Genomic DNA, 57,671 nt, shown 5'->3' on the forward strand with positions numbered 1-57,671 from the left:
CTTTGGGCACTTGAGCTACTTTGTGCTTCATTACTTGATGCACTGCTTTGCGCACTTGAGCTACTTTGTACTTCATGGCTTGAAGCACTGCTTTGCGCACTTGAGCTACTTTGTGTTTCATGACTTGATACACTGCTTTGCGCACTTGAGCTACTTTGTACTTCATGGCTTGAAGCACTGCTTTGCGCACTTGAGCTACTTTGTGCTTCATAACTTGATGCACTGCTTTGCGCACTTGAGCTACTTTGTACTTCATGGCTTGAAGCACTGCTTTGCGCACTTGAGCTACTTTGTACTTCATGACTTGAAGCACTGCTTTGCGCACTTGAGCTACTTTGTACTTCATGACTTGATACACTGCTTTGCGCACTTGAGCTACTTTGTGCTTCATGGTTTGATGCACTGCTTTGGGCACTTGAGCTAATTTGTGTTTCATGGTTTGATGCACTGCTTTGCGCACTTGAGCTTGATTGAGTTCCTGTATTATCATCAAAACTATTTCTATAAGTTAAAACATCCGGAAGCACAGAATTGTTTCCATTCAGTTTAAAGTAAGTTCCTGTGTTCCAATCTTTTAATACATATCCCATACCACGTCCAAGAATGTTAGTTCCATTCATGTACTTGGCAGACCATTCTGTGATTGGTTGATCAGAAGGAATCGCCGAACGTTCTCCATCTGTCATAACAAGTAAATCAGTAACATAATTCTTACTATTATATTGATATTTTTCTGAATCAAACAAGCTTGGATATTCTTGGTATAGCTTCTGCAAAAATGCTCCACCATATTTCTTTTGATAGTCACCACCACCAACAGTATTCACAACATATAATTGATTTCCAAATGGCAATGAAACTGTGTTACCAGTAAATCCTGCTCTTACAGCAGAAACAACTTCTTGCCCCGGCAAATTATATAGTTGATTATAAACTACATCTGCCATGACCTGCATTCCGTTATCATGCAATGATTTAATTGTGTTTCTTAAATCTACATCAGTTCCATATTTAGTGGGTTGACCAAATCCCAGGTCATATCTATCAGAGAACGCATAACCATTATTAATGGTTGCATCAACAAAAGTATGGTCATTACTAGACCTGTATTGTGGAGGAAGTTCAAAACTAGTAATACCCCAGTCTTTAAATAATGAAGCTTTTTGGGGGATTACTACATTCTCATATTCATTTTCATTTGTTGGTTCTGGTTGAAAATTTGAAAAGGCTTCAAAAATAACATTAGAATCTAAATCATCTCCTGAATGAAGTACTTTTCCATCATTATAAGATTTATTACTAGATAATGTTCTCGAATCCTGATCATCAGATGCTCCTAAAGGAACCCATGCTGCAACATATCCGGCAACTTCTGGGTTTAAAACACCTCTAACACTTGTGTTGGCTTGTCCGTTAATATCCTTATTACTAAAAACAAGATCTCCATTACTATCTGTTTCGGCAATAGGAGCATTTTCATCAGAATCGTAATTTTTTATACCATCATTTGTCGTTAACATTAATGCACGATACTTTTGATTTCTATGAGCAGCACCCATATGCAAAACAACAGTGTCTCCATCATTTAATTTCTTATTCTGGTCATTTCCAACAATCAAGCCGATTCCTTCATTACGCGTTTCTGCATTACCAGAATCGCTTTCACTACCAGCTCCCTTACCAAAACGTACACTTTCTAAGAAATTGTTATGATCTACAGACATTGATTGACCACCAGAAACGTATTTTTTTCTAGCTGTCAATAGTGAAACAATATCGTCATAATAAACGCTTTGTTTTTGCATAAATTGTCCATCATCCTGATACATATCACCATAATATATTCGTGGGACTGTACCTTTATTTGTCAACATAATTGCGTAAGCGCTAGGTATATTATAATCATTATATTTTTTTTCAGAACTTCGTTGATCATCATAATATAATTTCAAACCTGCAGATAATTCAGAAGGAGTAAAATTCGTCCAGTCCTTGATTCCGGTTGCATCAACAATCGCTTCGCCAACTTTGTCTTGTATATCCTTATCATGCGCATGAACGATAGAATAGTTAGGCTGTCCAATTTCTTGTGAATTATTTTCATGATCGGCAATAACGACACCTGTATCCACTTCTTTTATAAAGTTATTCATATCTTGAGGATTTCTATCTTTGTGTATTAATCCATACGATATTGTTCTAAAAGGTGATTCCACTAACTCATCATTATTAGTTGATGTCGTTCCAGCATCGACACCTGCCTCCACAATTGACAAATGGCTATTTGCGTTATTAGAACTTTCAGTTAATTTATATTTTTGTTTCATGTAGTCATTACTTCTTTGGACAATATCATTATTTATAAAGGCATACGCATCAATTCTAATACTGTCAAAGTTTGCATTTGGATCATTGGCGGTAATAGTTCCAAAATTAGTTAAATAATATAACCAGTTTAAGTCTTCAGCCTGAACAGCTGGATTGGAATTATCCACATCATTAGCAAGTAAGAAATCACATAAATTATTTGATATTCTATATGAAGAATTGGTATTTGGTGTTAGCTCGCTGTTAACATATTTAAAATATCCATTTTGTAACAAAGCATCATCTTGTCCTGGTGATTCAGATAAAATATTCCAAATATATTGTTGCTTTACAAATGATGGTGTATCTCCATTTCCTTTAAATAACAGATCATTTAACCAATCAGTATTTCCCGTTTGTGCAATTTTCTTTTCAATGTTAACCTGCGCATTTTGAGCAGCTTGATTTAACATTTGTTGATTGGACTGTAATGTATAATTGGTGCTCTTATCTAAGAGATTATTATTTTGCATTAACTTTAAATAATTAACTTGAACGTTTTTATTTGGCCACCATACTGTAATCATTGGTCGGAAATCATTACTATTTGAATTACGCCAAGTAGTACCATTATCTAATATTTGTTTTGGACGGTACCAAGTATCTGCTGTAAAGAATCCATCTACAACATTTTTGTAATCACTTAGGTTAACACTATTAGCTGCATTCCTTTGTGAAAAATCATTTGTTTCACTTTCACCAATATTGGTAAATAAATAAGTTCCATTACCAGAATTATCAAAATAATAAGTATTGCCATCAGCAATAATTTGTTTATTTTTAGCTTGATCTCCAGTTAATGAATCGAAGTATTGCAATTGACCATTATTAAAAATTAATCCTTTAACAACATTATTATTAGCATCCAAAAGCTTATTGTCACTAAATCTATTTGAGTTAATTACTTGGTCAACTTTGCCAACTAAATGTCCTTCTCCATTTTCAAAATAATAATTAACACCATCTATTTCAGCAGTACCACCTTTAATTTGAGTACCATCTGCATTAAAAAACAAATCTTGCCCGTCTATATTCTGATATCCAGTAACCAAAATGCCGTCTTTGTTAGAATAGTAAACATTCCCATTGTGTAAAATAAAGCCATTCTTAACCTGGTTACCTGAATTTTCGTCAAAATACATTAATTTACCATCTAAACTAACAATCGAATTTTTTACTTGCGATCCATCCTCATTGAAATACATATTTTGCCCATTAACAAAATTATATCCCGTCAAAAGATGTCCTTGATTGTCCGCATAATATTCTTTGTCATCATGAATAATAAAATCGTCTTTTACTTCAGAACCATCAGTACCATTAAAATATACTTTATTCCCGTTAATATTAACAAATTGGTCTTTTACTTGTTTTCCGTCTGAATCAAAATATAGATTTCTTCCGCCTATGTTTTGATATCCATTTACAATATATCCATCATTATTTGCATAATAGACATCTCCATCTAACAATACAAAACTATTTTTATAAAGGTTTCCACTATTAGCATCAAAATACATTTTATGATTATCTAATGAAATCATTCCACCTTTAACTTGTTTTCCATTATCATCGAAGTAAAGACTTTGGTTATTTATATTTTGTAATCCGTTTACCAATAGCCCGTTGGAACCTGCATAGTACCAATTTCCATTGTAAGAAACAAATCGATTGTAAACTAAATTACCAGATCCATCGTCAAAATACATTTTTCGACCATTAAAATTAACTATGTCTCCCTTAACTTGGTAACCATTATCATCAAAATATTGAACATAACCATTAACATTAACAATCCCAGTATCTAAAACACCGTTATTATTAACATGTACCATTTGATTTATATTATTACTGTAATAATACCCGGGGTTATTTGCTAAAATTCCATTACTTTGATAATAATTCATCGTTCCATCACTATTAACTGAAATGAAGTCTCTTAAATTAACACCGTTTGATAGGAAGAAATACTTATTTCCATTGATAACTTGTGGAGAAGTAACAAAATCACCGTTATTATCAACATAGTACCAATTGTGATTATCATCTTGAATAAAAGTATTTTTAGCAATAAATCCACCGGTGGAAACGTACTTCATCTTGCCATCAATAAGTTTTAAACCATATTCAACATTATCACCTAATAATCCTTTGGGTAGATTAGAACTCTTTATGTTTGTGTTTCCATCATCTACAACAGTGTAGTAATTAGAATTTGGTGTACTACTTAATACATACCCCGAACCTCGACCTTGGATATTTGAACCATTTAAATATTCAGCAGTCCAAATCTTTAACTTTTTAGAAGCATCGATTGGTTGTCCTGTTGAAATTTGTTTTGTGGTAAATAAGTCAGGATATAATTTTTTTAGTTGTTCTAAGAACTCACCACCATACTTATATTGATAATCAGTTCCAGAACCCTTACTAAACGCATCATACAAAACATTAATAAGATTTGAATTAAAGTTTGCATCTCCATAAGGATTTGTTCTAGTTGCGTTTACAATTTGTTGGTTTGGCAATGAATATATCTGATCTGGAACGATATCAGCAAGTACTTTTATTCCTTGTGCATGTAGAGATTTAATTGCATCAATCAATTGTTCAGCCGTACCATACTTAGTTGGCGTATCAAATCCTAGGTCATATCTATCATTAAATGAATAACCATTTTGTACAACCGAATCAATAAACGAACCATCTTTTGTTGACTTATATTGTGGTGGTAATTCTAAATAAGTAAAACCTAAATTTTTAAAATCTTCTGCATTTTTTTGAATAACAACATTTTCATATTGATCAGTTGTTTGTGGAAAATTTTGAAAGTTAGAAAATGCTTCTAATATAACGTTCGAGTCAGATGCTTCATTAGAATGAATGGATTGACCATCAGTACTTGATTCTGAAGAAGGAGCAGTTCTAATGTCTTGATTATCAGAAGCCCCTAGTGGTACCCACATTGATAAGTATCCAGATACTTGCGGGTTAGCATATCCCTTAATGATATTTCCATCTAATGTTAAGTCACCATTATCATCTGTACGAACGACAACATAACCTTTTGAACTATCACTGTCAAAAGAATCAATTCCTGAATTTGAAGCCGTTAATAATTGACGATATTCTTGATTCTTATGGGCTGCCCCCATATGAATAACAACTTTGTCTTTATCCGAAAGTGACAAAGTAGGATTATTACTTTCAACAACAGCTATTCCAGATGTTCTAGTTAGACTATCACCTAAGTCATCTGCATTTAATGCATCCTTCCCATATCTAACAGAAGTAAGAATCGTATCTTCACCATTATTAACCTTAACCGCTTCCATATGTTGTCCACCAGCTACATACTTAACTCTTGATTTAAGCATTTCAGCAATAGCATCATAATATGGAGTCTTTTGTTCCATAAATTGACCGTCGTCAGTGTATAGGTCACCATAGTAAACTCTTGGGGTTGTATCTTTATTTGTAAGGGTCAATGCATATGATGCGGGAATGTTATATTGTGTGTATTTTTTTACAGTGCTATTTTCATCAGCATCGTATATCTTGAAAGCTTCTCTCATTTGTTCCCACGTTGGATTAGAAGCTGAAGCATGGGGATCAATGTTGTCAATAATAATTTGTGAAATGATGTCTTGAACACCTGCATCATGAGCCCTTACAATTTCATAATTTGGAATAGCTTTGTTAGTTGTATTGTCATCAGCTCTATCCACAATACCAGCATTAATAATAGTTGACATATCAGATCTAACAGAAGGATTGTACATTAAAATCGATCGTAATGAGCTTAAATAGTCACTATCAAGAGTCATTTGATTTGTTCCATGATCTTTTTGGTAATATGGGTCATTTCCACTCCAGTCTTCTAGAATAGAAAGATGATTATTAGAATTAACGTCATTGGCGTTAATTTTGTATGCATCTCTAAAATATTGGCTAATGATATTTAGCACATCGGCGTCCATATTATCAACAGCATCAACACGCACGCCATCAAAATTTGCTGAACTATCTTTGTTAACAATTGACCCAAAATTCATTAGGTAATGCAACCAATTGAGTGTTTCAGCTTGTACGACAGGATTAGAATTATCAACGTCGTTAGCCAACAAAAATTCAAAGCCTGGATCTTGTGTATGTGTATAATCAATTTTTCCATCTTGTTGAGTCGGATTTCTATTAAGTAATCTGTAGTTTGAGTTGGCATCTTTAGTTTCACTATTGTTTCCAAAAAGAAGTGACCCACCTTGTAAACCATCTCCAGAATTATAGTCTTCACTGTCGATATTCCATTCATCCTGAGAATTTATGAAAGTAGTAAATAAAGATCTAATCGCACTTAAATCACCATTATCTGCTTTAATTTTGTTTTCAATGCTTAATCTTACAGTTGCAGCTGCTTGGTTGATATCGTTTGCACTACTATTATTATCAAAATGACCATTAACTAGACCATTTTTGCTCATATAATTTAAGTAATTAATTTCAACTGTCTTGTTAGGCCACCACACACTCAATAGTGGTCGAAAATCTGCATTAGTAGAATTTCTCCATTGAGTATCGCTTACTTGAATTTGCTTAGGACGATACCATGAGTCAGCTGTTAAAAAGCCATCAACATTTGTAATTGATTTACCATCTGGGGTATAAATAGATAACTGATCTGATGAGTTGATTGAGCCATCCGAAAACTTTGAATCATCAAATGTAGTCAGATATCCATTGGGTCCAAAATAATAGTATGTGTTGTTATCGTCAATTAAAGCAGACTTAACTTCATTATTATTTAAATCATAAAAATATGTCTTTCCATCAATGTTCTTTGTATGCGATTTTAAGTTTTGTGAAGCATTGGATGCTAAAGATACACTTAAAGAAACCGATTCATATGATTGCACAGAATTATTAGACTGTGATGCTGAATCAGATTTTTCTGACGAATTTGAACTCGTTGATGCTGATTTTGAACTTTGTGATTGATTTGAAACGTCTGAACTTATTGATGACGCATGTGAATTAGATGATTGATTCATAACATTTGAACTTAATGAAGAAGTCACAACACTAGAGTTTGTTGAAGACGCTAAGCTTGATTTGTTTGAATTATCAGTGCTAGGTACAGACAAAGAACTTGATCCGTTTATGTAAGATGACGCTGAATATGCACTTTTAGCACTACCGGAATCTGTCGAAGCATAGCTACCTGAATATGTAATCTGATTTTGACTAGCTTTTGCTGTAACATCATTAATATTTTGGAATAATACAATAGACATTGTTGCTGAAACAATACCTGCAACAACCCAGTTTTTTCCACTTTTATACATTTTATAATGCAATTTTCTATCTTGATAATTATTCATAAATACCACCTATATGTTATAAACTTATTATAATTTTTCAATATCATTGCAATAATATTGTAACAAAAACGTATAAAAAAGTTAATAATATTTAAGATTTTATTAATATTATTATGGTAAGCGCAGAAATAACCCGTTATATCAACTTTTTATATTTAATATTTTCTTAAAAAATAAAGCAATATATATTACATAATTATTACAAAAAAGAACACCCCTATTAGGGTGTTCTTTTTCATAACTTTTATTTAACATTCAATTTTACTTCACTAAACCCTTGATTAAATGTTGCTGTCCATTGTCCTTTGGTTAAGTGTGGAGGAAGCAGGAAGGTTCCTGAAGATACTCTTTGACCTGCCTCTAATCTTAGATCTTGTTCGTCTAGTTTTTTGACCAACCATTGAAGGGCATTCAGTGGATTACTTAATACTTCGGAAGATGATCCAGTCGCAACTTCTTCACCATCATGTCTTAGTGTAGTTGTAACATTTTCTAAATCATTAAGTGAGAAACTATTAGTATCAAATTCCTCTCCATAGACTACGTATCCGCCAACAGCAGCATCTGACATGACCATGTACTTAGACAGTGATGGGAACCAATCAGAAAATCTTGAGTCTGGAACTTCTACTCCTGATGACACTGTGGTCTTATTTGCTAAATCCTCTAGGCTATCGGTTGGCAATAATTGCTCTTTAGCTTTAAAGACCAGCTCAACTTCGGCCAGTGGATCCATAAGTTCACTGTTCAGTGATAATGATACCGGTGATTGAACGAAATGTGATTTAACTTGAGCTCCATATAGTGGTTCGTTTGAATCGAACATATCTTGGGTTTGCTTACTAGTCAAACTGACCTTGTATCCACCAAGATCTTCATCTTTTAATTCCATTAATCTTCTTTGAACTCGATATGACGACTCTTCATCAGACACCATATCTTCCCATTCATCCATTTTTAATGGTTTCTTGGTCTTGTATGCTTCAAACAATGCGTTGGCTAATCTTTCTTCAGTTGCGGTTAATTCTAATTCAGTAGTTGTCATAATAATACGCTCCTTTTCTAGCAGCGTACCTTATTTGGTGACGCTGCAATCCAAAATAAAATATTAATCTGTCCATCATCTAACTCACTAATCGGTAATTGCATTGTCACCACTTCCTTTCCTAATCCTGATTGATAAATAAAAAAAGCGCCCTCAAACCCACACTTAATATGGGTCTAAGGACGCTTCCGCGTGTTACCACCTTTAATTTAATAGTCTAAAAAGACTATCCTCTACGTACGGATAAAAATCGATACGCTGTCAACTTAACGGTTGCTACCGGCGCCACTTACTGTTGTTTCAGTGGGCTAACTAAAGAATGATAACTTTTAATCAGGTTCGTTATGCTGTCACATCAACCCAGCACTCTCTTAAAACGATTCTGATTAGTTGTTCTTATAATCGCTATTTATTTATCTAATTGACCCTATTATAAGAGTGTGATTAGAAAAGTCAACACTTTTTAATTATTTTTTAATAAAAGTTTTCGTATAGTTCCATTGTGGACCAGCAGTGTTGTGAATAACGTCTTTAACGTAGCTCTTTTGTAGGTAGTAAGTTCTTACTTGATATAGTGGAGAAATTCCTTGATCATCGTTTAGTTCCTTACTTGCATCGATTAGATCTTGCCAACGTTTGCTTGCATCATTTGCATCTGTAGTGCCAGCCTTCTTTAATAATGCGTTGAACTTAGCATCGTTGTACTTACCAAAGTTGTAAGGTGTGTTTTGTTCAGGAATTTGTAGGAAGGTAATTGGGTCTTTGAAGTCTCCACCCCATGATGATAGTGAAATTTCGAAGTTACCCTTAGTTAGATTGTCGTTGGCTAACTTACCCGGAATTGTTCTTAGGTTTAAAGTGAAACCAGGAAGAACTGATTCAAGTTGTGCCTTTAAGTATTGTGTCGCAACTGGAGTGTTGGCATCATCAGTTGAAGCCATTAATGATAATGACACGTTCTTGATGCCTAATTCCTTTAATCCCTTTTCATAGTAATGTTTAGCTAACTTCTTGTTGTAAGCTAGCGAGTCTTTGCCGCCTTGTTGGTCAGCAAAATCCTTGCCAGTCTTTGGATCATTAGCTAAACCGTAAGGAACGAATCCAGTAATCTTTTTGGTGTTAAAACCAAGAATACTTTCGTTTAGTTGATCTCTATCGATTGCTAAAGAGATTGCCTTACGAATGTTTTTGTTGTTAATAATCTTTCTGTTTTGTTCATCAGGGTCGTTAAAGTTGTAACGTAGGAATGTAGTCATTGAATATGAGTAATCATGCAATTCTGAATTATTCTTGTAGTTCTTTAATTGTTCTGATGATAATGCAGTCACATCAATCTTACCTTGGTTGTAAAGGTTCAAACTAGTGGTTGGGTTAGCTACAACAGTGTAGTTAATCTTCTTTAGTTTGATGTCCTTAGCATCCCAGTAATTATTGTTCTTTACATATGACCAAGTATCATTAGTTCCATTCCATCCCTCAATTGAGAATGGTCCTGAGTAAACCATGTACTTAGCATTAGTTCCATACTTATCACCATACTTATTAACGATAGCTTTGTCTTGTGGTCCGAATAATGGATAAGCCATCAAGGTCTTGAAGTATGCGATTGGTTTAGTTAACTTAATTTGAACTGTATGTTTGTTAAGAGCCTTAATCCCTAACTTATCAGGGTTCATCTTACCGTTAGTGATAGCTTCACCGTTTTCAACATCGTTGAATAAGTATGAGTACTCAGCCTTAGTTGCAGGTTTTACAGTTCGACGCCATGAATATACGAAGTCATTGGCAGTAATGTCCTTGCCGTTACTCCACTTGGCATCTCTGAGTTTAAATGTCCATGTCTTACCATCCTTACTAGTCTTAGCACTTTGCGCTAAATCTAGTGTTGGTTTTCCATCATCACCAAGCTTGTAAAAACTACTAAAGGCATTTCCTGTTGATCCATATCCAGTAGATGTTGATATATCTAAAGTACTTAATTGTGATGTGGCTGCTAAATTCAATGTTTGTGTCTTGGCATCGTTACCGCCTGAATTATTGCCACATGCTGCTAGCGTTACCCCTGCTAACGCTGTCATTGCTGATGCTACTAATAACTTTTTCATATTTTTTCACTCCTATGTGTTTGTATGTGCTCAATCAAAAGAAAAAGACCACTGCCCAAGGATAACAATAATGTTAGCCTCAAGCAGTGGTCTCTTATTCGTATAACTCAATTTTTATTAATTTCTGTCAAACTATCTCGAGTTACACGATTAAAAAGGTTACCACTTTTGTGCTAACGACAGTTTGACAACAACATGAAATTAACATTACGTTCTTCAAATGGATAACCTTCTTTCGTACAGATTGATTATCTTGAATAATACATGCTTACAAATGAGAAGTCAACGATTGATTCTAATTATTTTTTAATATAAAGTAAAAGCACCTACTTTTTCATTGCTCTATCAGTAAAAGTTGTATACTATGAAGTAGCAAAGTAAACATGAGAAGGAATGAAAAAAATGAAAAGTACATTTTCAAAAATTGTAATCGTCATTATCTTGTTATTCATTGCCATCATCGCTGCTATTAGTATCGCCACCAAGAATAGTAACGTTGATTCCACATTGAAAGCAGTTAATCAAACCGTCGCTGTGACAAAGAAAAAACATAATGGTAAATATGAACTAATTGTTAAAAATAATCAAACAAGTCAATACAGTTTTCCTCGTCTTGATTCATTGAAGAAAGACACATACCAAAAAGGAACTAAACTAACATCTACCAAGTTAGTCCAAGATGAACAAACCAACTTCTACAAGATCAATGATAATACTTACGTGCTATCTTCTGATGTAGATGTTAAATAAAAAGAGACCTCTGCGGAGGCCTCTTTTCTAATTATGGATTAATAAACGTGGGACAAAGTCCCTGGAATAAAGTAATCTATCTTCTCTTACCTATTCATAAATTAATATAACATCTGATGATTAATTCCCTAAAAAACGTCGATTATTTTAGGATTAGTTTTTAATGCTACTTTATAAATTTAAGATAATAGTTTTAAATGTTTTAAAATAAAACGCTAATGTAACAGCGACATACGTAATGACATATGCAATCAGACTGATCCAGATATTACTGATGTGGCTAATGACAATAAATGCAAATGCCATGATCATCAAGTAATAGAAGTTCTTAATAAACTTCACTCCAGATTCAGCGTTCATAAACCATTCAAGGGTTAGATACCATATCATTAACAGTGGAATTGATAATAGCGCGATTTTAAGCGTACTATGACTTAATCTAAATCCAACGTAGTAAACGGCAAAGTCAAATACTAAGTTGGCTAATGAGATATAGCAGAAGTCCTTAATTTTCTTCGCCATGATGTAGTCATTGAATATATAAGACTGCACAATACAAGTAATCCCGACTCCCGGAAAGACGACACTTAAATATTGAACAGATTCACTATAACTAGCAATAAAATTGTTAACTATCCAAGCGATTGGATAGTACGAAGCAATGACGAAAAAGACAATTGCGTTAATGACTGCGATGTTTGAATCATGATTAGATACAACCGCTGATTTCCCCACCTTTTTCATGTACGGTAACATTACCGAAGAAACGGCGTTAAACACAGTTAATAGCAAGGCCGCTAGTGAGTAAGCAAATGCATACTTACCATATTCACTAACCTTGAAAAACATTGAGATAAATTGATTATCAGCGTTAACCATCACCATCGTAATTTGATACGAAATCATAATTGCGAAACCAACTCTGAAAAATACCCGGATATTTTTAAATTGGCTCGCCAAATTTTTACGTTCACCTAATATAATTTTCTTATATCTGACGAGGTAGTAGCAAAGTAATATAAACACAGCGAAGTTCATGTAAAACATGTAGTAAGTGACGTTTACATTGAAAGCTGTAAATTTATATAGGTACAAAGCTAATAATAAAAAGAATAGATTGATAAATGATTGAAGTCTTGCGATAGATGCCAATTCACTAAAGCGCATAATACACTTAGAAAAGAACTGAAAATATGTTAGTGCATTCAATAAGAATGAATATATAGCAATTGCAATAATAATTTCTCGATTAATTTGCGGGATATTAATTAAGCATGCAAAGATACTCATTACAATGCTTAAGAATAACTCGAATATTAACAAGAATAGCGTATAGGTTCTAAACTTCTTAAACGAGATATCTTCTATTTTTTTACCAGCATTTCGAATTAAAATCCCATCGATAAATCCCATGTGAAGCAATGGTACATACGTCGTATATAGTGAGAATATTTTATAGTAACCATATCCATCATGACCCAAGATAACAGGCGTAATAAATGATGATAAGACACTAATCATCAGTGATATTAAGTTACTGATCATTAGATTGATTATATTTTTAACAAGTCCCTTATTCATTTACCCTTTTACACCTACATTCTCAATGAAAAATACTTATTCTGTGTTTGAATCTCTCAATTCCGGCACTTTAATCTTAACTAGGATAAATGTAACCAATACTACTAAGGCACTAACGTAGAAGACCACGTTGTAATCCCAGATAGATGAAATAATACTTCCCATTAATGAACCAATACAAATACCAACGGCTTGTGCACCTTGATTTAGACTAAATGCCATCCCTGTAGATTCTGATGGTGTTCCCTTTGCCAGCAATGTTTGAACAGATGGAAAAATTGCCGCATTTGAAACCCCAGTTAAGAATCTAAATACACCAAAGAATAGAACGGTTGGTGCAAAGCCTTGAGGGAAAATAAATAGAATTGCCAAGATGAACCCAAGCGTTAGGATTTTGTTGGTACCATATCTGTCCCCTAGTCTTCCGAACCAAGGAGAAACAAGTACCATCCCAATACCTGGCATAGCTGCAACAATCCCCGATACAACAGATACGTTTCCAGAGTTATTCATTAACTCTTTAACGTATAAGGTAATCAATGGATTGATTGAGTTGTTCATAATTTGAAGCGCGATTGAAATAATTAAAATCCAAACAACAAAGTGTGTGTTTGGGAAACGTTTGATAATTTTAACAAACGATTCCTTCTTTTCTTTTAGCTTAGCTGGATCTGGCTTGAAGTGTTCTTCTACGAAGAAGTAAGTTAGTAAAAAGAACAAAAATAGTAGTAATCCCGTTACCATAAATGAAACACGAATACTCAATAATCGTACTAATAAACCACCAAAAATAGGTCCAACTAAAAATCCACTTGTGTATCCAGTTGATAGCCAACTTAATGCATATCCAGTCTTGTTTCTGGGTGTACTAGTTGCAACCAATGCGATTGAGTTAGGGATAACCCCGTCAAAGAATCCTTGTAGACACTTTAGGATTAGAAGTTCCCAGACATTGGTACAAAAAGCCATTAAGAATAGCGTAACAGCTGAACCGAATGATGTTTGTAACACCATTCTCTTTCGTCCATGACGATCCGCAAATCGTCCCCACATGGCCGATGTAAAAATTACGACAATAAAAGAAGAAGCATATACAATTCCACTAAGTAGTGAGAGTTGGCTCTTACTAAAATCGCCTAATTCAGAAATATATAGCGGTTGAAACGGAATAACTTCACTAAAGGCAATCCCTGTTAGAAAAGTACCAAATAGCAATATCCAAAGATTCTTACGCCAATGTTTATTATCGTCCAAAATTATTCCTCCTCTGTTTAAAGCAATTGTCTATAATAACATATACCCAGAGAAAAAATAATACCCGATTATTGTTTCGTGCTAATTTTATTTACCATGAAGAATGAACAGATAATTGGTAGCAGTGCATAGTAGTCAATTAATGTTGATTCAAAGCTACCCTTGAAGATTAGCGCAATTAAAACAATATACAAAATATAGCAATCAGCCTTATGTGCGTTAACAAATGATTTTGCGTATATATATGTATAAATTAAAGAACCGATAACACCAGTCGAGATCAAGTTGTAAACGTATTGGTTGTCTATCCAAATTGGATTACCCTGTGCGAAATCACTAACGTTGAATAGATTAAAACCAAATAACTTAAAAGCCTCATTTTGTAAAAATAAACGGTTGGAGGTTAAATCATTTAACTTCACGAAAAATGTACTGAATTGATTATAGTAAAACACAACCATGACCGAGGTTAAAGTCATAATCAATAAGATGAAAATTCCTAATAATGGCTTAAATGATTTGATATTCTTGTTGAATACGAGCGGAATAATTAGTAGCACCATTAATATGAATGTCACTTGTGAACTTCTTGAATCTGCATATACGAATTCAATAAAGAATCCTGTGACAAACATAAGTAAGAACCAGAAAAAATTGCTGATTTTCTTTAAGTTTTGTAGACGTCCCGTACTATAGAAGAAAAGTAAAAATGAAATCAGAATGTATAAGCAGTACCCACCAAATGAATTAGGATGGTTAAATCCTAATGAACTTCTGATGGTGTCCCCTCTTGGAACATATACATCGTATTGACTGGGAAAAATACCACAGAAAAACATCATTAAAACCAAAGCAATACAAACAAGTCTGGTGACAAAATCGACCTTAATAAATTTATTAAAGCTAACCGATTCGCTATTCATGATTAAAAATGACAAGCAAATAATCTGAAGATTAATTGATTTAAAACCAATAACATCTAAAGCAAACAAGCCAACTAATGTGATTAAGCAACTCATTTTGACTCGATCATTTATGTTTAACAATAAAAGGGTGGCTTGAAGAACAAGAAAGACGGAAATTCCAGCCCACCAAATCATTTTTACATATCCAGGTTCTGGAAGTTGATCAACACTATTAAATTCACTATACATATATAGCATTGATGCAGCCATTAAAACTATATACGAAAAAAGATATAATCGTTGTTTTATTATGTCTATCCTATCCACGTTTATTCTCCTTTATTAGCTAAGTAATCCTTAAAGGTATCTGTAATGACCGCTTCATCATCAATCTTTCTACCAAACGCATAATCTGTATTAACAACTGTCTTTAGACGATCAACGTCAGCGGTAGTGAAGACATATGGTTTACCATGACCATTAAGCCAATCGATATAACGACTTGCCATCGCACTTGATCTGGTCATTCTGTAATCATCTGAATAGTAATCATACTTTTCAGTAAGACCTTTTGGTTTCAAATCGCGCAAGATGGTTTGAATAAAGAATTCATCACCGGTAAATGTGTTCTTAAACATCTTGAAATCCTTGAAATCAAGCACTCTTTTGACGTATTTAATGTCCATTGAGAACCAGTTACATCCCTTTTCCAATGTTTTGTGCTTCAATCTATCAACACCCAGGATTGTGTTTAGATACTCCAAGTTCTTAATAATCATGTAGAATCTAACACCGGTCTTTAGTTTCATGTATCTAATTGGGTAATAGTACTTGGCACGGTTATAAATTTGTCTATCAATGTAATCTAGAAAGCCAATTGCATAAGGTTTCTTTTCAAAGTATGACTTGAAGTAATCAGGTGTCATTAATGGCATGTCATTTGATGAAATTAAGTGGACATAATCATAACGATGATTATTGTAGACTTCTTCTAACATCATGCGTTCAACCATGGTTTGGGTATCAGTACCCCAATAAACCTTGCGGCGATTTTTAGTGAAGTAGATTTGAGAGTGAACACTCTTAAATTCTGGAATATCAAATTTCTTATCCCAATGGATAAAAAAATCAATTTCTGGATCATCTAATACATCGATGGTATTTTGAACAATCTTTCCATCTCCGTATCCCATAATCATAACTGCGTGTTTCATAGTTTCCTCCCAATCTTAATCTTTCAATAATGACGATAAATCGTCGGCGTCGGTTACATTGTGTGCAAAGGCATAGTCTGCATTAACGACTTTACCCAATTCATCTTTATTTGAATCCGAGAATTGATATGCCTTTTCATCAAACCAATTAATCTTTTTAGTCTTTACATAGTTAGCGTATCTAGCTGAATCTGAATAAGCCTTCATCAAGTTAAAACGATTTGAGTTAATTGTGTATTCAGGATTGTTAGTCTTTAAGTTCTTCAATGCGGTTTGCGCAAAGAAATTCTTTGGATTAATGGTATGACGATAGTTATCAACCTTTTGTTCGTCTAGTTCGGTTACATATCCTCTTGGTAGTGAGAAGTAAGGACATCCCTTTACGACATCATCACTAGCAATTCTTTCAACGCCTAACAAGTGGTTTAATAACATGCATACTTTAACGAATGGAAAAGCAGTCCATACTCTTTGGTAGTTAAAGTTGTTAAATGGGTAGTAGAAAGCCAATGAATGTTGATCTTGAGAATCGGAGAATTCTACAAATCCTAATTTAACCGGTTTACTTGCGAAGTAATCCTTGAAGTATTGTTTGGTCATCAATGGAAAATCATTGGATGAAATCAAATGGAAGTATTCATAATCACCCTTCAACGCTTGATTAATTAGAAGTTTTTCTTCTACTAGTTCAGCAAAAGTTTGGGCATGTACATTCTTATTGCATCCTACAAAGTTTAACTTTGAGTTCTTGGCGGTTAAACTACCGTCGTTTTTAGCGTGAATATAAAAATCGATATCTTTATCATCCAGTAGATTGATTGTTTGTTGTAAAGTATCAAATCCACCATTGTTCATAACGAGAATTGCTTGTCTCATTTCTTAATCAAATCCCTCTTACTATATAAGTCTTATTAATCTCTTCAATTTAGCTGGTACCAATAACTTGGCGGCTGTTAGTACATTAATGTATTCGTAGAAAACTGGTAGGTTAAAAGCAAAAATATATTGATGTACTAATCTAATGGTATTCTTGCGATCTAAAAATTTAGTGTTAGTAAATGACTTACTATATTCCACTAACGGTCTCTTAATGTTGGCACCCTTATAACCATTCTTGTATAGACGCATCCATAGTTCGTAATCTTCCACTCTTAGGTGATTGATAGCTTCAGAATAACCACCAATAGCTTTGATTACTGATGCTCGCATCATAATGGATGGGTGTACGTAGGGATTTCTCTTAATCAAGTCGAATTTGTCTGGATAACTTGGTAAATCAGTGACTAGGCTGTGGTCATCAAATACTTCATCGGCATTTGAACCAACAAAACTATATTCCGGATTGTCTTGTAAAAACTTCAATTGAGTTTCAAATCGATCTGGCAATGAAAAATCATCATCGTCCATTCTAGCGATATAATCACCATTACATTGGCTAAGACATCTGTTTAGAGACTTTTGTAGTCCCATGTTGTGTTCGTTTTTAATTAACTTCACACGGTTATCAGACTTGGCAATCTTTTGTAATGTGGTGTAAGTGTCATCGGTTGAACAATCATCACAAATGATAAATTCGATATCTCTGACTGTTTGTTGCAAGATTGATTCAACTGATCGACTAATCTTCTTACCACGATTATAGGTGGACATAATTACTGAAATCATTTCGCTCTCCTTAAAACTATCCCTCATAAATTCTGCTGTATTCTTGCACAAATGAATCCTTCGAATATAGACATTCAACGTCTTTACGTGCCATTACACCCTTACACAAGTTTTCATCCTTTTTGATGCTTGCGTATTGTTTATCAAACTCATCAACGGTTTTAAATTTAAATCCATTAGTGTCATTAATCACTTCTGAATTACCGCTAACATCGGTGACGAAACATTTCTTTCGTAAGGCCATCGCTTCCAATAACACGATTGGAAGACCTTCCCACTTAGATGTCAAAATAAAGTTGGCATATTCTTGAATGTTTCGCATCACTTCTTGATTGGAAAGCCATCCCGTCACCTTGATGTTGGATGCTGATAGTTCATCTCTCATTGGTCCATCACCAATCCAAATAAACTGCCATTCGGGGTGTCTTAAAGCAATTTGATTAAACAATTTTGGATTCTTTTGTTCATTAATTCTACCGACAGTGTAGAAAACATTTGTCAATGTGTTGGAATCGCTATTTACAAATGAATCAATGTAATCCAAATCAACACAATTATTTACATATTTAGAATCCTTATCAATCTTTTTGGCATACTTGTATTCTCCAATACCGCAAGCAATTGTTGTAGTATTAAGTTTGCTTAGTATTGCTTCAATAGCAAAGTATATATTTCTTTTTACAGGCGATTCGTTTCCCATCAAAAATGAGTAACCATGTGGTGTATAGAAGAATTGGGTGTTCTTCAAACTACGGGAATTAAATAGTTTGATTATTCTACCAATGGCCCCTGCTTTTGATGAATTCAAGTGCACGATATCAGGCTTGACGTCCATTATCTGTTGTTTAACTTCACAATACGCTCTGTAATCGTCACTTGGACTAACAGTACGTTGGAAATTATTTACTTCGATTAAGTTAACTCTGTTATCAAATAGCTCTCTCAAGTTATTAGGAGTTTGTTTTCTAACCCCGTAAAGCAAGGTAATATCATTCTTTTTAGCTAGTTCATTGCATAAAAGTAGTAGGTATGAGAGCACTCCTCCTCCGAGCGACTCTACAACATACATAATTTTCAGTTTTTCTTTCTCTCTTGGCATAAAATCTCCCTGTTACTAATACGCTTCATTTGGATAAATCATAATCCAAATCGTCTTAAAACAAATCTTCATGTCTAACAAAAGACTCGCATGTTCAATATAATTAATATCTAGTTCTACCATTTCATCGAAGTCTAAGGAATTTCTTCCGCTGACTTGCCATAGACCGGTACATCCCGGTTTAACCTTTAGGCGTTCCTTATCGTGTTTACTGTATTGATTGACTTCTTCTGGCAAAGGTGGTCTGGGACCAACGACTGTCATGTTACCCAATAATACATTGATTAATTGTGGTAACTCATCGATACTATGTCGTCTAATAAAGCACCCTACCCTAGTTACTCGAGGGTCATTGCTCATCTTGAACATCGCTCCATTAACTTCATTTTGTTCGGTTAATTCTTTTTTCTTAGCGTCAGCATTCTGACACATTGATCTGAATTTGTAGATTCTAAAAGGTTTGCCATCCTTACCAATTCTTTCTTGGGTATAAAAAATGGGACCTCTATCATCTAAATAAATACAAAGTGATACCACCAAAGTCAGTGGCAACGTAATTAGTAACGCAAATAAACTAGCAGCAATATCAAATAATCTTTTAACAGTAAGGTAAAAATTACTATAAATATTTGAATGCTTTTCCATTTCTATTTAACCTACCTTCTCTATTTCCCCAAAAGCTTCTTAAAGAATATAGAAGCTGCGCTTTCTTTCTTAACTCTATCTATATTTCCAATTTCCATTATTTCGCCGTTCCATACCTTTTCAGCGTTTTGTTCATATTTCAAGGCAACGTCTTTGCCCTTCTTTTCTGCCAAGCGGTCAAATGCTTCCTTCATTCTAAAGCGACGACCCTCCATGTTATGGGCATCGGATGAAAACATGAAACCAAGACCTGCATCAACAATTTTGTCTGTAAAACGTTGAATGGTTGAACCAAAACCACCGACATAACTGGTAGCGGTGATTTGGGTTAAACATCCCTGACTGACTAAATCAAATAGGATGTCTGGATCTTGTTGAATGCCGTGATTACGTTCTGGATGAACGATGATTGGTACAATTCCCTTTACCTTCAATTCAAAAATCATGTTTTCTGCATATTCGGGCACCCCACTGTGTGGGAATTCAAGCATCATATACTTCTTGTTAGCGCCGTCAGCGTACAACACATCATCTTCATCAATATCTTTTAAAAGATCCCCGTTGATGTGAACTTCTTGTCCCGGGCGTAACTCAATACCGATATTATTATCGTTAAAGGTCTTTTGTAAGTTTTCAACCGCTATTTCAATGTCTTTTCTGTGATTTATATATTCGCCATCCATGTGATGGGGAGTTAGTAGAATTTTATTGATCCCCTCCGCCTCGGCTTCTCGTGCCATATCCAGAGCCATACTAATAGTCTTTGCCCCATCATCTACAGATGGCAACATGTGACAATGTAAATCAATCATTTAATAACTCCTACTTTGAATAATAGTAATAGTAATCGTTGGTCATGTTGTCCTTAGACATGTTCATCACAGCACCTAGGATGTTGGCGTTAACCTTCTTTAATTGTTCTACGGCCATCTTGGCACGCTTCTTTTCTGTCACGCCTTGTGGCAATACGAAAATGGTACCGTCAACTGTTGTAGATACGATTGATGCATCAGTCATTGTGTTAACTGGTGGGACATCAACAATTACCAAGTCGTTTGGCTTGTTGAACTTATTGATAATATCAACAATCTTGCGGTTTCCTAGTAATGCGGATGCATTTGGTGGAATTGGACCACTGGTAATTACGTTTAGGTTATCGATTGAAGTGTATTTGATAGTGTCTTCAATTGTTGAGTTACCAGATAAGATGGTTGATAACCCCTTTTGATTGCTGATGTTAAAGCTCTTGTGAACGGTAGGCCTTCTCATATCAGCATCAACTAAAACAACGTTTCTACCTTGCTTAGCATAAGTAACAGCTAAATTGGCACTGAATGTTGACTTACCTTCTGAAGGATCACTTGACGTCACCATAATGCTCTTTAAATCACCATTGATGTTGGCGAATGAAATATTAGTCATTACGGTTCTGAATTGTTCAGATACTGATGATGTTGGGTACAATTCAGCTACCAAATTAACCCCAAATTTGGAACTGTCATCATTTAATTTTTTCTTTGGACTCTTATTAAATAATCCCATTACACTCTTCCTTTATTTCTTAATTTGTTTACTGATAGTTTGCATATCAATGTCACTGATTGTTCCTAGGTTAATTAGGCCTAAGTCCTTTTCAATAAAGTCAGTAGTAGATATTGTCTTATCGTTGAATTCACCTAGTAGTGCTAAGAACATTCCTAAGATAATACCAACCAGTGCACCAGCTAGTAGGCTAATCCCCTTCTTAGGGAAGATTGGCTTCTTGATTTCTCTAGCCTTTGAAATAATTGAAACGTTATTTACGTTCATAATGTTCTTGATTTTGGATTTAAAGGTAGAAGCAGTAATGTTAGCGATTCTAGCCGCTTGATTTGCATCGTGAGAAGTAACATTGATGTTAATAACTTGTGAATTTGTGTCAGTTGAAACATTTAATTCACTGTCCTTATAAATCTTGTTACCAACCTTATGCTTCACTGAATTACCAACTGTTTGACTGCTTAAAATACTTTTATATGTATTAACTAGTTGCAAGTCGGTAGATTGAATTTGTTGTTGTTCTGCTGCTTGAGTATCACGATCCAATCTTTGACTAACGATAATTTCTGATGTCGCTTGGTATTTTGGTTTTACGACAAAGAATACTCCGATTGCAAAAACCAATACTGTAACTACAACCGTAGAAATTATCAATTTGATATGTTTAGACAAAATACGAAAGATTTTGTTTAATTCTTCTAAAGAATTAGTTTCTTGTTTCTCCACTGTAAAGCACCCTTCTATTAGTTATTTTAAATAGCTGCATTAATTAAACTATAAACAATTGTTCATTATATCATCTTAAAAACGCTAAAAAAGGGAACTAGACAAATATAACTGTAGTCTAATTAAGATTTAAACGTTTTATAACTCAATTTAAATTTTCCTTTTTTGAACAGATGTATAAAAAAAGATACGACAAAAATGTCGTATCTTTTTTATTTTTTATTTAATCTTTCAAGCTTTCGTTGATTAGGCTAGAAATTCGGTTTTGTTCGGTACCGGAAACATCTTGGAATGATACACCGTCCAGCATTTCACCGGTTCCATGTGCGTAATCACTCTTAATGTTTTTATTAGTGCCCCTGTAATGCAATGCTAATTGAAGCATGTCGCTCATGGTCAAATTAGTTTTCAAGTTATGAGAAATTGAGTTTAAAAAGTCGGAATTAATCACAGTTTTGTATGAGATGGCCTTCTTCATTAAGGCTTCTAATACTAATCTTTGTCTGTATTGACGACCGTAATCACCTTGTGGATCTTGGTATCTCATGTTGGAGAACCACATTGCTTTGTTTCCATCCATGTGTTCTAGCTTACCCTTAGTATAGTGTTGGCCTTCATAACTAAATGTTAATGGAGAAACAACATCGACTCCGCCCACTTGATCGATAGCCTTCTTAAGTCCACCTAGACTCAAAGTAACGTAGTAGTCGACTGGAATACTGAAGTGACTTTCGATGGCATTAATTGCTTCTTTGGAACCACCGTAAGTGTATGCAGCATTGATCTTTGATGGTGAGTATTGTGGGAAATCAGGTAAATTAACCTTCATATCACGTGGGATACTTACCATTGTAGTTGTATTGGTCTTTGGATTTAAGGTCACAATCATCATACTATCTGTACGACCCTTGTCACTTCTACCATCGAAATCGGTATCGGTACCCATAAATAGTAATGATACTGGTTTTTCAGACTTCAAAAGTGAATCGGCATCCCTAACCGTTTTCGCTCCAGAGGGTTGATATACTGCATCAGCGGTCTTTTTCACGTTATGGTAAGCAGCAAATGCACCTACTCCCAATAACACAATCAATAACGCAATAATCCATAAAACAACTTTTTTCCAAGTCTTCATGTGTTTCTTGGATGTACTTTTGTTGTTTCTTCGACTCATGTTTTCGTCGTTATTCAAAACACTCACTCTTTTCTTTCATAATTAATATTCATAATTTCCGTGAACAATTATACATCAATAATTTTTGCATAATCCACTTAACTCCTAATTCTATATGCCTATAATTACAAATTCAAGACTGGAAAAATCATGTAGATACCAAAAGCCATGACAATTAATGAAAGAATAATTACGATTTTTTTGTAAATTCCCTTCATTTTGTATCAATCTGGCAACGCCTTGGTCTCAAGCATTAATAGAAATCCTAGTACAATTGGTACCATTAAGGCGTTAATTACTTCGACGGTAATTGCGATTGAAACTAAGTCCTCATTGAACAATACCAACAAGGCGCTGACAATTAATACCAATGAATACATTGAATAAAATCCCAGATTGGAACGATTAATGCGTTCGTTTAAACTGTGTTTCCAATCCAATACTTCAGTCATGCCCCATGTTCCGGCTAGAACAACCACAATGGCAGCAACCAATGCCCCACCTAGGATACTTGATCCCATAATTGCTTTAGCGGGTGCCATCCCGATATATCTACCGATTGAGGTTACCAAGTCACCAACGGTTTCTTCGGTGGCATGAAGTTGACTATGAAACACGGTCGCAGCAAATAATACGATGAAACCAATCATAATTCCTTGAGTAATAAAGGTTCCCACCATTGTATCTGTCTGTTCCTTTTTAATCATGTGACGCTTTAGCCCCTTATCAACTACTGCACTTTGTTGGTAAAAAATCATCCATGGCATAATTACTGCACCAACGTTTGCGGCTACCAGATATACATAGCCATCGTCGTGGATTGGAATCGATTGAATTCCGTTCATGATTGAATCCATGTTTGGATGCACCATGAAAATCCCGATGACAAATGCTAATTCAAACAAACCAAAGATAATCCCAATCTTTTCAACTCGACGGTAACTACCTAAGAAGGCAATTAGGATTAGGCCAAAAGCACTTAGAGGGACTGTAATCCATTTGGAAATTCCAAACAATTCACCGACTCCGGCAATTCCGATAAACTCGGTCAAAAGTGCTCCAATCGTTGAAATCATTAAGGTAATTGCTGAGACATATGCCCAAAATTTGCCAAAGTATTCGCGGATTAATTCACCGTGACCCTTCTTTGTGACGATTCCTAATCGAACCGTCATTTCTTGTACCATAAATAGAATTGGAATTAACAACAACTGAGGTAAAATCATGGAATAACCATAACTAGCTCCGGACTGTGCCGCCGTAATTAAGCACCCTGCATCGGTATCGGCAAGCATAACAATCAACCCCGGGCCAATCACAATTAACCACTTTTTTAACTCCAACCAAAACCGTTTCAAACGATCGCTCAAAGTGTCGTTAATTTCTGAATCTATTCTTTCTTTCATCAATGAGTATCCTTTCAATTTATTTATCACTCTCAACAGTCAGGGTATTCAATTGTACAAAAAAAATTTCCAATAAAAAAGGGTTGTTATTTTTCATAACAACCCCTTTATCTATTTACTTGAACTTTGATCAACGTTATCAAACAACCCGTAGAATAGCTTTTGATTATCTTTTCCTAGGATTCTAGCAACGTTGAAATTTTTAATATAAACACGTTTATTAATTGATTTAATATAAACCGTTTTTTCAACAATTGAATTCGGACTTTGGTTTGGATTTAGGTGAATCACATTATTTGGATTTTCCTTATATTGCTCAACTGAATCCGCTAAATTGTAACTTGGCATGATGTAATTATTGAATTGATTACTGCCTAGGAAGCCAACGTTCATTCCAATAATGATGGTTAGTCCCACCGCCAATATCGATGTCATAAAGTAATTAGACAAACGACTCAGTGGCTTCTTCATCATTTGAGACACAATCGTCATCATGAAGAAGATGACCACTGCATATGCTGGATAAGCGTATCTTGCAATGTAAATTGGTCTTACCGCTACAGAAATTGCAATCCCAGTCAAAGTGGTTAATACGAAGACCAACAGTACAATTGTAAGTGTTGATTTGAACTTCTTGGACATGTTTAGATATGCCCAAATCGTTGGATAGATTAGTAATACCATAAAGGCAATCGCATAGTATTGACCACCGTTGTCGGTAAAGACATCCGCAAATAAGTTTACAAAATTATTGATGATGTTATCGACGTTGACCGGTGGAATCCAATAAGAAGATGACACCTGTTGGGCTTGTGCAAATGCGACAACTCCCCATGGAACAAACATTACTAAAAATACGACAATCCCACGTAGAATGGCGTTTCCATCGTATCTATTAAATTGGAATTTAACGAAGTATAAGAACAGCATCCATCCCGCTGCAACGGCCGCAAAGTAATGGGTATATGATGCAAACGACGCAAAGATGACCGCTAAGAAAATGTGACCAATCTTCTGCGAATTATCGTAGTGCTGCAATTGATTCAATACCAACGCTAGAAACAGTGCAGCTAGAGCGTACATTCTAATCTGCGTAGAGTATCTCATAATACTTGGTGCTAAGAAAAATCCCGCCCATTGGATAGCGTTAGCCCCTGGTACACCCAAGTTTTTTACCGTCTTTGACAGTGTTAAAAACGTTAAGATAGCTAATATGTATGAAAATAATCGCGCAATAATGACCTTAGTGAATAACGAATTTGTCCAAAAAGCAGTGATACTCAAGAAGAATCTTAATGCTATATAGTAAAACGGTGGATGCACATCCATCGAATCCAGTCTGATTATATCCCCGTAGTTATGTCCTACCAATGCCATCGTGAAACTTTCGTCACGCCAAATTGTTGGGTGCATGAAAAATAGCATATATGCAATTGATATTAAAAATAGACCCAATGTAAGTTTGGCCTTCTTGTTCATCAGACGATCACACCTCTTTATTTATTACTACTAATTATATCAGAGCTGAGAAGGTGTGTCTTTTTTTGCTACTGAATTATTGCACAATCAAAATCTGTTGAATGGATAATACCATTTCGTCGTCTTCGGTCATGATTGTGACCTGGTTGGGCTGCAAATTTATTACAATTCCGTTTATTACGCTCTTATTTCCATCATCATTAACATAGGTAACCTCCGTCTTTGCGTGGTTTTCACCCTTGTGTTCTAGTTCCTCGTGAACACTTTGAAAATCCATATACATAAAGCTATCGTCGAACGATTCTTTGTGCTCTTTTCTAAGTGCACTAACGTGATCAGAAAGCATGAATCCTTGCCACTTTAGCATTCCCCTGTCGTGATAGTAATAGTCAAAGAAGTTTTGAACCGTCTTGTCGTCAATGTAGTGATTTAACAACTTTATCCAACCTTTCTTTTGGGACGTTGAATGTAGGAATTACGACTGTCCCATTTAATCCCTTCAAATCCAGCGAAAACTATGGTTAACTTTAGGTCCTTTTCGATTAGGTTTAGGATTTCTTCCAAGTCAGCAATCCAGGTGCTTTCCACGTGATGAAGTGGTGTTACTCGAGTGATGTGACCTGGTTTATATCTAATCATGTAAAAATTAAATTGATGATCGTAGTGATCAAAAACGACCTTAATTCTGTATTGAACGTTATATTCGCGCTTAAATAATGGTTTTGCTCTATCTAATATTAACTTTGCTGTTTGTTGATTAGTCATATGCATTTCCTCCATTGTGACCACCTACTAATCCGGAACGTTTTAACATTGTCCCACCCTTTTCGAGACTGTGGCCTTTAAAAATAGCAGTGGCGCCAAACTTATCCCTGATTTCATCCGCTACTTTATCGACTTTTGATTTTTTAATTTGCACTTCTGGGTCATCGAAAATATCTAATTGTTGTGCATTACTGCTGCTTAGTCTGGTATATGAGACACCGACATTTCTGACCCGTTCGCCGTGCCAATACTTATGAAATAAATCCATGACTGTTCCAACCAATTCACGGTTGTCAGAAGTCGTGGTAATTTTTTGCTCGTGTGAAATACTGGTCCGATTGCTTCCTTCACTTTCCACGTACGAAAAGCCAAGATAAAGATGAACACAGCTGGTTTGTTTATTTCTGTGACGCAAACGAGATGCCACCTGTTCGGCAATTTCCGTAATAACCACTTCTAGTTCATGTTTATCCTTGTAGTCCCTTGGTAGGACCTGCGAATTAGATAATCCCTTATCCTTGATTGGTACCTTTTGATCTAATTGAGCACGGTCAATTCCCCATGCAATCGCAAAAAGTTGATATCCCATGACTCCGAGGTGTGCCTTTAATTGGTATGGGTCGGTTCTCGCTAATTCACCTAAGTTGTGAATACCCAGTTTAGCTAGATTTTCAGCGGTATGCTTACCGATACTCCAAATCTTATCGATGGGTTCAATTGGCCAAACATTCTTGGCAAAAGTGTCATAACTTAGTTGGCCAACTAAATCCTTATTGTGTTTAGCAAACAAGTCCAACGCTAGCTTGGCCTGCACTGGATTATCACCAATTCCTACTGTCGTATATAGACCAAGACGTTGTCTAACTGTCTTTTGGATTTTTCTGGCTACCTGTGCGGGACTATCCCCAAACAAGTGCCATGTGTGGGTCAAATCCAAGATGGTCTCGTCAATCGAGTATGGAAAGCAATGCTCTTCATCGGCGAACTCGTGAAAAATTTTATTGATTGCCAAATTCTTTTGAATGTACAAATTCATTCTTGGAGGAACCACAATTAATGAATCATCCCAGGGCAAATCACGTTTTCTAGTTACGTTCGTAATGTGGAATCGCTTCTTTGCAGTTGGTGACGATGCTAAGATTAATCCGCCGTTCGTATTGTCTTGATCAGACATCACCACTAGGCTGGCAGTGAGCGGATTCAAGCCTAATTGAACACACTCAACACTGGCATAAAACGACTTATTATCAATGACCATAAAAACCCCTTTGGGTTCATTTGAATAATCCATTTGGAGTTCCTCCTTTCAGTAAAATATATTATACGAACAAACGTTCTTTTTTGCAAACAAAAAAAACAGACCGTTTTTTTCGATCTGTCATCATAAGCCTTTTTTAATGAATAAACACTGTAACAAGTGTTATTAAACCAAAAATAACTCCCGGAACATTTGAAATAATTAAAGGCCAATCTTTATAGGTCTTAAACCAACCGTATAGTGTCCACAAGGTAGCATTAATAGTGGCAACAAAAGGTTGGATTGGGCTAACTGGGTTACCAGAAAAGTTTTGTATAATCTCTGGAATGTAAGCGATGTACATTAATGATGAAGTAAAGATAGCAACTTTACTCATAATCTTTAGATTACGAATGCGGTTATCAGACACTTCTCTTCGTTGATTCTTTGGAACATAATTATCAATCTTCATTGTATATATCTCCTCTATGCATACTGAAAAATTGACAGCTATTTTTGGGTTTATAGTATATTAATATTATATCACTGTCGTTTCAAGAGGTTTATTAAGAAAAGTATAAAATTGGTTAAACTTCTTTACCAAATTTAATTTGACTTTTTTCTAATCCAGTTTTAATATAATGAAAAATAAGCGATTGCAATGAGAAAGTTGAGTAATAACTGATATCAAACAAAGCGAGCTTCGTCTGGTGAAAGGAAGTGCTGGTTAGGTTATGAAAATCCCTTTCGAGCGATGTACTGAACAAAAAGTAAAGTGCATGGGGAGCGCCCCTTACAGCGTCAGCGTATGTTAGTACGTCAAGGTAGCTTTTTTAAGCTATGAATGTAAGGTGGTACCGTGTCGAATGACGCCCTTAGTCTAATTGTAAATTAGATTAAGGGCGTTTTTTTGTACACTACAATTTGTTCATTAATACATAAAAAGGAGATGATGGCATGGATAGTCCGATTGATATTTTACACATAGTGATTCAATTCAAACACATACAATTTTTAAAGGAGATTTATTATGGAAGACTTAAACAAAAAGCCATTATCATTCAAACAATATCTAGTCGTTAGTTCACTTTTATTCGCACTGTTCTTTGGTGCTGGTAACTTAATTTTCCCACTTCATTTAGGACAACTAGCAGGGGCTCATTGGTTCACAGCAATGCTTGGTTTCTTATGTACAGGAGTGGTATTACCTTTACTATCAGTTCTAGCCATCAGTGTGACTCGTTCAAAGGGTGTATATGACATTGGAACGCCACTGGGATCGACTTTTGCATTGGTATTCATGGTATTAATCCACGCCACCATCGGACCTTTATTTGGTACCCCTCGTACCGCTACCGTTCCATTTGCAGTCGGTGTGCAACCATTACTACCAAGTAACTTTGTCCACTATGGTTTGCTCGTATTCTCATTTCTATTCTTCCTAGCTGCATTCCTTCTTTCATATAAGGAATCATCAATCATGGCCAGCGTTGGTAAACTATTGAACCCAATATTTTTAGTGTTACTATTCGTTGTATTCTTCTTAGCATTCTTACATCCAATGAGTTCAGCAGGTATCCAACCAGTCACCTCAGCATACCAAAACGGATCATTCTTCAATGGTTTCTTAGAAGGTTATAACACTATGGATGCCCTAGCTGGACTTGCCTTTGGCGTTACTGTCGTAACTGCCGTTAATCAACTAGGTAAGACTAATCCTCTTAGCAACGCCAAGGTAACTGCAAAAGCCGGGTTCCTAGCTGAGTCACTAGTTGGATTAATCTACGTTGTCCTAATCTGGTTGGGTGCCACTACCCTAGGTCAATTCAAGGCATCAGCAGATGGTGGCGTCGCCTTTAACCAACTAATGACTTACTACCTAGGTGCGACCGGACACGCACTATTAGCGACATTATTAACTCTTACATGTCTAACTACTGCAATGGGGTTAGTTGCCGCATTCGCTCAAGATTTCCACAAACATTTCCCAAAATTAAGCTACGTTCAATGGTTAGGACTAATGTGTGTATCATCATTTCTAACTGCTAACTTCGGACTAGATACCATCATCCAATGGTCAACTCCAATGTTAATGTTTTTATACCCATTCGCAATGGTATTGATCCTACTATCAGTATTTTCACCACTATTCAAACGTGATTCAGCCGTCTACTTCTGGGTGGTATTATTAACCACTGTACCTGCATTAATGGACATGTTAGCTTCATTCCCACCTGTCGTATCACAAAGTGCGTTCGCCAAGATGGTTGGAAACTTCCAACAAAGTTATCTACCATTGGCATCAATCGGAATGGATTGGGTGCCATTTGCAATCGTTGGTTTACTATTTGGCCTAATGTGTCACTGGTACAAAAATAAAAAATATTTACAAACCGTTACAGAATAACGTTTATACAAACAATCAGAGTTGAGCAAAATGTTCAACTCTTTTTTTATTGTTCAAGAGTGATAACATACTTAAATAAGAGAGGAAGTGCTATTTTGAAAAGTAAAAAAGTAATCATTTCTGTTATATCAATTGTTGCTGTAATAATCCTTGGAACAGTGGCGTTTGCATCAGTTAAACATACCGACCAAACCCATAAAACTGCTGAATCAAGCAGCTCAAAGGCAACAAGTTCTACTGTAACAACTAGCAGTAGTTCGTCTTCTATGTCATCTAGTTCAAGTAGCAAAAAAGAAACTGCTAAGCCAAAAGAACAACTAAAGCAATACACTATTCCAATTCCCGCTAGTCCAATTTACAAACCTATCACCCATGATTTCTACGGTAATTGGTACTATGGTAATCAAGCCAAGATTCAAGTTGGTGACTACATCTTTAGAGGTGATCACCCAACCGACCCAGTATCTGGTCCCGGTCCATTGGTAATGGAAAGATATCGCACAACTAACGCCGTGTACATCAGATCATTATATGAAATTAACACATACTGGCCTGCAACACTTAAGGTCAACGGCGACGAAAGTTACAATGTGATGGTCACAAGTAACGCCGATAAGTTCACTGATTTCAAGATTTACACATCAGTTCCTACTAAGCAACCAATTAAGGAATATGTCTTTAAGCAAAGTCATCCTGAATTAGTAGACAAAAAATTCATTTCTACCGATGAATTAGATTCTCTAAAATAAAATTTGACTTTCATAAATTTTACTGATATATTTTTTATATTCAATAAATCAGTTTAAAAAAGCGATGAAAAAGCAGAGTAACAATTCGGCTAGTTCAAGAGATTCCCTACTTTCTGGAAACGGGATAACTACTAAATTGCGAAAGTATCTTTGGAGCTATATACCGAAATTCATTGGAGAGTAACGTATATTGGGTACACCCATTACAGTGTTAGCGTATGTTAGTACGTGAAGTGGCTAGACTATTTGTCTAGCAATTAAAGGTGGTACCGTGCACAAAGCACCCTTGGTTCAATACGAACTAAGGGTGCTTTTTTATTGCTTTAAAAAAAGGAGATGATGGTTATGAAAAACGTTGTGAGTAGTTAACACATATAACAATTCAAGAACACAATTATTAAAGGAGCGCTTATTATGCAAGACGAAATCAAAGACATTAATACACAACCATTGTCGATCAAACAATATCTAATCATCGGTTCAATGTTATTCGCACTATTCTTTGGTGCGGGTAACCTAATCTTCCCAATTCACTTGGGACAACTATCAGGTGCCAACTGGGTACCTGCCATGCTAGGTTTTCTAGCCTCTGGGGTATTATTACCACTACTTTCAGTTCTATCAATCAGTATCTCTCGTGCCAAAGGAGTATATGACATCGCCAAACCATTGGGCCCAGCATTTGCAATTATTTTCTTGGTATTAGTTCATTCAACATTGGGACCATTATTTGCCACACCCAGAACTGCCAGTGTTAACTTTACCGTTGGGATTCAACCATTCATCCCTAATCACTACATCAAACTAGCAATGTTTATCTTCACCGCACTATTCTTCATTGCTACATTCTACCTATCGTATCGAACTTCCAGTATCATCGATAGCCTAGGTAAAATTTTAAATCCATTATTCTTGGCACTATTATTCCTAGCATTCCTATTGGCATTCTTACATCCAATGGGCGCTGCTTCAGCACAACCCGTGACTCAAGCTTACCAACACCAATCATTCTTCAATGGTTTCTTACAAGGTTACAACACCATGGATGCATTGGCCGGATTAGCATTTGGAGTTACCGTTGTTTCCGCTGTTAACCAACTAGGAAAAACATCCCCTAAGTCAAACGCCAAGGTAACCGCCAGAGCTGGACTAATCTCAGAAGCATTAGTTGGAATCATCTACATCATCCTAATCTGGATTGGTGCTACTTCATTGAACCTATTTAAGATTAGTACCGATGATGGTGGAACTACTTTTAACCAATTCATGGGGCACTACTTGGGAATCACTGGCCACGCTTTATTAGCAACACTAATGACTCTAACCTGTGTTACCACAGCCGTAGGTTTAGTTGCTGCATTTGCTCAAGACTTCCATGAACACTTCCCTCGTTTCTCATACCATCAATGGTTAGCATTTAACTGTTTCGTATCATTTATCATAGCAAACGAAGGATTATCACTTATCATTACTTGGTCAACTCCAGTACTGATGTTCCTATACCCATTTGCGATTGTATTGATCATCCTAGCACTATGCTCACCACTTTTTAAGAAGGATAGAAACGTTTATCTATTCACCATTATCTTTACTCTAATCCCAGCATTCTTCGATATGTTGGCAGCCTTACCACCAGTCATTTCAAACATCTCTTTCATCCGCGCCTTAATCAATGCGGAACAAAAGATTTTACCGTTTGCCTCAATTGGTATGGACTGGGTAATTCCAGCTATCATAGGTGCCATCATCGGATTAATTATTTACAAGACTTCCGGTCATAAGAAGTCTAAAATTTAATAAAAACTTAACGGCTATCCACTGGGGTAGCCGTTTTATTTGTGGTAAAAAGTGCTAAAATAAAGTTGTATAAATTACGTGGAGGCGCAATATGAAAAAATTATCAATTATTGGATTTGCTTTATTAGCAGTTGTAACACTTAGCGCATGTTCAAATTCCAAGACTAAGCAAAAAGCGGATCAATCAACTAAACCCACTAAGTACGTCAAACTAGTAAACGAAAACAACCAAACCAAATTGGTCACTAAAAAAGGTAGCATTACTTTCTACAAGACCTACCGCGGTACTAGCTATGATAACAATGGTAAGAAACGTTTCGACATGGCTCTATACAGTTTCAAAGCCACTAACAATTCAGATAAGATGCTAACCGCTGGTCAAATCGTAAACAACACAAAACTACTTGCTTCGGCTAAAATCGATGGTAAGGACAAGAAACTAGATCAACCTCTTGCCTACTCTTCTGCTTACACTAACAAGAACGCAAAAGAACAAGCTAAATTGAATCACTATGAACAAAGTTGGGAAAACGAACCAATTCGTCCTCATCAAACTATTATCATAACAAGTCCAGATGCCTTTAGATTAGTCGATAACGGTAATAATGAATATATTCATGTAGTTACCCAAGGCAATGACACTAAAAAATCAGTTATCAGTCAAAAACACAATAAACTATCACTATCACAAATTCATGCTAAAAAAGTGAATAAAGCTATCGACATCGTGAAGTAATAAAAAAACGTTGAGAAATTAATCTCAACGTTTTTTATTTTTGCGTATATATTATTAGAAGTTCACTGATGGTGCGTTTTGAGCGTTTGAATCAGCTGTGAAGTAGTTAACCTTCTTGTGACCAGTCATACCAGCAACGATTGAACCTGGGAACTTAACAATCTTATCGTTGTAAGCTCTAGCTGCTTGGTTGTATCTGTTTCTTTCAACACTGATACGGTTTTCACTACCTTCTAGTTGAACCATCAATGTTTGCATGTTTGAGTTAGATGCAAGGTTGGGATATGCCTCCTTAATTGATCCAACCAAGATGTTCAATGAACGTTCTTGAGTGTTTAAGGCGTTCACCTTATCGGAAGTTGAACTAGCATTATTGTATTGGTTCTTTGCATTGTAATATTGAGTACGTGCCTTAGTGATGTCACTGTACACTGATTTTTCTTGTTTTTGTTGACCCTTAACGGCATTCACCAAGTTAGGGATTAAATCAGCACGACGTTGTAGTACAGTTTGAACTTGCCCTAATTGTTCTTCAACGCCTTGTTCACTGGTAGCCATGCTATTAGCAGACTTGATGAAGCCACCAATTAAAGCGAATAGTAAAACAACAACAACTGCTAGTGATATGAACCAGCCTTTTTTATAAAATGGTTTATTTTCAATCATAATTTTTCTCCTTAATTTAAATTGAGGAACCTCCGCCCCCAAAGTTTCCGCCGCCTCCAGACGAGCTAAATCCACCTGATGATCCGCCACCAAATGAATCGCCTCTAGAGTTACCTAATCCACCGAGCAATGCTCCTAACAAGAATGCATCTCCGGCATCATGTCGACCTCCGGATCCTCCACCATTGCGGTGGTTATCGTCATCATCGTCATTACTTTTTATCACCCAGATGGCAGTTCCAATAATAACTAAAATAACTATCACCAATAATATTCCAGCCAAATTATTATTATGGTTTTGTGATACTTCTGCTTTGGCTTCATTTAAAGACTTATTAGCATAACGTTTATCCAAAATTAATGCAACTTGGTTAAAAGTATTTTGTAGACCTTGATTAATCTCATCATTATTATTGGATTTTAATAATGATTTATTGGCCTGTAAAATCTGATTGGTGGTAGCATCTGGTAGGATGTCTTCTACCCCGTATCCGGTGGAGATACGGACATTGTTCTTACCACCGTTTTGGGCAAATAGGATTAATACCCCATTATCCAAGCCTTTCTTACCAAACTTCCATCTAGCATTATCTAGCAAGCTATCTGAATAGCCGTCGATATCTTGATTCCCGGTACTTTTCACGGTCATCATGACAATTTGAGGCTGTGTTTTAGTTTTTTGATATTCTTTTTCTTTATTAATTACCAATTGTTTTGTCTTATCTGTCAATATATTGGCATAATCATCAACAACATACTCTTTGGTAGGTGTTGGATTAGTGCTTTCCGCGTGGGTTGTAATTGGCACAAACCACATTAAAGCAACCAATGGCAAGACAATCGAAGCCAGCCATTTCAGTCTTTTCAATCTATCTCCTCGCTTCCCCCTTTTGATTAGCTTCAATATTACATAAATCCATATTAATAGTAAAGTTTTTTATTTTCGCAAAAATGATTATAATAGATATATAAATTCAAGTCAGGAGTTTTCAAATGGACGCTATTGAATTGGGAAAAGATAAAGCCCAACAATTAAATAAATTCATCGAATTAGCTACTCAATGTATCGATGACAATAAAAGAGACGACGCCATTTCTTTACTAAGCTCTGCTATTTCACAATACCCAGCAGGTATTATGACTACTGAAGAAATCGAAGGAAAAATTCCAAGTCGTTCTGAAATTTTAACTAAACTAGGAATTATTTTTACAGAATCTGGATCATCATTAGACCCTACCGGAGTACATCTATTTCAACAAGCAATCTTATACGATCGTAAATATGTTGCTGCCAATTACTATCTAGGTAAAATCCTAATGAATAACGGCAACATTGCCGAAGCTAACGAACTAATGGAACGCGCTTTGCACAATAGTGTCGAAGGCGACCGTTTCTATGGTCCCGCTCAAAAATCAATCGAAGAAATGACCGATATGACCGACAGCAATGATCCAATCTTTGCCATCGACTACTTGATTGGACAATCAATGTCTCACGCGCTAATCGATAGTCCCATCGGAACATTTAAGAAGATGAGCTTCGATAAGATTGAAAATAAATACGATGCCAATGTACAAATGTTTCCAACTGATGCCACTACCGAAAAGTTAAACAACATTCGTGAATTCAATTCTAACCATGGTTTTGAACAAACCAGTTTCGAAGAATTCCTACCAGCTCACCTACCATTATTTGAAGAACATAACCAACTTTCATTGATGCTAGGTGAAGGCTACACCCTAATCGATATGGGGGCAGAAATCTATGACGTTTGCGGTCTAAACATCGAACCTCAATTGACGTTTACTTTCTACAAACTGATTAATAATGAAACAAACTGTTACTCATACCTATTATTAGCCGGGAAGAGTCCATTGGAATTAAAGGACAGACAACTAAGTAAAAACGACAATTTTGAATACGACACCCGTATTTTTGACGTCTACAAGAACAAGATTTTCTTTGACTCAGACAATATGATTAAGTTCTCCCTTGCATTAGCCAAGGACTACTTCAACGATGACATTACTTTGGATAACATCTCAGATAAGTCCATTAGCGGTGTTAAGGACGAAACATTTAACCAATTACTAGAAATCCACGATGACTTCAACATTAACGATTCACGTGTTCGAATCATCATCGATACAGATATCAAGGCATAATAAAAAAGCTACCAATAATTGGTAGCTTTTTTATGTGATTATTAAGCCTCAGATTCCACTTTTTCAGCGTAAGCTTGTTCTTCCTTCATTAAACGTTTCTTTTCGCGTTCGTTGAACCATGGTGAAACAGTGAAGGCTAAGATATCGTTGGCAACGTAAATTGCTGAGTTAACAAACATAGCAAGAGTTGCTGATCCTTCTCTGAAAGTGATGAACCATAGAACGACTTGGGCCAGACCTGAAGCTAACCACCAGAAGTATTGGTTGTTGTAACGTAAGAAACAGATGATTCCGGCAGTTAAACAAACTGCAAAACTAAAGGCATCGTAGAATGGACGTGGTTCGTTAGTAAGTGCTTTGATTGCGAAACCAGAAATTAGGTAAACGGCTAGAGTGAAGATAATTGAAATTGCCCAACTCTTTGCAGTGAACTTTCTGATTTTTGAAACCATGTTAACGTTCCAATCAGTACTCAATAGCACAGGAATATCTAGTGTAATAACGTATGCTAATTGTTCACCGATACTTAAATAGTTCTTTGCTGAGAAACCAACAATGATGAAACAAATTGCTGATAGAATTCCCAACACCCCGTTAACTGACTTAGCAGCGTTAATTGCAAGAACACATAGTACCCCTAAAGTAGTACCGATGAAAGTTAAAATTGAAAGCCATGTAATTGGTGCATTTACCAATGTCATAACTTGAGCACCTAAACTAAAGAAGAATAAGTAGTAATTTTGTTGTGGCCAACCCTTTAGTTGGTGGGCCAAAAATTTAAAATAAGCTGACACAATGAAAAACCCCTATCTCTATATTTGGAACCTAAAATATGTATGCATACAATATATAGTGTCCTATGTTAAAAACAACACTATATATACTACCATGCTCAATATTTTTTTCAAGGGTCCCAAAAGCGAGATAAGGGTCAAATTACCGAAATTACGGTAATAATTAAATATTAATTTTTTATTTTTTGAAACTATCTATGGTTATTTTGCATCGATAACGACAGAACCTGCTAGAATACTGATCAACATAAACACAATAATTCCGACCGCGGAATCGTCAAACAGTTTTACTGACAGAATCACTGAAATTAATAGAACCAAAAAGAATACGATTGATTCTAACAACTGGTTACTTGATTGCTTTTGAACGTGAAAAAGAAAATAAATTACCCTGTTGGTCCTGTTAAACATGACTATCAAGAAGTATACCAATAGCAATAACAATCCAGTGAGCAACCAATTGAATTTCAGCAATTCTGATACCAAAACTACAATGGATAGTGGCACCCATAAGACAAGTAGTTCTGCGATAAAAAATCTTAAGTCAATATGCATGATATATTGCCACTCCTACATAATATGTACATTCTATTGTATCATTTGGGTAATGTTTTCGGTAGTAAGAGATAAGGAAAATAGCTATAATTATCGTATATTCTAATAAAAGGACTTGATATGATGGAATTTCGTATTGAACACGATTCATTAGGTGAGGTCAAAGTCCCTAAAGACGCTTTATTTGGCCCCCAAACGCAACGTAGTCTACATAATTTTAACATTGGTCGTACCATGCCGATGGAAGTCATCTATGCACTTTTGAAGATTAAGAAAGCCGTCGCTTTTGTTAACCACAAAAATCATACACTAGATGATGAAAAATATATTGCCATCAACAAAGCAATCAACAAGCTAATCGATGGTGACTATAAAGATGCCTTCCCACTTCACGTTTATCAAACTGGGAGTGGAACCCAGACCAACATGAATATCAACGAAGTAGTCGCAAATATGGCCAACAAACTACATCCAAACGCCCACGTTCATCCAAATGATCACGTCAATCAATCACAAAGCTCAAATGACACTTTCCCTACTGCCATGATGATGGCAGCATATCAGGCCACCAACAGTGTCATTAAGACCGTTGAAAACTTAATCGCATCATTTGATAAGAAACAAACTGAGTTTGCATCAATCATCAAGATTGGTCGTACCCACCTACAAGATGCTACCCCTATTACAGTCGGCCAAGAAATCAGTGGTTGGAAATCAACACTAGAACACGACGTTATGACGCTAAACGCCATCAAACAATCACTGTTAGAATTACCAATTGGGGGAACCGCCGTCGGTACTGGTCTTAACACCAAGAATGGTTTCGACCAAGACGTTGTCGATACTATAAACAATAACGAAAACAACAACTACAAGGTAGCTGAAAACAAGTTCCATGGTCTAGCCGACCATTCAGAAATTACTTCAGTTCACGGTATTTTTAAGACCTTGGCATCCGATTTAATCAAGATTGGAAACGACATCCGTTTTCTTTCTTCCGGACCACGTGCTGGATACAACGAACTATCAATTCCAAGCAACGAACCGGGATCTTCAATCATGCCCGGTAAGGTCAACCCCACTCAAATCGAAGCATTGACAATGGTCTCCGCGAAGGTCTTTGGAAACGACGCTACCATCACTTTTGCTAACAGCCAAGGAAACTTCGAGATGAACGTCTACAAACCAATCATCATCGACAGCTTCTTGGAAAGCACCGAGTTGTTGAACGAATCAATCAATTCATTCACCGAAAAACTAGTCGATGGTCTAACCGTAAACGTCGATCATATCAAGGAACTATTGAACAATTCGTTGATGCTAGTGACAGCCCTAAGTCCCCATATTGGTTATGAAAAGAGTGCCAAAATTGCACAATGGGCTGAAAAAAATAACACCACTCTAAAGGAATCAGCTAAACACTTTAATATTGACGAAGCCGATTTTAAAAAATGGGTTAATGTTTCAAAGATGACTCATCCAAACAAATAATTTTACGTAAACAAAAAGCAATGCCTTTATCATGCATTGCTTTTTTTAATGATAATAATAGTAACCAATAATCGATATTGTAACAGCATTTAATACTATGTGCATCAAAATTGCGGCCTTTACGTTTCTAGTCTGGTTATATAACCATGCCATCCAAAAACCATATTGGGCAAAGAAGATAAACGAGAATAAATTATGATATCTCATATGGAATAAACCATAGAATAATGCAGAAACAATCTCGCCTAACCATCGCCACTTGTCGGAGAACGCCACGTCTAGGATGTAGGCTCTAAATACCAGTTCTTCTAGAATGGGTGACAAGAAGACAAACCCCAGAACCAATAAGATCAAAGACCAAGTATTGTTGTATAAGTCTTTTGAGAAGTGGATCGCCTCAATCCGAAAACGGTTTTGGAAGAAAATATCAAACATGAAAATATAAGCTTGGGCAATTAAGAATGACATCACAGTTGCGAAAGCTGTTAGTTGATAGTCCTTTAGACTTAGCATCTTAAATATATTCCCGTTACCGTAACGTCTGTACGCGTAAACCGCAAAGTTTAGCATAATGATGTATGCGCCAAAGAATTCAATAGTTAAAGTCACATTATTAACGTTGACCTGATTAGATTGAATATATTGAACTGGAATAAACTGAATTGAACTAGCAACCATGCAGATTAGGCAAAAGCCAATGAAACCACGTTTTAAGAGGTGGTCCGATCTCCAAGTGTCACTGTTACGCACCATTCATCCTTCTTTCTAGATGTTATCAATGAAAACATTTTTAAACTCTTAATTTTTATACTCTTATATAATACTCAAAAGGTATTTTACCATTTAACGGTGCTATAAATTCTTAAGTTTTGGTAAAATTTTGTTATCGGATGGCTTGTGATTAATAATCGAGACCGCCACGATTGAATATATCAAGACGTACATAGATAGGCCCCACCATTGATCAGTTTGGACATTTGTATAATTAGTTGCTGACATCCCCTTAATCAATGTCACCAAGAAGTCATAGATAAAATGAAGTGCCATTGGGACGATGATGGTACCACTCTTAATGTATACGGCACCCAATAACATTCCTAACGCGGCGGCATTAACTACTTGAAGTGAGGTAAAGCCGAATGATTGGCTAGTAAGGTTAATGTAGTGGAAGCCACCAAAAATAAACGCAGAGATAACCAAACTGGTGATGACTCGCCATTGATCAGTTGATTTTCTTGTCATTAATTTTAATACAAACGCTAAAATGATCCCTCTAAACATTAACTCTTCGGGCAATGCAGCAATTGTGCCGACGTCTAAAGCAATCCAGAAGTTCTTATGTGTAAAACACGCAAGCACGATGGTAAAGCAGACCACTAGAAATACTAGCCACCCTACCTTGGTTTCACTAGGTTTGAAAAATATCTTTTGTTTGATAATCCAGTAGTTCAATAAACAAATCACCAAAATTGAGACAATCTTGTAGATGTTTAAATAAGTGTAGAAGTTTTGAACTGGGTTAAAGGCAAATAGATGAAAAACAAATTTATAAACGTGAGGCATCACATAATCATCGATTAACAATTCAGCAATCAAGATGATTGGAATTAAAATCCATTTCCAATTATCTTTAATCTTTTGGTTTAACATTTAATCACATCCGTTAAATTAATTATAGGTTCATTCTATCATACTAAGTTCAAACAAAATAAAAGCAGCCATAGGCTGCTTTTTATTTATTTTTTTGTTTCTTAAGGTTCATGATTTCGTTATTAATTTCTTTTGTTGAACGGTGGAAAATGACCATACTAATGGTACAAGTAATTGCATAGATTAATATAAATTCAATAGTAAACACAGAAAAAACATATGGATTCCAAAAATCCAAATCGGGGGTAATTAAACGATTTAAGGCAATAATAATTATATAAGTTAAAATGCCATGAATAGCTAATTGAAAAACAAAACCAATCTTTTCACTCTTAAACACAATACTTACCAATCCGATTAATCCACTAGCTAATAGAAATACCATTCTATCAGATATTCCATACGATCTACTATATAATCCAGTGACAACATATATTAATGATCCAAACATCATTCCAAAAAAGAAACGCTTAAGTAGATTCCAAAACAAGTTCATAGCTGTTCACATCCTTAGACTCTTCTTCAACCCAGGTAAATACTTTCGACTAGCATGTAACTTTATATCGTTAGATAAAAATAAGGTCATATTCCCCGAAAAAGCAGTTTCCATATAATTTAAATGATCAATATTTATAATCGCTGACTTACTAATTTGAACAAAGTGATGTTTCTTAAGCTTTTCATACATCTCTTTTAATGTTCCAGTCGTTACAAAGTGTTCCGAAGTGGTGTAGATATTCAGTTCATTTTCAAAAATTTCAATCCCAACGATATCATCAACAGAAATAATTTGAACACGATTGTTAGTATTAATTGGAATATAATTATCATTCTGAATTGATACATTCTGCAACATTGATAGTAGTTCAATAACTTCAGGGGTTAATTCTTTTGCACTAACTAAAACATTTATTTCGTCATCATCTAATTGACTATCCTGTTTAAAATCAACTTTCATCTATCTACCCACCTCCTTTTACATCATATCATAACTATTTCGTCTTTTTTGATAATCCAGTAAGTAGTACAAAAACAACAAAGAACATTCCAATAAATAGTCCACATACTAGCATGCTTCCCATTGAATTTGCTAATCCATTAATTTTAAGACCCATTGTGGCTTTAAAGTCTTCTAAAACTTGACCATTCACATCATGAAAGCTTTCTTCTAACTGCGATTTCATCAGGATATTTCTTAACATGGATGCATCGTATAAAGCAGGAGTGAACTTTAAAAGTTTGCTAGCACCACCTGAAAGAAATCCAAGTGGCATATAAACACCCGCAAAGAACCCAGCAGAACTTGAAATAATCGCATTTAAAGATGGCAATACAGATTCTTTTTTAACAAACATCAATATAATCATGTTAAAAAGTGTCCATACTACACTTCCAATTATCATGGCTCCAATTAACTGCCCAAATATCGATAAGTCAAAATGAATTTGATCAAGTAACATAAACAAACCAGTTAAAATGATGTAAACGATAATTTGCATCATTAATCCAATTATCGCTGCACTGATGATATAGCTCATATCAATAATTGATTTACTAGCATTGGTCATCATCAAATCATTCATACGTTTACTTTCAATATCATAAATTCTTTGATGAAGTGCATCACCTGTAGTTGTAATTGCAGTAATTGCAATTGTACCACCCATCAACCAATAATCTAGTAGTTGCATACCACTATCGATATTGTTCCATTCCCTTTGAATATTTGTCTTTAAGAAAAGGAGATATAAAACAACCGCGATTAGTGATCCCATAAGCGAAAATAAAATTCTTTTTCTATCGCCAAAATATAATTTGAAATTACGCTTAATTAGACTTAATAGTATCATCACTTAATCTCCCTTCCAGTTAAAGTGATAAAAATATCATCCATTGAGCCGTGAACATATTCAAAATCATCAATGTTATTTTGAAATTCTTGAATAATCTTGATTGCTTCTCGATATGAATTAATATTTAAAATAACCTTATTATCATTTGATATTGTTCCGTCATACTTAGATAAGCTATCTATAGTAGCTAAATCATTTGTGTATATCGTTAATTTATTTTGCGCATACATTACTTTTAAATTATCAACAGTATCAGATGCAACAATTTTGCCCTTTTCCAATACATATATCCAATCAGATTGATTAGCTTCCTCCAAATAATGAGTAGTCAATATGATTGTTAGTCCCATTTTATGCCTAAATTCGTTTAGAACTTCCCAAATCTTATTCCTTGTTTGGATATCTAAACCTGTTGATGGTTCATCTAAAAATAATAGTTTCGGTTTACTTAGCAATGCACGGGCAATGTCAACCCGTCGTCTTTGCCCGCCAGATAAGTCACCATATTTCTGTTTTTGGATGCTCTTGATTTCTAACTTATCCAATAAATCTTTTTGAAAATTTTCATCATATTTTTTGTAAAGTCTACCAGCTATTTTTAAGTTATCCTCCACAGTTAAAAACTTATCCAAAACACTATTTTGGAAAACCACACCAAGTGAATCATTATAGCCTTTATCACCTGGTGTAAGTCCATTCAAAATAATACTTCCAGCATCTGGTTTTAATAAACCAATCATCATGTTAATAGTTGTCGACTTACCAGCGCCATTGTGACCTAAAAATGAAACTAATTGACCTTCATTAATTTTTAAATCAATGTGATCAACTGCTATTTTATTTTTAAATCGTTTTGTTAATCCGTTTACTTCTAACATTTTATAACCTCCTAATCGATATGATAATCTTACGTCAATTCGACAAATTAATAATAAAATTTCATATAAGTGGTATTTTTTGCTAGCTAAACGGTAATAATCACAATATAAAAACCACAAGCCCATTGGACCTGTGGTTTTTATCGTTTATTATTTATTATTTTTAAATACATATTTTCTGATCAACGCTGTTATCAAAATAATAATTCCGACAACTGCAAATAAATATGAAAGTAGTTCCTTCTTAGTTCGGTGAACGATAATCTGGACATGATGACGACCAGCTGAAAGATGGGAAACCGTTAGTAAAGCATTATGATTAGCTATTGTTTTAACAACTTTACCATCAACAATCACTTCATAAGAAATCCCTTTGTAGTGTAGGAAAGGCAATGTTAGTTTCTTAATTTTAACCGGTGCTTTAAATGAGTACTTACCATCACCTAATAACTTTACTTTTAATCGTCGATTACCGTTATAGGTAGCAATATGTTTGTTGGTATTACCATAATACTTCATTGCTGCGCTTGGATAGTAGTCACTCACCCCAACGTCACTAAAAATCATATTGTTGAAATCCTGATTATTATTCAAACGGTACTTCTTACCATCTTCATAAAATTTGTGATTCAACTCAAGATTATTCTTGGTTTCATTAACAACTGATTGTTGAGCATTAAATTGCAACAATACAATTCCAATCGTTGCAACAACAATTGCAGTCCATGTAAATGTTTCTTTTTTGAAAATTCTCACAACGATTTCGGCAAAGATGTAGCAGAAGATTAGTTGCGGAATGATGTTTAAACGCCAAGTGAATTGGAGGGAATCATTAATGCCAGTCTTCGCAATCAAATCCCACGGGAATAATTTACTGCATAGGACTAGAAAACCAATTCCGACAAATAATAGTTGCTTTGAGTATTTGCCTAAACGCCTGAAGAAGATAATTCCAAACACCAATCCCAATAAATTAATTATATTGAAAAATGGACCTACGCTATTTTGAATAATTGATAGGTACCAGACATATGTGTCTGTTCCAGTCACTTTCCAATAAGATGGTGGGAAGTTAATCGAGTTGTTTCCGACGATAATGATAAACGGAATCCAGTATAGTGCTGTTAATAATACGGTTAATACGACTGCCTTCGCAAGTGCAATTAACTTATCCTTGTGTAGTAGCTTAACGATGTTAATCAGTGCCATGACGATTAAGAAGAAAATCGCAATCGCGGTATTTACCACATGACACATAATGATGGCACTCATCCCAAGACTCAATTCAATCCAGTCGCTTTTTTCCAATAGGGTTAAGAAACCAAATAGAATTAATGGTAGGTAAATCATTGATGATGATCGACCGATATCATAACTGATGACGGCGTGAAACAAAATGGTCGCAGCCAATGTGTATCCGGATGCGAAAATGAAACTAATCTTTTTGTTGTGGTTATAGCTGTAACTAGCAAAGTAAGACACTAGCAATGCAAAGAAGTTTCTTAGCATCAAGACGGTATAAACCAGTGGAATAAATGACTTGATTACCAAAGAAAGGACCGCAATTGGTAACATCCCTAATTGTGGGTATAACGCCATCACGGCAGAACCAGTTTGATTATATTGGTTTAATGCAACAAGTGGAAACGGACTCTTGTTAACTAATGATTCACGCAAGTCCCAAATACGTTCCCAGTGGAAATGCATGTCGGATCCCATGACAATAAACTTGTAGTGCCACATGATTGAGACACTTAATAATGACATGACCATAAAAATCAATATTATAATCCCATGATTACAAAAAAAGTCATGCAGTCTATTTTTTAGATTCATTATAATTAAATTCCCCTAATCATTCTTTAATATTCCCTAATTATACCATTATTATAAAAAACTAGAATTTAAAAAATAAAAATGTCACCCATTATCGGATGACATTTTTATTTTTTATTTAACGTAAGTTTCAGAGAAATCCCAGATTGGGCCATTTCCGTAAAAACGCACATTATGAATATCGCTCTTAATCAATTCAGCTTGAGCTGGTTGGAATAGTGGAATTAGACCTTGGTCATTTAATAATACCTTTTGGGCGTCTACTAAATCGTTCCAGCGTTTTGCTGGGTTCAAAGCGTCATCGTCATTTGATTTATCAATCAACTTGTCGTATTCAGCGTTACTCCACTTAGCAGTATTCATTGAATTAGTTGAGTATCTAATATTTAGTGGTGAAATAGGATCACTAATTGATGGACTCCAACCTGTAACTGCTACTTGATATTGGCCACTTAAGAATCTTGCGGTCGCTACTGTGTTTGGAAGTAATGTTAGATTAACTTTCAAACCAGGTAGCTTAGAAAATTGGTTTTGAATGAATTCAACAATAGGTTTAGCATCATCACCATTATTACTATTAATGGAAATGGTTAAGTTCTTTTTACCAATTTCACTTAAACCTTTTTTCCATAGCTTCTTAGCTTGTTCAACGTTACCGTTGACTGCGTCAGAAACGCTAGCGTAGTCGTTAAAGTCCTTACCGTTACGTGATGCCAAAGTATCTGGCACAATTCCACGTGCTTGAGTTGAACCGTTACCTAAAACATCGTTTAGTAGTTCTTTTCTATTGATGATTAACGATAGTGCCTTTCTGATGTTAACGTTTCTAAACGCAGGTTCGTTCTTGTTACTTAGTGATAGGTATCTTACACTGTAAATCTTTCTTAAATGGAAGTCCTTTGAGTTCTTGTAGCTGCTATATTGTTGCTTACCAACTAAAGTAGTTTGATCTAACTTACCGCTTTGGTATTCGTTCAAAGCAGTTTGTGGGTCCTTGATTACTGTGTACTTGATGCTGTCAAGTTTTGTCTTGTCAGCATTGTAGTATTCCTTGTTCTTGGTTAAAGTCCATGAATCGTTAGTACCAGTCCAGTTAGTAATCTTAAATGCACCATTGTATATCATTTTGCTACTTGTAGTACCATAGCTTTTACCGTATTTCTTAACAATGCTTTCTGATTGTGGGTAGAACACTGGTAATACTAATAGGTTCAAGAAGTATGGTTGTGGTTTAATTAACTTAATTTGTAGCTTGTACTTACCGATTGCCTTCACGCCCAACTGATCTGGTGATAGTTGTGACTTAGAGATGGCTGTGTAGTTTTCAATGTTAGCCATGTAGTAAGCTTCTTGTGAAGCGGTCTTTGGATCAGCACTACGTTTGATACCGTATTCGAAATCCTTTGCTGTTAATTCTTGGCCATTACTCCACTTAGTGTGTTTCAAATCAAATGTGTATGTCTTACCATCCTTTGAAACATGGTAGCTCTTGGCGGTTGCTAGACGCACCTTGTTACTACCATCTGGAGATACTAAACCCGAAAAAGCATTATAAACGGCTTGTTGAGTGTTAGTGTCAACAGCTTTTGATGGATCAAGTGACGCAATGGATGCGTTGGTCATCCAGTTCAGGTGTTTTTTATTACTTGATTGACTCTTACCACAAGCGGTTAATACCAAACCAAGTAATGCAGTGGTAACGATGATTGATAATATCCGTGACTTTTTCATATCCATACTCCTTTGTTCAATAAATACTCTTTACATAGATGGCCATCTAAAAAAAGAAAAAGGGCGTCATGATTCTACGCTAAAAAGCCGAACCATGACACCCCGTTATAATCTAATTAAAAAACGTCTTCTTGATTAGAATATAAGAATAGAGTTCATGCTTCGATATTGACAACAACACATTTGTTCTTCGTTAAACATCTTCATTATGAACCCCTCCTTATGATTTATAAGTATAATACATCCGAACGAAATTTTTGACAACCATAAATATTCGATATAATTATCCAAAAAGCACGAACTATTCTTTTTATTTTATAACAATCATAAAAATTATATACGCGACAAAGCTGTCAAACGTTGATAAATCAACATTTAATATAAAGCTAAAACAAAATAAAAGTCACCAAAAATTTTGGCGACTTTTATGATTTATTTAATGTAAGCGTGAGAGAAATCCCAAACCGGACCATTTCCTAAGTACTTAACACCATGAATATTAGTTTTCATTAGTTCTGGTTGGGCCTTTTGAATTAATGGAATAATTCCTTGATCGTTTAAGATTACCTTTTGAGCATTTACTAAATCAAAGAAACGTTTATTTTGATTATTAGCATCTTCATTATTCGAACGATCAATGTACATATCATACATTGCGTTGCCCCATTTAGAAGTATTAATTGGACTGTTTGAAACCTTAGTTTGTAGAGGTGAGATTGGATCACTAATTGATGGATCCCATCCTGAAACTGAAAGTTCGTAATCAGATTTTAGTGAACGACCAGAAGCGACGTTGTTAGGTAAGATTTGAGCAGTTACCTTTAGTCCTGGAAGTTTATCTAATTCAGTTTGTAAGAATTCAGTGACAGCACGACTAGTTTGGTCGTTATTATTCATGATCGAGATGGATACTGATTTCTTACCGATTTTCTTTAATCCCTTGGCCCATAGTTGCTTAGCCTTGGTCAAGTTACCAGTAGTAGCATCTTTAACAGTTGCATAGTCATTGAAGTCCTTACCGTTCATGTAAGCCAAAGTATCTGGAACCAATCCTCTGGCAGCAAATGAACCGTCTCCTAAAACATTTTGAGTTAATTCTTCACGATTAATTGCTAATGATAAAGCTTTTCTTAAGTTCTTGTTTTTTAGAGCAGGAACTTTGCTTTGATTAATGGATAGATATTGAACCATAAACTGCTTATGGTTCACAAAATCTTTATTATTCTTGTAGGTGTTAACTTGTTGTTTACCTGCTAATAGTGTTTGATCCAACTTACCTGATTGGTATTCATCCAATGCAGTTTGTGGATCCTTAATCACTGAATAGTTGATGGCCTTTAATTTCACGTTAGCATTATCATAGTAGCCTTTATTCTTGGATAATGTCCAAGCATCGTTGCTACCTTTCCAGTTTTTAACGGCAAATGGACCATCATATACCATCTTATCTGATGTTGTTCCGTAAGCAGTACCGTATTTTTCAACTAACGTCTTTTGTTGAGGATAAAAGACAGGTAATGCTAAGACATTTATAAAATCAGCTTGTGGTTTAGTTAAAGTAATTTGCAACTTATTGTCGCCCATTGCTTTAACTCCCAATTTATCAGCTGACATTGAACCTGTCTTCACTTTATCGTAATTCATAATATTAGCCATGTAGTATGCCATTTGTGAAGCAGTCTTAGGATCAGCGCTACGTTTGATTCCGTACTCAAAATCACCGGCAGTAACCTTCTTACCATTGCTCCACTTAGTGTTTCTTAAGGTGAAAGTGTAAGTCTTTCCACCATTAGTAACCTTGTAATTCTTTGCAATTGCTAGGTCAATTTTATTTCCTTTATCGGGAGTAACTAAACCACGCATTGCGTTGTATAAAACTTGATCACTGGTAACATCAACGGCCTTAGAAGGATCTAAAGTGGTCAATGTTGTATTACTCATCCAATTCAATGAATCTGTTCTAGATGTTGTATCTGATGATTTACCGCAAGCGGCAAGCACCATTGTTGCAGCAATGGCCACTACACCTAGTTTTGCAATTGACTTGAATTTCATAAAAGTTCATCCCCCTGTCTGAAAACTATTTCATCATAATTTTCCACAATATGTTATCAAAAATAGCACATCTAAAAAGTCAATGCAATCAAAAATATCGTGCCCTAATTATTATAAGTGGCAATTATTACATAAAATGATAGAATATCTATATTATCACAATATTTTAACAAGGGACTGATTCATATGCGTATTGGAGTTACATCAGATATCATCTTTAGTCAGGATGAACCTTTCCGTCAAAGAGAAGGACATTTTGCTCAAAGGACTTTGATGAACTGTTTGCTAGAAAATAACATCACTCCAGTTATCTTTCCAGTTGGAAAGCCAAGCATGGCTGCCGAATTATTAGAAACTGTCGATGGTGTAATTTTTACCGGTGGTCCAGATGTATTGCCCAAATATTACGGCGAAGAACCAATTGCTCAAATTGGTCGTACATTTGAAACCAGAGATGAATTCGAATTAGCGTTAGTTAAGCAAGCAATTAGAATGCACAAACCAATCTTAGCAATTTGCCGTGGATTACAAATCGTAAACGTTGCAATGGGTGGAACTTTGTACCAAGACATTGGTGCTCAATTCACCCCACAAAACGGATTACCTCAATTACAGCATGAACAAAAGGCAATCGGATACTCTCCAGTGCATCACATCAGTATTGATGACGATTCACTATTAGCCAAGACATTTGGCACTCGTGCATTTGTCAATTCATTCCATCATGAAGCTGCTAAGGACGTTGCTGAAGGACTTCATGTAGTGGCTCGTGCCGATGATGGTATGATTGAAGGCTTAGAAAATGACGACAAGTCAATCCAATGTGTGCAATGGCATCCAGAAAATATGTGGGATCAATACGATGAAGAAAACCAACTATTCGTTGACTTCTTCAACCGCGTTCACCACTTCTAGACAAAATAAAAAAGTCGACCTAAGCAGGTCGGCTTTTTTTATTTGTTGGTAACTTTGATTGCACGTAAGAAGAAGAAACGTTCGAATCTTCTGTGCATGTATTCAACTTTTAGTCCTCTGTTTTCAAACTCGTTGGCATATTTCTTTGTCATACGAGGAGTGTTTACCATAAAGATAGTTCCCTTATCAGCAATTACACGAGCAATTTCAAAAGCAATATCTTTATAAACAGCCCTCTTAGGTGTGCTTAATTGATTACCATTTGCTGAAATGGCTGTAATAACATCGAATTCATTATCGTCAAAAGGTAGATTTTCAATATCTGCAGTGGTGATTTCAATGCGATCTTTAACATTTTCTAAGTATGCATTTTTTTCAAGGCGTTTGATGGTGTATTGATACTTGTCTTCAACACCATAGACTCTATTTAATTTAGTATCACGAGCTAGCTTGATTAATGCGTAGCCAGTACCTGTACCTAAATCCAATCCCTTACTCTTTCCTTCAAACTTGTTTTCATCAACGAATTGACGAACAAAGTTCTTCTTAAAGGTAACACTCCTAAATAGTGCCCAAATTGCAATTAAAATTAGGATTAAAACGTAAATGTAAAATCTTTTTTTGTGGTCTAAAGCAATTGATCCTAAAAGGCATAGTGCACCAACGATTGCAGCAGCAATAATGTATGGTTCATCAGTCTTATATCTGTACCAATGTTTTACCCAACCGGTAAATTTTTTCATTATTATGTATCCTTTCTAAAAAACACTCTGAATATATAATAACAAATATAATCCAAATTACTTAAAAAATAAATTGATTTTTCAAATTAAATCGACGAATTAAGAATTCTTTAAAGCATTTAAACTAAGATTTAACATCTCAATGAAGCTGGATTCTGCTCTCACTTCGGGGCTCTTAAACCAACCAGTTCCAACGTTCAAAATATCGCCAACCACCAGGCTTCTAATTAGTCGACTAGCCTTTAGTAACTTATCTGAATCGATGTAACTTTCAAGCATGCGATCAATCAATATTTTCAACTCGTTAAAGGCATCTGTAACAATCTTATATTGATTGGTACGGTGATGTGAAATTACAAATTGAGCCATGTTAATGTGTCTTACGCCCATCTTTCTAAACGTCAGCGCTAGTGAGAGCACGCCATCATGACCACTCTTGCCAAAAGTCTTTTCTTGAGCAATTTTACAAGCTGATGAAATAACGGTCCCGACAATTGCATACTCTAATTCCTTTTGGTTCTTAAAGTAGTTATATAACGATTGAGACGTAATCTTCATCTTCCTAGAAATAGTGGAAAATGTAATTTTTTCACCCTTTTCAATCATGATGATTGCGGTCTTGGTAATATCTTTTTTTGAAATCGTTGCTGTTCTCACATCGATGCCCCCAAGCATATAAATTGATAATTACATATTGAATGCTATAATTACATATTGTAATTAATAAAAAACGAAAAAGCAAATAACTTTATTTAGAGAGGATTATTATCATGTCTAGTATTATCTTTTTAATCGTCTTTGGTGTTGCAGTCGGAATGCTAACTATCCTATTAGGCGGTGGTGGCGGTGCCATCTATCTGGGAATTTTAACCGGTGTCATCGGTCTAAACGCCGCTAACGCAGCATCTACATCCTTGGTAACTAGTTTGCCACCATTAATCATCGGAGCAATCAGTTACTACCGCCAAGGAAAAATTGATGTAAAAATCGGAAACCAAATGCTAATTGCCGCACTACCATCTGTAGTCGCTGGTTCCATACTATCTCACTTCATCCCCGATTCTTTCTACAAATGGATTATCGGTTTAATCATGATTATTCTAGGTGTTAACATGCTTAGAAAAACCAAACAGGTTTCCGAAGCAGCCATCAATAATAACGGAAATGACCGACTAAAGGCTTCCCTATACGGATGTTTAGCCGGTCTAATGGTCGGAGTTGCCGGAATGAGTGGTGGCGCGGTCATCACCGCCGGACTATTCATCCTAGGGCTTGAAACCTTCAACGCAACTGCCACATCAACATACGTATTGGCATTCATGTCCACCGTTGGTATGTTATTCCACTTAGCAGGTGGATCAATCGATTGGTATGCTGGTTTACCACTAACCTCCGGTGCAATCGTCGGTGCCATTGTTGCTCCAATGTTAGCAAGTGGTCTTGCCAAGAGCCCAATCAGTAAGTACTTAAAACCATTTATTGGTATAATGCTGGTCTTACTTGGCATTAAATCATTACTATAAAATTAAAAGACCTGAAGTTTGTCAGGCCTTTTTTTGATTGTTATTTAATTGCTTTTAGTTCTTGTTGAGTTAACCACTTGTGGTTCTTCATAACCATCTTAGTCTTAGTATCCTTGAAAGTTACTACGTAAGCAGGTCCTTTGTGAACCTTAACAATCTTACCCTTAGCACCCTTCATATCGTACATGTGATCGGCTAAAACAGTAACCTTCTTACCAGCTTTTAGGGCACCCTTTGCTTTTAGTTCGCTAGCTACTACCCACTTGTGGTTCTTAACCATCTTGCCACCGTTTGTTGGCATGAAGTCAATTTCGTATAGGTCGGTCTTGTATACACCGGCAACAGTTGCCTTAGCGTTGTACATCCCTTCCATGTGCTTAGCCTTTAGTGTTACCTTTTGGCCAACGTGGAATTTAGCATGAGTAGCTTTCTTCAAGCCCTTTGGTAGTTTAGAGTTCATGTTCATTTCTAAACCATCCATCATCATGCCACTCATCATTGAGTGTTTCATATTCATCTTCTTCGAAGATTTTTTAGTCATCTTCATAGTTGATTTCTTGGCAGTAGTCTTCTTTGCTGACTTCTTAGTCATCTTCATAGTTGATTTCTTGGTAGACTTCTTAGTAGTCTTCTTTTCCATCTTCATTGATGACATGTCGTGCATGTTACTCATTGAATCAGCACTTACAGCTACACCAGATAGTAACGATAGTGATAAAGCAGCAACTGAAAGTGAAGTCATAATGTTTCTTTTCTTCATTATTTGGCACCCCTTATAAAATATGTTTTACATTAAATAATCTTGCTTGATTAAGAATATATCAAATTGGATCATCTTTGTCTACAAATGTAACCCGAAACAATTAAAAAGATTACAATCTTCTGAAAATGTAGAAAAATATCTAATTATAAGTTAAGATAGTCATAATATTTAATTTGAAAGAAGGATTCATACATGAAATTTCAAAAAAGCATCATGACCGCTTTAGCCGGTGCTGTCCTAATCACCACACCTGCTGTTGCCGCCAATGCCAGCTCACTACCAAGCAAATCTTCCAGTTACTGGAATAAGGCACGTGTCGTTACCACTACCAAAAAAATTGAGGCAACTGAACACAAGGTAGTGAAGAAGAAGATTTCTAAGAAAGTTCTAAAGAAGGTTAACATCAAAAAGGGAGCCAAAATCTCTGTCACACACGTGAAGGGCAATGTTTGGAAAATTACTGGAATTAAGACTGCTAAGAACACTGTTTTAACAACTAGCCAAGCCAAAACTACTTGGATGAAACAAGTTACTAAAAAGAACACCGCTAAAAAAGCTACCACGGTAACTGTTAACACTAACAAGAACGTTCCTTTATACGCGGTTACCAAGAAGACCACTATTTACGGATACGCTGTTAAGAACAACACCATCCAATCCAAGAAGATTATCAAAAAGAGCACCATTGCTAAAAACCAAGTTATTTTAGTTAGAAAATTAAATAACGGTCAATGGATGTTAATCGGTGGAAGCGTTCCTGAAATCAAGAACGGTATCTGGATTACTAAGACCACTAAATCAAACTGGATTAAACGCGTTCCTGTTTACACTACCAGTAAGAAGACTGTTCCTACCAACGACTTAAGCACTAAGGCTGCTAACGATGCTTACTATGCATTGAACGCACCAATCAGCACAGGTAAGACCGTTCTTAAATTTGGTGATTCAGTGAAGGCAATGAAGATTGACGATTCAAACGAAATGCTTGTAATAGGTGGTAAGAGTTACAAGGTTACAATCAACAACAACCAACCTTATGCCATCACATCAAACACTTTAGTATTAAAACTAGCTAACGGAAACACTGGACTACAATCACTATACAACCCTGGTGATAGTCGTGTAATTCTTCCAAAAACTTATACACCTTCAAATGGTGATCAATGGTTCCAATACAATCCAAAGCAAGGTAACTACATGGTTTACGTATATGCAAGTTCTCTTGAAGGTTGGTTGTATCGTGAAGTATATACACCAAAGCAAACTACAACTAACAACACAAATTCAAACACTACCAACAATAACCAAGCAAAAGATACTGGAAATACTAATACAACTACTTCTAAGTAATAAAAAAGGACTGACAAATATGTCAGTCCTTTTTATTTTTATTCAGCTTCTCCGATAGCACCAGCAATGTCATCATTTGAGAAATCATGTTTCATGAAGTCGTCATTTGATGATGGTAATTTTTGAACTAATTCATCAAGCTTTTGTACTTTAATATCGCCAGAAACCATCTCGAAATCAAGTAAATGACCACCTACTGATTTATCATCAGCCAAGAAATGAAGATGGAATCCACCAACAGATGGTCCATTGAATAGCTGTGGTGAGTAGTATCCAATTACTGTACCCTCAACATCTTCTTTTTCAAATTCATTTTGTTCATGAGCACATTCAACAAGTGTTGGATATGGTTTTGATTGTTTATGAACTGATCTTGTCTTTACAGACTTAAATGTCCCGTGGGCACGAACTGAGAAGAAAACATTATTCCAATCTAGTTCAGAGGACACTTTTTCTTCTAAGTCTTCCATTTTTACTAATGCATGAACATTGGCTAAATGTTCAAAACTAGCAAAATGAACATCAGCAAATGGAACAGTGAAATCACCATCTAGTTCATTGACGTTTCCTTGACCATCGATTTGATATGCCACACCGTCTAAGATGACAAGTTCACCATCTAGACCGTCACCAGTTCCAATACCCGTGTCACCGTGTTTTAATAATTCTTTTAATGGTAATGTTCCTTCAAACAATCCAGGAACTAACATTGCTAACGTACCGTATTGGTATAAAGTATTAGCGTTATTCATTACTTTTCATCTCCTAATTAATTTATTCCAGTTTATCACAACGTCTTATAAATGGATAAAAAAATAACCGATACCTACGAAAGTATCGGTTATTGATGTAAAAATTAAAATTACCCAGTGCCTTGAATAATTTTAATTTACGATCAGCTTATTTATGGAATATCGATTCACGTAAGAACTGGTTTGCTCTTTGCTTACTAATTATATTCAGGGAAGAATTCATAATCGTTTTTTGGAGTGAGCATACCATGAAAGTGCATAATAATATTTATATGAACACATGCAAACGTAATAAATGTTTCAACTTTATTTATCTACTTATGGACGAGAGAATTAATTTACAAACTCGGGGAAATTCATAAATTAACGGATTTCATCTTTTAATTACCAGCGCGACTTGATAATTAATAGACTTAGAGATAGTTTTATAAGAAAGTGTATGAATAAAGTTCTCAAAGAAAGTTAGACTAAGGTTACACGATTTCATGGTATTAATTTGTTGTGGCTCTTAGTGAATCGATGCACCACCAAAATTTATTATTATTGGTGTTATGTTATGCTACAATTCCACGATTTTTAAGCAATTCTGAAGGTGCATAAATCACTTGATAGACAAATCAGGGGCATCCAAATCAAGCAATCATATTCTAATAAATAAACATCTAGAGTTTAATCACAAAGATTAAACAAAGAGAAGACTAGCAATCTTAACAGTTGCGATAACGATTAAGCTGTTAACCAACTCTTCGAAGATAATAATATAATTTTGGCAAAACACTGTCAAAACGGCAATTAATAGACTTTTATCATATTAATATTTGTTAAATCAGCTATAAAACAAGCTTTTATTTTTTTAATTGCACAATAAGTCTATTTGATGCATTTAAAACTTAACCAAAAATAAAAAAGAGAAGAAAATCTTAACATTTTCCTCTCTTTTATTTTTTAATGATTAAAATATAGTTTTATATAGGATTGCAGCAAGAGTTGCCCCAATGATTGGAGCTACGATTGGCACCCAACTATACTTCCAATGTGAACCACCCTTGTTCTTAAATGGACAAAAAGCGTGCACAATTCTTGGCATGATATCTCTGGCTGGATTCAATGCTGGTCCGGTAGGCCCACCAAATGAAATAACCAAACACATTACTAGAAAACCTAATGCAATAAAGTCAGCACGTGGATCTAGTTTGTCGGCAGTCATTGCTAACGCACCCAATACCAATAAGAAAGTTCCGATTAATTCGTTAATGAAACCATTTAAGTAACTGTGAGCCGAGTCAATGGTTGCAAAAGTTCCTAAAACACATTCACAGTTAGTAGTCTTGTCATAATATGGCTTGTAAGTAAGTACCACCGCGATTTGACCAACTGTTGCACCTAACAATTGAGCAACAATATATGGTAATACTTCATGCCATGGAAATTGGTTTGTAAAAGCCAAAGCAAGTGTCATTGCTGGATTAATTTGGGCTCCAGAAATTGTCGCAAACATCATTGCGGGAATCATAACCCCGATTCCGTATCCAAAACCAATTAATACCCATCCACCATGGAACCCTTTAGTTCCCTTCAATTCTACGTTAGCAACAGAACCGTTACCTAACGCCACCATGATGGCTGTTCCAATAAATTCAGCGATGCATCTAGTTAATAACGTGTAATGATCCAAAATTTTCTACTCCTTTATATAAACTACACAGTATTTACTCCATCATCTTTATCTTGCTCAAGTTCTTCCATCCGTTTGATAAACGGCAACGCTCCTACAAACCAACCTGGAGGCATAAAAAAAGAGTTGCAAAATCAGAATCGACTTTATAACTCTCGCCGTAATTTCTTCTCCAAACTAATATGTAGTAATTTGTTGATAGTATGTTAAACCATAACAGTATATCGATAATCTTGTTGAAACGAGTTATTAGAC

The 57,671-nt window shown here is 35.5% G+C and carries 48 protein-coding genes, 1 pseudogene and 3 other annotated features; of the genes and pseudogenes, 10 read left to right on the forward strand and 39 right to left on the reverse strand.

The window, feature by feature from the left end:
* The 3 genes from RZ79_RS06070 to RZ79_RS06080 form a co-directional block, all read right to left on the reverse strand.
* Positions 1-7,742: glycoside hydrolase family 70 protein (locus RZ79_RS06070; protein WP_054450649.1), on the reverse strand; the 7,742-nt coding region annotated here is incomplete at its 3' end.
* A 244-nt stretch (positions 7,743-7,986) separates the two neighbouring features.
* Positions 7,987-8,787, reverse strand: coding sequence for a 2-keto-4-pentenoate hydratase (locus RZ79_RS06075; RefSeq protein WP_054450651.1), 801 nt, complete (start codon positions 8,785-8,787; stop codon positions 7,987-7,989).
* Positions 8,788-8,962: 175 nt separating this feature from the next.
* Positions 8,963-9,199, reverse strand: a binding site (T-box leader).
* Between the two features lie 55 nt (positions 9,200-9,254).
* Positions 9,255-10,892 (reverse strand): peptide ABC transporter substrate-binding protein, encoded by a 1,638-nt coding sequence (locus RZ79_RS06080; protein WP_054450653.1) that lies wholly within the window; start codon positions 10,890-10,892, stop codon positions 9,255-9,257.
* 402 nt (positions 10,893-11,294) lie between these two features.
* Here RZ79_RS06080 and RZ79_RS06085 point away from each other — a divergent pair, with 402 nt between their 5' ends.
* The gene (locus tag RZ79_RS06085; RefSeq protein ID WP_054450655.1) at positions 11,295-11,642 is read left to right on the forward strand and encodes a hypothetical protein; all 348 of its coding nucleotides are present in this window, start codon (positions 11,295-11,297) and stop codon (positions 11,640-11,642) included.
* Between the two features lie 171 nt (positions 11,643-11,813).
* Here RZ79_RS06085 and RZ79_RS06090 read toward each other — a convergent pair whose 3' ends face one another.
* The 18 genes and pseudogenes from RZ79_RS06090 to RZ79_RS06175 all read right to left on the reverse strand — a co-directional run bounded on the left by RZ79_RS06090 (position 11,814) and on the right by RZ79_RS06175 (position 28,728).
* Positions 11,814-13,223, reverse strand: a complete 1,410-nt coding sequence (locus RZ79_RS06090; protein ID WP_054450657.1) for an oligosaccharide flippase family protein — start codon at positions 13,221-13,223, stop codon at positions 11,814-11,816.
* 36 nt (positions 13,224-13,259) lie between these two features.
* Positions 13,260-14,477: an MFS transporter gene (locus RZ79_RS06095; RefSeq protein ID WP_034532223.1), complete on the reverse strand. Its 1,218-nt coding sequence runs from the start codon at positions 14,475-14,477 to the stop codon at positions 13,260-13,262.
* 68 nt (positions 14,478-14,545) lie between these two features.
* A complete protein-coding gene (locus tag RZ79_RS06100) occupies positions 14,546-15,652 on the reverse strand; it encodes an O-antigen ligase family protein (protein ID WP_054450659.1) in 1,107 nt (368 codons plus the stop codon).
* A 59-nt stretch (positions 15,653-15,711) separates the two neighbouring features.
* On the reverse strand, positions 15,712-16,596 hold the full coding sequence (locus tag RZ79_RS06105; RefSeq protein ID WP_054450661.1) for a beta-1,6-N-acetylglucosaminyltransferase: 885 nt from the start codon (positions 16,594-16,596) through the stop codon (positions 15,712-15,714).
* 15 nt (positions 16,597-16,611) lie between these two features.
* Positions 16,612-17,472 (reverse strand): hypothetical protein, encoded by an 861-nt coding sequence (locus tag RZ79_RS06110; RefSeq protein WP_054450663.1) that lies wholly within the window; start codon positions 17,470-17,472, stop codon positions 16,612-16,614.
* Positions 17,473-17,493: 21 nt separating this feature from the next.
* Entirely contained in the window at positions 17,494-18,261 is a 768-nt protein-coding gene (locus RZ79_RS06115) for a glycosyltransferase (protein WP_054450665.1), read from the reverse strand.
* A 16-nt stretch (positions 18,262-18,277) separates the two neighbouring features.
* Positions 18,278-19,360 (reverse strand): glycosyltransferase, encoded by a 1,083-nt coding sequence (locus RZ79_RS06120; protein ID WP_054450666.1) that lies wholly within the window; start codon positions 19,358-19,360, stop codon positions 18,278-18,280.
* Between the two features lie 15 nt (positions 19,361-19,375).
* Positions 19,376-20,005 carry a sugar transferase gene (locus tag RZ79_RS06125; RefSeq protein ID WP_053795853.1) on the reverse strand — a complete coding sequence of 210 codons (630 nt, stop codon included), beginning with the start codon at positions 20,003-20,005 and terminating at the stop codon, positions 19,376-19,378.
* A 20-nt stretch (positions 20,006-20,025) separates the two neighbouring features.
* Entirely contained in the window at positions 20,026-20,817 is a 792-nt protein-coding gene (locus RZ79_RS06130; protein ID WP_054450668.1) for a tyrosine-protein phosphatase, read from the reverse strand.
* A 10-nt stretch (positions 20,818-20,827) separates the two neighbouring features.
* Positions 20,828-21,547 (reverse strand): CpsD/CapB family tyrosine-protein kinase, encoded by a 720-nt coding sequence (locus RZ79_RS06135; RefSeq protein WP_054450670.1) that lies wholly within the window; start codon positions 21,545-21,547, stop codon positions 20,828-20,830.
* 12 nt (positions 21,548-21,559) lie between these two features.
* Positions 21,560-22,270 (reverse strand): YveK family protein, encoded by a 711-nt coding sequence (locus RZ79_RS06140; RefSeq protein WP_054450672.1) that lies wholly within the window; start codon positions 22,268-22,270, stop codon positions 21,560-21,562.
* 223 nt (positions 22,271-22,493) lie between these two features.
* Complete coding sequence (locus RZ79_RS06145) at positions 22,494-23,444, reverse strand: LCP family glycopolymer transferase (RefSeq protein ID WP_054450733.1); 951 nt, start codon at positions 23,442-23,444, stop codon at positions 22,494-22,496.
* Between the two features lie 125 nt (positions 23,445-23,569).
* Positions 23,570-24,850, reverse strand: a pseudogene (locus tag RZ79_RS06150) (NRAMP family divalent metal transporter).
* Positions 24,851-24,961: 111 nt separating this feature from the next.
* Complete coding sequence (locus RZ79_RS06155; protein ID WP_054450675.1) at positions 24,962-26,329, reverse strand: hypothetical protein; 1,368 nt, start codon at positions 26,327-26,329, stop codon at positions 24,962-24,964.
* A 76-nt stretch (positions 26,330-26,405) separates the two neighbouring features.
* Positions 26,406-26,765, reverse strand: coding sequence for a hypothetical protein (locus RZ79_RS06160; RefSeq protein WP_054450678.1), 360 nt, complete (start codon positions 26,763-26,765; stop codon positions 26,406-26,408).
* 2 nt (positions 26,766-26,767) lie between these two features.
* A complete protein-coding gene (locus tag RZ79_RS06165) occupies positions 26,768-27,094 on the reverse strand; it encodes a hypothetical protein (RefSeq protein WP_053792095.1) in 327 nt (108 codons plus the stop codon).
* Entirely contained in the window at positions 27,087-28,385 is a 1,299-nt protein-coding gene (locus tag RZ79_RS06170) for a Y-family DNA polymerase (protein WP_054450681.1), read from the reverse strand. The genes RZ79_RS06165 and RZ79_RS06170 overlap by 8 nt, the downstream gene beginning before the upstream one ends.
* 103 nt (positions 28,386-28,488) lie before the next feature.
* Positions 28,489-28,728, reverse strand: a complete 240-nt coding sequence (locus RZ79_RS06175; protein WP_396020632.1) for a SemiSWEET family transporter — start codon at positions 28,726-28,728, stop codon at positions 28,489-28,491.
* A gap of 255 nt (positions 28,729-28,983) precedes the next feature.
* Positions 28,984-29,211 (forward strand) — a binding site (T-box leader).
* Between the two features lie 150 nt (positions 29,212-29,361).
* Here RZ79_RS06175 and brnQ (RZ79_RS06180) point away from each other — a divergent pair.
* The 4 genes from brnQ (RZ79_RS06180) (at position 29,362) to RZ79_RS06195 (ending at position 34,020) form a co-directional block, all read left to right on the forward strand.
* Positions 29,362-30,738, forward strand: coding sequence for a branched-chain amino acid transport system II carrier protein (gene brnQ, locus RZ79_RS06180; RefSeq protein ID WP_054450686.1), 1,377 nt, complete (start codon positions 29,362-29,364; stop codon positions 30,736-30,738).
* Positions 30,739-30,833: 95 nt separating this feature from the next.
* On the forward strand, positions 30,834-31,487 hold the full coding sequence (locus RZ79_RS06185) for a hypothetical protein (RefSeq protein WP_054450688.1): 654 nt from the start codon (positions 30,834-30,836) through the stop codon (positions 31,485-31,487).
* A 55-nt stretch (positions 31,488-31,542) separates the two neighbouring features.
* Positions 31,543-31,778 (forward strand) — a binding site (T-box leader).
* Positions 31,779-31,901: 123 nt separating this feature from the next.
* A complete protein-coding gene (brnQ, locus tag RZ79_RS06190) occupies positions 31,902-33,284 on the forward strand; it encodes a branched-chain amino acid transport system II carrier protein (protein ID WP_155457576.1) in 1,383 nt (460 codons plus the stop codon).
* A 91-nt stretch (positions 33,285-33,375) separates the two neighbouring features.
* Positions 33,376-34,020: a hypothetical protein gene (locus RZ79_RS06195; protein ID WP_053795863.1), complete on the forward strand. Its 645-nt coding sequence runs from the start codon at positions 33,376-33,378 to the stop codon at positions 34,018-34,020.
* Positions 34,021-34,074: 54 nt separating this feature from the next.
* Here the strand turns inward: RZ79_RS06195 and RZ79_RS06200 are convergent, their stop codons facing one another.
* Together RZ79_RS06200 and RZ79_RS06205 are read right to left on the reverse strand one after the other, a co-directional pair.
* Positions 34,075-34,686, reverse strand: coding sequence for a LemA family protein (locus RZ79_RS06200; protein WP_051592219.1), 612 nt, complete (start codon positions 34,684-34,686; stop codon positions 34,075-34,077).
* Between the two features lie 16 nt (positions 34,687-34,702).
* Entirely contained in the window at positions 34,703-35,554 is an 852-nt protein-coding gene (locus tag RZ79_RS06205; RefSeq protein ID WP_054450690.1) for a TPM domain-containing protein, read from the reverse strand.
* A gap of 125 nt (positions 35,555-35,679) precedes the next feature.
* Between RZ79_RS06205 and RZ79_RS06210 the strand changes: the two genes are divergently transcribed.
* Positions 35,680-36,852 (forward strand): tetratricopeptide repeat protein, encoded by a 1,173-nt coding sequence (locus tag RZ79_RS06210; RefSeq protein WP_054450692.1) that lies wholly within the window; start codon positions 35,680-35,682, stop codon positions 36,850-36,852.
* A 41-nt stretch (positions 36,853-36,893) separates the two neighbouring features.
* Here the strand turns inward: RZ79_RS06210 and pnuC are convergent, their stop codons facing one another.
* Together pnuC and RZ79_RS06220 are read right to left on the reverse strand one after the other, a co-directional pair.
* Positions 36,894-37,646 carry a nicotinamide riboside transporter PnuC gene (gene pnuC / locus RZ79_RS06215; RefSeq protein WP_181401440.1) on the reverse strand — a complete coding sequence of 251 codons (753 nt, stop codon included), beginning with the start codon at positions 37,644-37,646 and terminating at the stop codon, positions 36,894-36,896.
* 201 nt (positions 37,647-37,847) lie between these two features.
* The gene (locus tag RZ79_RS06220) at positions 37,848-38,201 is read right to left on the reverse strand and encodes a hypothetical protein (RefSeq protein WP_034534562.1); all 354 of its coding nucleotides are present in this window, start codon (positions 38,199-38,201) and stop codon (positions 37,848-37,850) included.
* Between the two features lie 120 nt (positions 38,202-38,321).
* Between RZ79_RS06220 and RZ79_RS06225 the strand changes: the two genes are divergently transcribed.
* On the forward strand, positions 38,322-39,692 hold the full coding sequence (locus RZ79_RS06225) for a class II fumarate hydratase (RefSeq protein ID WP_054450696.1): 1,371 nt from the start codon (positions 38,322-38,324) through the stop codon (positions 39,690-39,692).
* 45 nt (positions 39,693-39,737) lie between these two features.
* On the opposite strand, the gene RZ79_RS06230 is transcribed toward RZ79_RS06225, so the two are convergent.
* The 9 genes from RZ79_RS06230 to RZ79_RS06270 form a co-directional block, all read right to left on the reverse strand.
* On the reverse strand, positions 39,738-40,445 hold the full coding sequence (locus RZ79_RS06230) for a CPBP family intramembrane glutamic endopeptidase (protein ID WP_080997490.1): 708 nt from the start codon (positions 40,443-40,445) through the stop codon (positions 39,738-39,740).
* Between the two features lie 99 nt (positions 40,446-40,544).
* Positions 40,545-41,342 carry a CPBP family intramembrane glutamic endopeptidase gene (locus RZ79_RS06235; protein WP_054450700.1) on the reverse strand — a complete coding sequence of 266 codons (798 nt, stop codon included), beginning with the start codon at positions 41,340-41,342 and terminating at the stop codon, positions 40,545-40,547.
* 82 nt (positions 41,343-41,424) lie between these two features.
* Positions 41,425-41,838 carry a DUF3021 family protein gene (locus RZ79_RS06240; RefSeq protein ID WP_054450702.1) on the reverse strand — a complete coding sequence of 138 codons (414 nt, stop codon included), beginning with the start codon at positions 41,836-41,838 and terminating at the stop codon, positions 41,425-41,427.
* Positions 41,839-41,844: 6 nt separating this feature from the next.
* Positions 41,845-42,300 carry a LytTR family DNA-binding domain-containing protein gene (locus RZ79_RS06245; protein ID WP_034532255.1) on the reverse strand — a complete coding sequence of 152 codons (456 nt, stop codon included), beginning with the start codon at positions 42,298-42,300 and terminating at the stop codon, positions 41,845-41,847.
* Positions 42,301-42,334: 34 nt separating this feature from the next.
* Positions 42,335-43,117: an ABC transporter permease gene (locus RZ79_RS06250; protein ID WP_337589057.1), complete on the reverse strand. Its 783-nt coding sequence runs from the start codon at positions 43,115-43,117 to the stop codon at positions 42,335-42,337.
* A 74-nt stretch (positions 43,118-43,191) separates the two neighbouring features.
* On the reverse strand, positions 43,192-44,073 hold the full coding sequence (locus RZ79_RS06255; protein WP_054450704.1) for an ABC transporter ATP-binding protein: 882 nt from the start codon (positions 44,071-44,073) through the stop codon (positions 43,192-43,194).
* Between the two features lie 150 nt (positions 44,074-44,223).
* A complete protein-coding gene (locus RZ79_RS06260) occupies positions 44,224-45,855 on the reverse strand; it encodes a hypothetical protein (RefSeq protein WP_057705466.1) in 1,632 nt (543 codons plus the stop codon).
* A 168-nt stretch (positions 45,856-46,023) separates the two neighbouring features.
* Positions 46,024-47,640: a peptide ABC transporter substrate-binding protein gene (locus RZ79_RS06265; protein ID WP_054450708.1), complete on the reverse strand. Its 1,617-nt coding sequence runs from the start codon at positions 47,638-47,640 to the stop codon at positions 46,024-46,026.
* A 432-nt stretch (positions 47,641-48,072) separates the two neighbouring features.
* Positions 48,073-49,695 carry a peptide ABC transporter substrate-binding protein gene (locus RZ79_RS06270; protein ID WP_054450711.1) on the reverse strand — a complete coding sequence of 541 codons (1,623 nt, stop codon included), beginning with the start codon at positions 49,693-49,695 and terminating at the stop codon, positions 48,073-48,075.
* Between the two features lie 186 nt (positions 49,696-49,881).
* Here RZ79_RS06270 and RZ79_RS06275 point away from each other — a divergent pair, with 186 nt between their 5' ends.
* Positions 49,882-50,610: a gamma-glutamyl-gamma-aminobutyrate hydrolase family protein gene (locus tag RZ79_RS06275; RefSeq protein WP_052471555.1), complete on the forward strand. Its 729-nt coding sequence runs from the start codon at positions 49,882-49,884 to the stop codon at positions 50,608-50,610.
* A gap of 38 nt (positions 50,611-50,648) precedes the next feature.
* Here RZ79_RS06275 and RZ79_RS06280 read toward each other — a convergent pair whose 3' ends face one another.
* Entirely contained in the window at positions 50,649-51,353 is a 705-nt protein-coding gene (locus tag RZ79_RS06280; protein ID WP_052471559.1) for a class I SAM-dependent methyltransferase, read from the reverse strand.
* Positions 51,354-51,452: 99 nt separating this feature from the next.
* Complete coding sequence (locus tag RZ79_RS06285) at positions 51,453-52,010, reverse strand: TetR/AcrR family transcriptional regulator (RefSeq protein ID WP_054450714.1); 558 nt, start codon at positions 52,008-52,010, stop codon at positions 51,453-51,455.
* 113 nt (positions 52,011-52,123) lie between these two features.
* Here RZ79_RS06285 and RZ79_RS06290 point away from each other — a divergent pair, with 113 nt between their 5' ends.
* The gene (locus tag RZ79_RS06290; RefSeq protein ID WP_054450716.1) at positions 52,124-52,876 is read left to right on the forward strand and encodes a sulfite exporter TauE/SafE family protein; all 753 of its coding nucleotides are present in this window, start codon (positions 52,124-52,126) and stop codon (positions 52,874-52,876) included.
* Positions 52,877-52,916: 40 nt separating this feature from the next.
* Here RZ79_RS06290 and RZ79_RS06295 read toward each other — a convergent pair whose 3' ends face one another.
* Positions 52,917-53,636 carry a YdhK family protein gene (locus RZ79_RS06295; RefSeq protein WP_237756546.1) on the reverse strand — a complete coding sequence of 240 codons (720 nt, stop codon included), beginning with the start codon at positions 53,634-53,636 and terminating at the stop codon, positions 52,917-52,919.
* Between the two features lie 195 nt (positions 53,637-53,831).
* Between RZ79_RS06295 and RZ79_RS06300 the strand changes: the two genes are divergently transcribed.
* Positions 53,832-54,989: a hypothetical protein gene (locus RZ79_RS06300; protein ID WP_054450718.1), complete on the forward strand. Its 1,158-nt coding sequence runs from the start codon at positions 53,832-53,834 to the stop codon at positions 54,987-54,989.
* 38 nt (positions 54,990-55,027) lie between these two features.
* Here RZ79_RS06300 and budA read toward each other — a convergent pair whose 3' ends face one another.
* Positions 55,028-55,741 (reverse strand): acetolactate decarboxylase, encoded by a 714-nt coding sequence (gene budA, locus RZ79_RS06305; RefSeq protein ID WP_054450720.1) that lies wholly within the window; start codon positions 55,739-55,741, stop codon positions 55,028-55,030.
* Between the two features lie 952 nt (positions 55,742-56,693).
* The gene (locus tag RZ79_RS06310) at positions 56,694-57,416 is read right to left on the reverse strand and encodes an MIP/aquaporin family protein (RefSeq protein WP_034535311.1); all 723 of its coding nucleotides are present in this window, start codon (positions 57,414-57,416) and stop codon (positions 56,694-56,696) included.
* Positions 57,417-57,671: the final 255 nt, after the last annotated feature.

The sequence above is a fragment of the Apilactobacillus kunkeei DSM 12361 = ATCC 700308 genome, assembly GCF_001281265.1.
GTDB lineage: Bacteria > Bacillota > Bacilli > Lactobacillales > Lactobacillaceae > Apilactobacillus > Apilactobacillus kunkeei.

Coding starts and splice junctions, on each gene's coding strand:
- RZ79_RS06075 (WP_054450651.1), bottom strand. CDS start 8,787: ATGACAACTACTGAATTAGAATTAACCGCAACTGAAGAAAGATTAGCC.
- RZ79_RS06080 (WP_054450653.1), bottom strand. CDS start 10,892: ATGAAAAAGTTATTAGTAGCATCAGCAATGACAGCGTTAGCAGGGGTA.
- RZ79_RS06085 (WP_054450655.1), top strand. CDS start 11,295: ATGAAAAGTACATTTTCAAAAATTGTAATCGTCATTATCTTGTTATTC.
- RZ79_RS06090 (WP_054450657.1), bottom strand. CDS start 13,223: ATGAATAAGGGACTTGTTAAAAATATAATCAATCTAATGATCAGTAAC.
- RZ79_RS06100 (WP_054450659.1), bottom strand. CDS start 15,652: ATGGCTGCATCAATGCTATATATGTATAGTGAATTTAATAGTGTTGAT.
- RZ79_RS06105 (WP_054450661.1), bottom strand. CDS start 16,596: ATGAAACACGCAGTTATGATTATGGGATACGGAGATGGAAAGATTGTT.
- RZ79_RS06110 (WP_054450663.1), bottom strand. CDS start 17,472: ATGAGACAAGCAATTCTCGTTATGAACAATGGTGGATTTGATACTTTA.
- RZ79_RS06115 (WP_054450665.1), bottom strand. CDS start 18,261: ATGATTTCAGTAATTATGTCCACCTATAATCGTGGTAAGAAGATTAGT.
- RZ79_RS06120 (WP_054450666.1), bottom strand. CDS start 19,360: ATGCCAAGAGAGAAAGAAAAACTGAAAATTATGTATGTTGTAGAGTCG.
- RZ79_RS06125 (WP_053795853.1), bottom strand. CDS start 20,005: ATGGAAAAGCATTCAAATATTTATAGTAATTTTTACCTTACTGTTAAA.
- RZ79_RS06130 (WP_054450668.1), bottom strand. CDS start 20,817: ATGATTGATTTACATTGTCACATGTTGCCATCTGTAGATGATGGGGCA.
- RZ79_RS06135 (WP_054450670.1), bottom strand. CDS start 21,547: ATGGGATTATTTAATAAGAGTCCAAAGAAAAAATTAAATGATGACAGT.
- RZ79_RS06145 (WP_054450733.1), bottom strand. CDS start 23,444: ATGAGTCGAAGAAACAACAAAAGTACATCCAAGAAACACATGAAGACT.
- RZ79_RS06155 (WP_054450675.1), bottom strand. CDS start 26,329: ATGAACAAGAAGGCCAAACTTACATTGGGTCTATTTTTAATATCAATT.
- RZ79_RS06165 (WP_053792095.1), bottom strand. CDS start 27,094: ATGACTAATCAACAAACAGCAAAGTTAATATTAGATAGAGCAAAACCA.
- RZ79_RS06170 (WP_054450681.1), bottom strand. CDS start 28,385: ATGGATTATTCAAATGAACCCAAAGGGGTTTTTATGGTCATTGATAAT.
- RZ79_RS06175 (WP_396020632.1), bottom strand. CDS start 28,728: ATGAGTAAAGTTGCTATCTTTACTTCATCATTAATGTACATCGCTTAC.
- brnQ (WP_054450686.1), top strand. CDS start 29,362: ATGGAAGACTTAAACAAAAAGCCATTATCATTCAAACAATATCTAGTC.
- brnQ (WP_155457576.1), top strand. CDS start 31,902: ATGCAAGACGAAATCAAAGACATTAATACACAACCATTGTCGATCAAA.
- RZ79_RS06195 (WP_053795863.1), top strand. CDS start 33,376: ATGAAAAAATTATCAATTATTGGATTTGCTTTATTAGCAGTTGTAACA.
- RZ79_RS06200 (WP_051592219.1), bottom strand. CDS start 34,686: ATGATTGAAAATAAACCATTTTATAAAAAAGGCTGGTTCATATCACTA.
- RZ79_RS06210 (WP_054450692.1), top strand. CDS start 35,680: ATGGACGCTATTGAATTGGGAAAAGATAAAGCCCAACAATTAAATAAA.
- RZ79_RS06220 (WP_034534562.1), bottom strand. CDS start 38,201: ATGCATATTGACTTAAGATTTTTTATCGCAGAACTACTTGTCTTATGG.
- RZ79_RS06225 (WP_054450696.1), top strand. CDS start 38,322: ATGATGGAATTTCGTATTGAACACGATTCATTAGGTGAGGTCAAAGTC.
- RZ79_RS06230 (WP_080997490.1), bottom strand. CDS start 40,445: ATGGTGCGTAACAGTGACACTTGGAGATCGGACCACCTCTTAAAACGT.
- RZ79_RS06235 (WP_054450700.1), bottom strand. CDS start 41,342: ATGTTAAACCAAAAGATTAAAGATAATTGGAAATGGATTTTAATTCCA.
- RZ79_RS06240 (WP_054450702.1), bottom strand. CDS start 41,838: ATGAACTTGTTTTGGAATCTACTTAAGCGTTTCTTTTTTGGAATGATG.
- RZ79_RS06245 (WP_034532255.1), bottom strand. CDS start 42,300: ATGAAAGTTGATTTTAAACAGGATAGTCAATTAGATGATGACGAAATA.
- RZ79_RS06250 (WP_337589057.1), bottom strand. CDS start 43,117: ATGGGATCACTAATCGCGGTTGTTTTATATCTCCTTTTCTTAAAGACA.
- RZ79_RS06255 (WP_054450704.1), bottom strand. CDS start 44,073: ATGTTAGAAGTAAACGGATTAACAAAACGATTTAAAAATAAAATAGCA.
- RZ79_RS06265 (WP_054450708.1), bottom strand. CDS start 47,640: ATGAAAAAGTCACGGATATTATCAATCATCGTTACCACTGCATTACTT.
- RZ79_RS06270 (WP_054450711.1), bottom strand. CDS start 49,695: ATGAAATTCAAGTCAATTGCAAAACTAGGTGTAGTGGCCATTGCTGCA.
- RZ79_RS06275 (WP_052471555.1), top strand. CDS start 49,882: ATGCGTATTGGAGTTACATCAGATATCATCTTTAGTCAGGATGAACCT.
- RZ79_RS06280 (WP_052471559.1), bottom strand. CDS start 51,353: ATGAAAAAATTTACCGGTTGGGTAAAACATTGGTACAGATATAAGACT.
- RZ79_RS06290 (WP_054450716.1), top strand. CDS start 52,124: ATGTCTAGTATTATCTTTTTAATCGTCTTTGGTGTTGCAGTCGGAATG.
- RZ79_RS06295 (WP_237756546.1), bottom strand. CDS start 53,636: ATGAAGAAAAGAAACATTATGACTTCACTTTCAGTTGCTGCTTTATCA.
- RZ79_RS06300 (WP_054450718.1), top strand. CDS start 53,832: ATGAAATTTCAAAAAAGCATCATGACCGCTTTAGCCGGTGCTGTCCTA.
- budA (WP_054450720.1), bottom strand. CDS start 55,741: ATGAATAACGCTAATACTTTATACCAATACGGTACGTTAGCAATGTTA.